We start from the raw sequence: 57,671 nt of genomic DNA on the forward strand, positions 1-57,671 counted from the left end.
TTTATCTGTTTCATTATAATAAAAATACCCTATCGAGTAGACTTTTTTCAAGTGTCTATCTGATAGGGTACATTTTAATGTGGGTTTAGGCTTTTATTTGTATAGATCTATAGGACACTTATAATTTTATTTTTTATTCTTTTGAAAGTTTTTTCAGAAATGAAACTTTTTTTATTTACACAGTTTAAATATGTGTTTTCAGAGATGCCTAAAATTTTAGAAGCTTCTTTTTTACTTATATTTTTATTAGTTCTCCACAATTCTAATAGTATACTACAATCATAAGCTATAAATTTCATATAGCCATTACATATTATGTTATTGCCAAATAGCTTATATAATTTTATTATAATATTAGGTGATGGATTAACATTAGAATTTTCATATGATATTATTCCGGATGTAGAAATATTTATAATCTTACTTAGTTCACTGGTAGTTAAGTTATTATTTTTTCTTATTTTTCTTAGTCTGGTTCCAAATGTGTCTGATTCTAAGTAAGGGTATACAAGGTTTAAACAGTCATTTAGATTAAATTTAAAGCCCTTGGTTAGTGTCGCAATACTGCAAATCATGCATGAGCATGACCAGGGAAGTTTACATTTTTATGTCTTGTAACACTATCGGTAATATTTATTAAGTCTCCTGCCCCTAGAGCAATAATTTCTTCTGCAGCAGTATATCTGCCATTGTTTCTCATTATTCCGCCCACATTTCCAAGGCCAAGTACCATATCTGTTTTTTCATACATAATTACTTCTGCACCTGCTTTTTTTGCAGTTAGGGCTGCTGCACATCCAGACCAACTTAAATAACCCCTTTTTTGAATATAGTAATATTTAAGGATTTATTATCGTAATCATAGATGATATCTTGTATTATGCTTTTAATATAAAGTCTCCTTAAAGTAGTATCAGACGTATTAAATATATTTTTTATAGTATTATGAATAATATCGATATTGTTTTTGTTTAAAGTGTCTAATAACTTTTCTCTTTGTAACTCCAATAATCTTTCATTCAACATATTATTATTCTGAGTTAAATCTTCAATTCTTCTCATTAATACTTTTGAGGCATCATTTGACATCAAGGCCAATTTATCAACTAGGTTATTGATAGCAACAGTATTTAAATTAATTTTCTTACTTATTGATTTGATTTCATTTTTTATATCTTTTTTATCCTTGTATTCTTCAAGGTAGTCTTTTAAATAATCCTTATCAAGAAAGTCTTTTAAGAAATTCAGAAAATCCTCTTCAGCATAATCGACTCTTAAATGTTTGCTGGGACAGCCCACTTCATTTCCTTTGTTTGAACATACAAAATAATACTTTTGCGGAACTTTTTTTCTAAGTGCTCCTGTCTTTACAATCATATGCCCACCACATTTACATTTTATAAGGCCGCCAGATAAAAAAGAATTATTACTTTCATGGGGATGTGGATCAACTGTTTTTTCTTTTAATTTTTGTTGTACCTTTATCCATAAATTTAAATCTATAATTGGTGTATGCTTAGAGATGCCGACGAATTTATTTTTGTCATTCCAAGATTTTTTACCATTAGTTCGAGGTCTACGATTATATGGTAAAAAGCCGCATCCATTAGGTTCTCCATAAACAGTATATCCTTGACTTTCTAAATATTTAATTGATTGCTTGGTAGCTTCTAAATAGGTAGGATTTCTTAATATATTTAATATGGTTTTATTAGGATAACTGGTCCCTTCATTTTTGAAGTGTTTGCTTATCTGGTACATGGAAAGCCCAGCAGCATAACTTTCAAATATCTTTTGTATATTTTTAGATCCATCATCTATAAGCTCTAAATACGTTATGTCTTTGCCATTTTCTTTGATTCGTTTTGTTTTATATCCTTTAGGTGGAGTTCCACCACTCCAACGGCCCATTTTTGCAAGCTCTTTCATATTGTCTTTTACTCTCTGAGCAATGTTCATTCTCTCCATTTCAGCAAAAGAGGCTAGTAACATCATCATCATTTTACCTGCAGGAGTAGATGGGTCAAAACCTTCTGTAATACTTATCAAGTGAATTCCTAATTTGTCAAGTTCGTCAAATACATTTACAAAATCTACAATATTTCTGGCTATACGGTCTATTTTATATACGGCAATTATATCAAATTGTTTAATTTTAGCTAGTTCCATCATTCTCTGAAATGAGGGTCTGTTTATATTACTACCTGAAAATCCTTCGTCCTGGAATACTTCAAATTTACATTCTTCATTTTCTCTTTTAAAATATTGTTTGCAGATAGCTATTTGATTTTTTATACTTTCTCCGGTATCTGTTTCCACAGATTTACGGCTATATATGGCTATTCTTAGCATTATAATTCAATTCCTCTCTAATATCATCACTGCTTATTGAAATAGCTTTTGACGTGCTGTACAAATTGATAAGCTTCTTCTGACTTCTTAAAAGTATTGTCAGGGTTGATAATAAAATCTTTAATGGATTCTTGATTTTTTTCTAGGGCATCTAGCTTTAACATTACTTCGGTATGGTTATCATTAATTTGTCTCTGAATTTGATTAACAGTGGTTGAAAGTTCTGATAATATATTCAATATTTTTTCTTCGTTATTCATAGTTAATTCCTCCTTTAACACTTATAATAGCCTATCTTTTATTTCTTCTGCTATTAAACTGGTTTACGTCTCAAGGTCCTTATTTCGGCTTCGTGAGATCCATACATCTCTAATAGAGATCTATTAGTTTCTTTTAATTCGGAAAAATTTTCATCCATTTTGCTAGATATATTTTTTACTGTATCTTGCAGCTCTGCAAATTGGTGATTTAATTTATTAATTTCAGCTTTATGCATCTGTGAGTTGTGTTCAAGAGCTTTAAGAATTTGAGTGTTTTCAGATGTTTGGGATTGAAGCCCATTAATTTGAGATTGTATGGATTCAAGAATTTTTAATATTTTTTCTTCATTGTTCATAGGTAATGCCTCCTTTAACATATCATTCCTTATAGAATATAAATATTAGGTTGAAATAAATATGAAATCTTACACTAGTCTTCTTTTCAGTACAGTAATATCCACCTCATGCCTTCCTAAAATTTCTTTTACTGCATTAATATTCTCATCTATGTTTTTTAAATGACCACTAATATGTGCTATGTCGTTATTCAAGTTATCTCTTTCAGCTTTATTTACTTCTGAGCTATGTTCTAATGCTCTTAGGATTTTATGATCCTCGTCTTGTTGAATTCTAATAGACTTCATGTCATTTTTTATGGGTTCTAATTCTGCCTTTAATAGGTCCCTTATAGCGTTCAAATCTTCTTTATTCACCTTATTCACCACCTTAAAGTATTATAGTTTATTTTTATTATCTTAATGGAGGTTATAGCATATTCCATTTGAATTGTGATATAATATATTTAAAAGAAGCCGTTGCGGTTTTTTATAGTAAAATATTGTTAGTTAACTAAGAATGCACTTTGTCGTTGAGGTGCATTTTAGTTTTTTGAGTTTTTATCTTCAGCAGTTATAGATATTTCATTTTCAGTCAATTTCCCAATTGAAGACTTACCTTTGATTATTAATCTATCTTTTAAATATGTTCCTACAATCACCATACCTGTTAAGCCTAATGCTGTAATACATATTGATATTACTATAATCACAGTGTCACTCATATTGCCACCTCCTCTGTTGTCAAATTAACCACAACGACCTCTTTTGTAAGAGATAAAATCCTGGGAGGTGACTAACTAAAAACATTTTTATTCTCTTGATAAAAATTATATCATATTTCATTTATGTTATGCGGCTAGTATTTTACATATGTACTATCTGTTTTAAAGGTAATTAAATCTTAATTTTAATAATTCTATAGGATTCTTCCGGCCTGAGCTATTCGTTGAAATGCAATTGCTTATAATTCTATATTATCTATAATATCTTTCCGTTTACTTTCATATTCTTCATCTGTAAGTATTCCTTGACTCTTTAGCTGTTTAAGTTTGTTGAGTTTTTGAGCAGTTGTGTTATTTGAGGGTGTATTTGGATTGTATAATATTATTTTGCCTGAGAGCATAATAATTCCAAATAATATTGATATTATTATACCTGTAGTTTTGGCATTTTTGGCTACTTCTGACTTGGCAGATGTTTTGTCTGCCTCAATTTGATCGCTATCATAATAATGTGAAGTTTTCTTAGAATCATATGCCTGATTAAGTGCTGATAACCTTGAATTTGTGTTTAAAATTATAGAAGACAATATTATTGCATATAAAATCAAACACACTGCAATGAATTTCTTTTGCTTTCCATTCATCAAATCCCCCTCCCTGAATTTTTCTTTTAGTACAGTTAATATAAGTATAATAGCAAATAAAATTGATACTACTATGACTAAATTCCTGGCAATTTTCAGCACTCTTTGTCTGGCAGCTTCTTTCTCTTTTGCAACTTGGTCGTAATTGTTTGACATTATAGTTTCTTTTTTTGTAAGCTTCCACCCTTCAGGATTGTCTTTTAATTCAGAACTGCGTTCAATTGGTGCCCATCCCGGAAGGTTGCTATTCGAATCATTATTTGTATTTGGATCATAGATATATTTAGTTTCAGGAAATGTCTTTCTTTTGGCATCATAAGTCTTATTAATTATGGATAGTTTTATAGCTGTGCCTATTCCTATAGATGGTATTGTTATTACAAGCAATACAATACATATAATTATAAATTTCTTTCGTTTCAAAATACATGCACCTCATGCACCTCTGGCTATAATTTATATAATAATTCTATATTAAGTTTATTTTTTCCTTTAAATAATTACTTTTGTATATTTTTTAAAAAAATATTTTTCGCTTTTTTAGATATAACCAAATTTTAACTTTAATAATTCGGGTAAAATATTTTCAGAACGAGCTATTTCATCTAAGGAAAAACCTTCATATTCATTTAAAATATCATCTGGTATAAGGTATTCTGCTGCAAATAGGTTAGCTTCTTTTTCTAGCTTGGAAGTAAGAAATAAAGTTTTATTTTTCATAAAGTAACAATTAGTTCTTTTATGTAAAATTGAATGGCCTATCTCTCATGGGCGAGTACAATTATTCGTTCATATTCATTTAGACATGAATTTAGACATATGATTTTGCGGCGTTTTATATAAAGATATGAACCAGCGTATGAGCCTAGTGGAACTATTTGTAAAATAATACCCAGACACCTAGCTAATTCATACACATTATTTGTCTTGTATTTTCTTATGAGGGCTTGGACTATCTTTTTTATTCTAGAGTGCATACACCTCATCCCCTTTTATTATCTTCTATATTTTTTGGGCGTATAAGTTTCTTTGTTCTTTACCTTTATAGTTTTCAAGGCTAATTCAAGAGCACTCCTGAATAATTCCTTATCTTCTTCATTCATTTCTATGTCATTATAATAAGCCGGACCATCTTCCCCTTTATCCAGTTTATCCATAATGGAATTAACATCCTTAGCTATATCTTTCATATCTCTTTTATTTAATTCAGGTTTTGGGTTTTTAGTATCAATACCACCTAACAACTTATCTACACTTGTTCCTAAAGCCTCGGATAATTTTTCAAGAGTATTTCTTGAAGGGTTTAATATTTTATTATTTTCGATTTCACTTATTGTACTTTTATTTATACCTGAAAGATTTGCGAGCTTATTAATACTTAATTTATGGTTCTGTCTTATTTTTCTTAAGTTTTCACTCAAATTAGTCATTGCAACATTTTCCTTTCTGTTCGGTTTATATTACATATTATAATACAAGTGTTTGATAAAGTAAACAGTAATTCTAAGAAAATAGGAGAAAGTGAAAGTATATTAGAGATATCGTTTGAAACATCAAACAATACGATAAATATTACGAATTGGGTGTTTGACGATTCAAACATATAATATAATCATGGTCAAACGAAAGGAGGTAAATAATTGAATAACAACATAAAAGAATTAGTTAAAAGCCTGAAAAGTAAAGGAATAAGTACAAGTGAAATAATCAAGGAGAGTGGTTTGAGTAGAACACAATTCTATGCAATATTAAATGAGGATTGTATCCCAAAACTTGATACGGCTAATAAGATATGTAAGGTTTTGAAAGCTAATATCGAAGATGTGTTTCCTGAATTAAAGAGAAAGAGGAGTTGAAATATTGAGTAGCATTGTACCAAGACCAAACAACCTACCTGATAATATAGGGGATTTAAGCAAATTTGTATTGGTAGGAAGAGAAAAGCTTGTACCTGTGAAAGCAGAAATAAGGGTAATAGACAAATGATTAATCAAAGAAAGGAGATATATATATGAATTTAAGAAAATTATCTATTGACAATTTAAAAAATGCTATCTGGACTTATAACAATGGTATGGTCCCAATCGGAGGACTAGATGTAGAAGAATATCGTAATGAACTTATCCGTAGGGGGGAAGATGGGAAAGGATACCATGAGAGTGAAGAAGATAATCAATGGAGAAGATTTGAGATTATTAATAAAGAAAATGAGAAACAGCTCCTAGAATTATTAGATTCTAAGAGCTTAACTAGAGAAGATTTAATGTTAATCTTGAGCACAATCAAAATTAGGTTAAAAAGCATCCCGACACAAGAATTAGTTAAAGAGTTAGAAAATAGGAAAGAAATAGAGAAAATATCCGTAGGTATGTATGCACCCTACGAATTAAGAAAAAAGTATTTTGAAAGAAAATCTAGAGATAAAACCTGTGATCAGATTGATGCTGATACGGCTTTAGTTATCCCCAGAGTCTTTGAGTGATTTTAAATATGAGTCATACATGCGTTTAAAGGTTGGAAAGGCTTTGCTATTCCCATGGTGCCTAAGCTGAAATTCTACGTAACTTAGGATTTTGTCCTTATCGTTAGTATCTGGGAAGTTCTTATCTCTTAAAATATCCTCAGCAAAGTCTCCTCTTATGCTATCTTTACCTTTATATTTAACAACCCATTCTTTAAAAGTTTGCAATAGAATCACCACCTTTCATGGTGATTAGATTCTACAAAATGTTATAAATGCCTTTAGAAAAATATGTAAAAATCTTAAGGGACGAACGTAAGAGATTAAAAAATTTGGTGAGGATAAAACGCCTGCAAAACTTCCAATCAAGGTAGACTTCAGGTGGCTCCAGCCAAGAGAAATATAAAACAATGAAAAGGCAGAGTAACCATATAAAATCATTTGAATAATATGGTAGTAATATTTCCAGGAGGTATTAAATGAAAAAGGAAAGAGAAAGGTTGAAAATTATAGTTACAAACCCAGAAGAGATTCCAGAAGCTAAAAAAAGATTTACAAAATTATTCTGTGACTTAAACAGAGACAAAATATTAAAAGCTATTGAAGAGTTAAATGACAGTGAACTTAAAGATGCAAAGTGATTAACAGGCTGTAAAGCCTTTTATAAAAAAGTGTGTTACAGAAAAATACAAACACTTTCCCAATATATACTATGAATCATACCTTGAAAATGTGACATTTCAAATACAATTCATTTTAGTAGTGCCGTAACGGCTTATATAAAAGAAAAATATGTAAAGGAAGTGATACAAGGTGATTGAAGTTATATCTAAAGAAAAATCAAGTAAAATAATCGATACTAGAAAACCATATGGCTTATTTTTGATACTAAATAAAGACGGCAGCTTTGCCGGAGTAGACAATACAGCTGGTAAAGCTTTCACGGAAGATTTTAAGGACTTAAAAAATTGTATTGCATATTTGAACGGAGCAGATTTGGAAGATTGTTTGGAATTGGAGTGGTAGTTAGATGAATGATTATTGGTACAACCACCCTGTTAATTCTGAAGAATTTAAAACAGGATTGGAAGAAGCTCTAGAAAGTCAGCTAGTTAAATTGTTAGTTGCATTTACTGTAAGGCAGGGAAGAGGAGAAAAAGGTAACAGCCAAAATCACGGCCATAAGAAATGAGAAGGAAAGGAGGAAGAAAGTTGATAAAAAATGTTGCTGAAAATCTGACACTAGATGAATGTATAAGTTTCAACAGAGAATTTGGGATTACTTTAACTGTAACTGACGGAAAAGATATTCAGGTAGATATTGAACCAGGTATCTATGTAAGTTTCTTGGGAGTTTTGATAGTCGAATAAAAAAGAACCCTTTGCAAGAGGGTCCAAGAGAAATTTATAAACAACAATCCTATTCTACAGTAGGATAGGAAATAAGTCAAATGTGGAGGAAATTTAATATGAAATTTTATGAAGGAAAGACTTTAGAAAAAATAGGATATGATTTTTATTGCGATATTGCAATAAATATTGTTAATAAAAGAAAAGAATTAGAATTAACTCAAGAAGAACTGGCTAAAAAGGCAACAATAAAATTAAGTAGATTGAGTAAAATTGAGAACGTTCAATATCGTATAAGGCTTGGTGAAATTGAATGTTTGGCGAAAGTGCTAGATGTAACTGTTAATAATCTAATTAATTCAAAAATAGATAGTCAAGCTGGTGACTGTTTATATCTTGTGTATATGGAGAATGACGAAAATTTTAAGCTATATGTAAAGGCTAGTAATAAAAGAATGGCTTTTTTAAAGCTTGAGAGAACGCTAAATGACAAAGGACTTACGTGGTTCAGCGCTCCAAGAACTAGAGTTTTTGTTGAATTAGTGGGCGTACCTGTAGTTAAACAAGAATTAGAAGACAAGTTATCTAGGTTTAAAGAAGACCAAGAAATTGAAAAGTAGAAGGTTCAAAGAGTACTTAAAAATCAAATGTGGAGGTAAATATGTTTGTAGCAAAAGTAAAAAGGTTAAAAGAAGAAACAGTTACCTTTATAGAATTGAGAGATTTAGAAGATTTAATTGTCACTACAATGGGTGAAGATGTATGGTTGGCCATACTTGAATTTACCCAGGAAAGAATTGAAGAATTAGAGGAGCAAATAGCAGAATTAGAAGCTGACTCTATACCTTATATTAATTCTAAAATAGCGAATCTAATAGATGTTATAAAAGCATCCAAAAGGTTAAATAGAAAATTCTTAATAGAAGAACTAGAAAAATTAATTAATTGATGAAAGGATTGATATAAATTATGGATATTACATTAACGATTAAAGCTGAGGCGCAATTACTTAAGGTTCTTGAGAGGTTTGCAGGTACAATAGAACTAAAAGAAAATTACATCCCGGCAGCTAATCAAATAGAAACTAAACCTGTGGGGAATGTTAACTCCTCAGCTCAACAACCTGTTACTCCTATACAACAGACACCAGTTACGCCGCCATCTGCACCTATCCAACCGGTACAACCAGTTACGCAACCACAACCAACACAGCAACAGATGCCGCCGGTAGCCAATACCGCAGTACCAACCGCAATACAGACTTATACTATGGATCAACTAGCATTAGCAGCTACGCAACTTATGGACGCAGGAAAACAGGTACAATTACAACAGCTTCTAGCATCATTTGGAGTACAGGCACTTACATTTTTGCCTAAAGAACAATATGGAGCTTTTGCCACACAGCTGAGAGCAATGGGGGCCCAAATATGAGTGTCTCAGAAAAACATGCCATTCTATCTCCAAGTTCATCACATAGATGGCTTAAATGCACACCTTCGGCAAGGTTAGAAGAAACCTTGCCTGAAAAAACAAGTGAGTATGCTGCAGCTGGTACACTAGCGCATAAAATAGCAGAATTGAAACTTAAAAAATACTGTATCGAACCAATGAGTACAAGGACTTTTAATAGTAGGTTAAATAAATTGAAAAAGCAGCCACTATATGAGGATGAAATGATGAAGCGTACCGATACTTATCTGGACTATGTGGCCGGAATATTGCATGGCTTTGATGCCCCGCCTTATGCCGCAGTGGAAAAAAAAATTGACTATAGTACTTATGCTCCAGAAGGCTTTGGCACCTGTGACTGTCTTATTATAGGCGGTAATATCATGCATGTTATAGATTTTAAATATGGCAAAGGGGTACCCGTATCGGCAGAGAAGAATACACAGATGATGTTTTATGCACTAGGAGCTTTTACGGAGTACGCATTTTTATATCCTATAAAATCCATAATAATGACTATTGTACAGCCAAGACAAGGCGGCATATCGGAATATCAAATGCCTTCACAGGAGCTTCTTAATTGGGGGGAAAGTATAAAACCTATAGCTCAAAAAGCATTCAATGGTGAAGGTGAATTTATAGCAGGGGCTCACTGTAGATTTTGCAAAGCAGCAGCTACGTGTAGGACTAATAAAGATACAAACATGGCAGTTGATGTGTTCGGTTATAAGGAGCCACCCCTTATATCTAATGAAGAAGTAGGACAAATACTTGAAAAAGCACAGAACCTTGCTAAATGGGTTAAACGCCTTGAAGAATATGCATTGAGTGAAGTCTTAAAGGGCAATGATATTCCGGGATGGAAAGCAGTTCATGGCAAAAGTGTAAGGCAATTTACTGACCAGGATAAAGCTTTTGAAATTTTAAAGGAAAATGGCATGGATGAAATCATGCTCTATGAAAGAAAACCTATTACCTTAGCTGCTGCTGAAGATTTATTAGGAAAATCAAAATTCAAAGAACTTTTGGATAGTTATGTAAATAAATCATCAGGTAAACCGACTCTTGTACCTTTAAATGATAAAAGGGAACCCATTCAAAAAATAAGTGCTAAAGATGTTTTTAAAAATGAAGGAGGAATTGTAAATGATTAATGATCCGCAAAATGTTGTAACAGGAAAAGTAAGATTGAGCTATGTACACTTATGTACTCCATATGCAAATAGAAATGGGGGAGAGCCAAAATACAGTGCTACACTACTTATACCAAAGTCAGATATTGCTACAAAGCAAAGAATAGATGCTGCTATAAATGCCGCAATACAATATGGTGTAAAAGAAAAATTTAATGGGATTCGCCCTCCAGTGTTATCTACACCAGTTCATGACGGAGACGGGGCTAGGCCAAGTGATGGAATGCCTTTTGGTGAAGAATGCAAGGGGCATTGGGTTCTGACAGCTTCTGATAAAGATAAGCAGGACATTGTAGATATAAACCTTAACCCTATTTTAGATCAAACAGATATATATTCAGGAATGTATGCCCGGGTATCAATAAGGTTTTTCCCTTATACTAACAGCGGTAAAAAAGGTATTGGCTGCGGATTGGGGCCTGTACAAAAGTTAGGAGATGGAGAGCCATTGGGTGGACGTATCTCTGCCGCGGATGCCTTTGGGGATAGTACAGGAGGATATGGTGCTCCGGCGCAGCCTGCACAGGGATACCCCCAAACACCATATACACAGCCTTCATATCCCCAACCACAGTATCAACAGCCACAAGTACAACCAGGATACCAACAACTACCTGTCTACCAACCACCAGTGCAACAGCAGCAATTAGATCCTATAACTGGTATGCCTATTAACGGTGGTGTGATGGGTATATGAGGCATTTATCAATAGATTTAGAAACTTTTTCAAGTGTAAATATCGGGAAAGGTGGGCTGTACAAGTATGTACAGTCTCCTGATTTTGAAATACTATTGTTTGCATATTCTTTTGATAGTGAACCAGTAAAAATTATAGATTTTACCCAAAGAGAAGTTCTGCCGCAGGAAATTATGGCGGCATTGAAAGACCCTTATATATTGAAACATGCCTACAATGCACCTTTTGAATGGTATTGCTTAAATAAATTTTATATCTCACCACTTGAGCAATGGAGATGTACTATGATCCACGGATTATATTGTGGATATACTGCAGGTCTTGCGGCTACTGGAAAGGCTTTAGGACTTCCAGAGGACAAACGCAAAATGGGAATAGGTAAGGCGCTTATAAGAACATTTTGTGTACCATGCAAACCTACAAAATCAAATGGGCACCGCACAAGGACTTTACCACATCATGAACCAGAGAAGTGGAGCCTATTCAAAGAATACTGCATACAGGATGTAGTTACTGAAATGGAAATTGAAAGACGACTGCAGGCATTTCCAGTGCCAGAACAAGAACAGGAGTTATGGGAACTTGACCAAAGAATGAATGCCTATGGCGCTAGAGTTGACCAGGACTTAATTGATGGAGCGTTATACTGCAGCAAAGTTGTAAGTGAAAAACTGATGGATGAAGCAGTGAATTTATCAGGTCTTGATAATCCTAATAGTGTTCAGCAGTTATCCGGGTGGCTGGAAAAAGAAACAGGAGAAGAAACTGTAGATTTAACTAAAGATACAGTTAAGAAACTCATAAAGGCCACGGACAATGATGTTGTGAAAAGACTACTTCGGATAAGGCAGGAGCTATCAAAAACTAGTGTTAAAAAATATATAGCTATGAAAGAAGCTGTATGTAGCGATGGCAGAATTAGAGGATTGCTACAATTTTATAAAGCCAATAGAACCGGTAGATGGGCAGGAAGAATCGTGCAGCCGCAAAATTTACCTAGAACAAATATTGAAACACTGGAACTTGCTAGGGATTGTGTTAAATACAAAAAGATAGATGCATTGAAACTAATATACGGCAGTGTACCGGATACCCTTTCACAGCTTATTAGGACTGCTTTTATACCAAGCCAAGGAAATATACTTGTTGACGCTGACTTTTCAGCTATAGAGGCTAGGGTAATCGCATGGATGGCGGGGGAGCAGTGGAGGCTTGATGTATTCAATTCACACGGAAAAATATATGAAGCTTCTGCATCCCAGATGTTTGGTGTACCTATAGAAAAAATTAAAAAAGGAAATCCGGAATATGAGTTAAGACAAAAAGGAAAAGTTGCAGAACTTGCACTTGGATACCAGGGAGCTTCAGGAGCGCTTATAAGTATGGGAGCTTTAAATATGGGCCTTGAAGAGAATGAACTTCCTGAAATTGTACACAGGTGGAGAGCTACAAACAGGCGCATAGTAGACCTTTGGTATTCTGTTGAAAATGCAGCTCTTTCTGTTATGAGAACAGGGCAGCCAGTAGGAATAAAAAATCTTATTATAGCCCATGAAGGTGACTATAATACACAGCAGGATTTTCTCACTATAACCCTTCCAAGTGGTAGAAAGTTATTTTATACTAGGCCTTTCATAGCTCAAAACGATCGGGGAAGAGAAGCAATATTTTACCATGGTATGAACCAGAAAACAAGAAAATGGCAGCTTGTATCCACTTATGGCGGAAAATTAGTGGAAAATATAACCCAGGCTATCGCAAGGGACTGTCTGGCAGAAAGTATTAAAAAGCTCAGCAAAATAGGGTATAAGGTAATATTTCATGTTCATGATGAAGTGGTTATTGACTGTCTGGAAGAATATGCGGACCTTGGCCAGGTATGTAATATAATGAGTCAGCCAATAGCATGGGCACCTGGGCTTCCACTTAATGCTGATGGATTTGTAGCAAAATTTTATAAGAAGGAATAGTACGGAAAGTGAAAAAACTGCGACGTAACTATTAAAGGTAAAAATAAGAACAATATTTTATGGTAACTGAATAATACGGGATTAGATAGCAAAAACAATCTCTAAGTTATCATAAAAATTATGATAATTTAGAGATTCTGTAGAAAATATTATTTCAATTAAAGACATTATCGTTTTTTAGGCATAAATAGTACAAGTAAGCTAGAACGTAAGGTAATAGATATGATAAAAAGGTATAAAATATATTCCAACCATGAGCATAAAATACTCTACCAGTTACAATGCCTAAATATTCTAAAAAAGTAGTAGCGATTGCGAAAAATAGAATAATGAAATAAGTATTTAGCTTTGAAACCTTGGTTAAATATATCATCCATACTGCAAGGATAGGGTATAAACCTATATCGAATGGTATAGCAGATATACATTGCAATTCAAAAGGATATAGGTTCCAATAGTCTTTATTATAGCCAATAACATTAATAGCAAATGCCATTGCACTTTGGATTGGAGCAGTAATTAACAATAATCTTTTGTCTTTAAAATATAATACTATACCAGTTAACCAAGGAATTATAAATCCAACTATAATATTTAATATCATATAATCACTCCATTTAGATCTTTAGAAATAGTATGCATTATAGTAGCTCGCATAATACGTATTCGGTTGTTTGTAGTTTTCTTAATTAAGTATTTTAACTATTAAAAATGAATAATTTGAATTCTACAGTATTTTTACGTCGTAATTCAAATTTTATGTGGGGTAAAAGGAGGCGGTCAAGCTGAAATTAATGGTGCTGGATAAAAATAAAAAGCTTGGACAGGACAATGGTAAATCAAGTTTTAAGCACATGTTTAAAAAGCTCGAAGAGGAAGTTGATGAACTTAAATGTGAAATAAATGAAGAGGATAAAGTTCGTATGACGGAAGAGGTTTTAGATGTAATACAGGTGTGTATAGCAATATTATTCAAGCTATTCATGAATGGAATAAACATAGAAGCAGCTATTCAAAAACACAATAAGAAATTGGTGGATAGATACTGGAAACCCAGGGCGGTTATAAAAATCAATATAAATAGAAAGTAGATTAGAAAATATGCTGGGAAGGAGGTGATACTCCATGATAGAAAATGACAGACAGATTGTAATATCTACAGCCGGTAGTCGAAAAGCTACAGAGTGGCCGCAGCAAATACTATACTGGTCCGAATTTGTGAAAAAATTAGCTACTCCGGCCAGGGGGACTGAAACTATGGCTGAGTATTTAAGTTATCCCAAAAACAAACAGGATGCACTAAAAGATGTAGGGGGATTTGTAGCTGGTATTCTTGAAGGTAATAAAAGGAGAGCTGGAAGTGTCAGGGGTAGGGATATCCTAACCCTTGATTTGGATAATATACAGCCTGGTGGAACCAATGATGCACTTTTAAGGGTGGATGGTTTGGGGTGCGCATATGCAGTTTATTCTACGCGTAAACATGAGGAATCAAAACCCAGGCTTCGGGTGCTTATACCTTTGAATAGGACAGCTACAGCAGATGAATACGAGCCATTGGCGCGTAAAACTGCAAGCATGATTGGAATAGAATTATGCGACCCTACTACTTTTGAAGCATCACGTTTAATGTACTTGCCTTCATGCTGCAGGGACAGCAGATACGTATATAAATACGGTGACAAGCCTTTTTTAGATGCAGACGGGATACTTGCAAAATATAATGATTGGCATAATGTATCAGAGTGGCCACAAGTACCAGGAGCCAAACAATCCCATAGGAAGCTTGCAGAAAGACAAGAGGACCCTACATCTAAAATAGGAATCATAGGGGCATTTTGTAAAACTTATGACGTATACAAGGTCATGGAAACTTTTATACCTGGTATATATGAGCCGTGTGATAACAGTTCTGATAGGTACAGTTATACTGGAAGAAGTACTGTAGGTGGGGCAATTATATATGAAAATGGCAATTTCCTGTATTCTCACCATGCTACTGACCCTGCAGGGGGTAAATTGTGTAATTCTTTTGATTTAGTTAGGCTGCATAAATTTAATGAAATGGATGATGAAGCGAAAGCAGATACACCTGTTAATAAGCTCCCATCCTACAAAGCTATGTGCGAGTTTGCTGTAAATGATACTTATGTAGCCACATTTTTAAATAAAGAAAGGTATGAAAAAGTTACCCGGGATTTTGGTACGCCCATAGAAGATAATGCAAACTGGATAAGCAAGCTGCAGTTAAGTACTGCTACTGGGGCACCTGCTAAGACAACAGATAATATTTTAATTATCCTTGAAAATGATCCTCTTTTAAAAGGAAAAATAACTTTTGATGAATTTGCCAGTAGAAGGGTGGCACTAGGCGCATTACCATGGGATAAAACAGAAGGGCAGCGTATATGGAAGGATAATGACGATGCAGGAACCCAATGGTATCTGGAGCATACTTACAACATAACTGGGGATAAAAAAATAATTAATGCACTGTCTTTATGTGAAAATAACCACAAATTTGATAATGTAAAAAAATATCTTACAGGTTTATCTTGGGATGGAATTAAGAGACTTGACAGTTTGTTTATTGATTATCTTGGTGCTGCTGATAACATCTATACTAGGGCCATAACACGGAAGGCCTTTACTGCAGCAGTGGCTCGTGTTATGACACCAGGTGTTAAATTTGATAACATGGTTATTCTCACTGGTGCCCAGGGTCATTATAAAAGTACCTTGCTTAAGAAAATGGGGAGAGGCTGGTTTTCTGATAGTATTAAGACATTTGAAGGTAAAGAAGCGAGTGAGCTTGTACAGGGAGTATGGTTGGTAGAAATAAGTGAACTGGAGGCGTTTAACAGGTCTGAAATTGGGCGTATAAAGCAATTTTTAAGCCAGTGTGAGGACATTTTCCGTGCTGCCTATGGGCGGCATGTGGGATGGCATCTACGCCGTTGTGTGTTCTTTGGTACCAGCAATAATGGTGAATATTTACGTGATAAAACGGGAAATAGGCGTTTTTGGCCAATAGATATAGCTATTACCAAACCTACTAAAGGAGTATGGGGAGATCTTGATGATGAAGTAGATCAGATTTGGGCAGAAGCTTTTATGCGCTGGCAACTTGGTGAGCCATTGTATTTACCAAAAGAAATAGAAAAATTAGCAGAGGAAGAACAGGAGTCTCATCGAGAACATAGTGCCCGTGAAGGTATCATAAGAGAGTTTGTTGAAAAAAAAGTGCCGGCAGACTGGACTAAATGGCCATTGGATAGAAGAAGAATGTTTTGGGCGAATGGTATTACAGGGGATATAGTCACAGTGGAGCGTGACCGGATATGTGCACTGGAGGTATGGGTTGAAGCGTTAAATGGTGATATAAAGTACATGAAATATTCTGATGCGGCTGAGATTAATGGTGTTGTCGCTATGCTAGATGGATGGAAAAAACAAAAAAAGTCTGCAAGATTTGGATACTGTGGCGTTCAAAAAGGATTTAAAAGAGGATAAATATAAATGTAACTTTGACAGGGAAATGTAACCTTTAAGTATTTACGTGTTTTTACAAATGTAACTTTGTAACTTCACTGTAACTTTAAAAGTTACAGTATAAAGCATTGTAAACAAAGGGTTCGATAGTAATTGTAACTATGTAACTTTTATATTATATATATATATTTATTAGATAATATAGGCGTATACACGTATAGCCTAATATACCTAATATACGTACGCGCGAGGAAAACGATGTTACAGAATATAAATTTTTAATTAGGTGTGATTAATTTGAGAGAAAGAGATATAGAAAAATATTTAGTCGATAAAATAAGAAATGCAGGAGGGAAAGCTTATAAATTTGTTTCTCATGGAAATGCAGGAGTACCGGACAGATTGGTTTTACTTCCAGGAGGAAAAATTATTTTTGTGGAGTTGAAGGCACTTGGTAGGGAACCCACACCGTTACAATTAGTGCAGCATAGAAGAATACGGAATTTAGGATTTAAGGTGCTGGTGATAGATAATAAACAAGCTGTAGATGATTTGATAAATGAAATTAGTGTGACGTAACTATTAGAATTGAAAACACAAACGAGCTCTTTGAAAATTGAATAATACGGTGTTAAGAATACTTATGTTTTCTAAAAAATAATGAAAATCTTAAGAGTTATATTTTCTTTTGATTAAGTGTAAAGGTACCTTGACAAAGTAGAGCAGGATATTTATAATTGATGTAAAGGTACCTTGTCGTAAGTGAGGTGGTTAAATGCAAAATAAGATTGAAGAGCTTAGAAAGCGCATAGGACTTAATCAAGAAGATTTGGGGAAAGCTCTTAAAGTTTCAAGACAAACAATAAGTTCAATAGAAACAGGAAAATATAATCCCTCATTAGAATTAGCCTTTGTTATTTCAGATTATTTTGGAAAATCAATTGAGGAAATTTTTATTCATGAAAGGAGAGTGGAAAATGAAAAAAAATAATTTGTTTGTAGGTATGACATACCTGCTTGTAGGGATTGTTTGCTTAGTTATTGCATTAAATTTCGAGTCAAAAATAGGAAGCCTATTATTTGGATTTGCAGGAGCAGGAATTTGCGGTGGAGCAGTTATATTATGGAAATGTTATTATTGGATGAAATCAAAAAATAAAGATAGATATAAAGAAATAATTGAGAATCAGAACATTGAAATGCACGATGAAAGGAAAATCATACTAAGAGATAAATCTGGAAGGTATGCGTATATTATTGGAATGACAGTGATATCTGTGTCTATAGTCATCTTTTCTATAATTGGATGTTTTAATATAATGGAAAGTTCTAAGTTAATAGTATTATATTTGGCTGGATTTTTGGCATTCCAATACATTACTGGCATTCTAATTTTTAACCATCTTAGTAATAAATACTGAACAAATGTTTTAGATAGGAAGGAAAAAATAAATTTTAATGCAAGATAATGAGCAAAATCTGTAGTTCCAGTTAAGATGCATTCTTCCTATTAATATCATAACTAAAAAAGCGAATGATTTATTTGAACACCGTATTATTCAAAACTTGAATTTTATGGTGTTTTTACGTTGCACTTCAAAAATATTGTGAATTTATTTCACGGAAGGAGGTGGTTAGATTGGACTTTATACCACATGCCTATCAAAGATACTGCATAAGCAGAATGTTAACCGATAAGGCTTTAGGATTATTTCTTGACATGGGACTTGGGAAAACAGTAATAACTCTTACAGCTGTAAATGATTTAAAGTATAACAGGTTTGCAATTGCAAAAGTACTTGTCATAGCACCAAAGAAAGTTGCGGAAGCTACATGGAGCAAAGAAGCAGTAAAATGGGACCACTTAAGAATGCTTAGAGTTATTTCAGTACTGGGGGCTAAAACAAAGAGGGTTAGGGCGCTTAATACACCTGCGGATATATACGTTATAAACCGTGAAAATGTACCCTGGCCTGTAGAATACTATCGTAACGCATGGCCCTTTGACATGGTTGTTGTAGACGAGTTTTCAAGTTTTAAAAATCACCAGGCCAAAAGGTTTAAATCTCTCACCTGGGTTAGAAGCCATATTGAAAGATTTGTGGGTCTAACAGGAACACCTGCACCAAATGGCCTTTTGGATATATGGGCACAAATGTATCTCTTGGATGAAGGTAAAAGATTGGGCAAAAGGATTACACATTTTCGTGAAAGATATTTTGAACCGGACCAGAGAGATAGGGACCATGTTTTTACCTACATGCCAAAGCCGGGAGCAGGAGAAGTGATACAAAGGCTTATAGGTGATATATGCATAAGCATGAAAGCAGAGGATTATTTAGAGCTTCCTGATTGCATTACGGTTGATACAGAAGTGGTTCTTGATAGCAAGGCCAAAAAGGCATATGAAAAGCTGGAAAGGGATATGCTTCTTGAAGTTGATGAAAGTACTATTGACGCAGGAACTGCTGCCGTACTTACAAATAAGCTATTACAGTTATGCAATGGGGCTGTGTATGACGAAAATAGAAATATAGTACCGATACATGATTGTAAAATTAAAGCTTTCATGGAGCTTCTGGAAGGGCTTAACGGGCAGACGGCATTAGTGTTCTATAGTTTCCAACATGATTTAGTCCGTATAAAGAAAGTTTTATCGGGATTAGGTCTAAGGGTGAGGGAGCTTAAAGGTTCCCAAGATGAAGATGACTGGAATGCAGGAAAAGTTGATATACTTCTAGCACACCCTGCCAGCTGTGCTTATGGTCTTAACCTACAGAAAGGAGGCCATCACGCTATATGGTTTGGACTTAACTGGTCACTGGAATTATACCAGCAGGCAAATAAAAGACTGCATAGACAGGGTCAGCAGGAGAAAGTTATCATCCACCATCTGGTGGTTGAGGGTGGTGTTGATGAAGATGTTATATCTACTTTAGGTGATAAAAGCAGTACACAAGATAGGCTTATGAATGCACTTAAAGCAAGGATAGGGAAATATAAAAATTAAGAGGCAAGGAGGATAGCGTTATGGAAAATAAGATAGATTATGATGAGGCAGTAAAAATTGGCATTCGTGAAGGAATAAAGTATATTAAAGAGCAAGAGTATTATAAAACTAAAAAAAGGTATGACAGAAGACTTAGGAATACAAGATTGTTACTTAAGCATTATAGAGATTTGAAGGTACATGGCAGGCTTGTAAATAGTTCAACCAATAGTATATATAATAGCAATGCCATAGATATTTTGGATGATATTGATCCCATTGATGATGAAGAACAATATGTACAGGCAATAAGTAGAACTAAGATGAGAACTTCAATTATATTAGGTCATATCAATAAATCTATGGAGTATTATAAAGTTATATGTGAGAAGGATGGTGATACTAAGAAAAGAAGATATGATATTATTAAATATATGTACATGGAACCAACTGATGATAATATATTACCCACTTATGAGGAAGTAGCAGAACATTTTAATCTTAATGTGAGAACAGTTGGAAGAGATGTTAAATCAGCTATTGAAGATTTAAGTATATTATTTTTCGGAATAGATGGAATAAAACTATGAAAAAATGTCCTTGTCAAGATGGGGCAAATGCTAGGTATAGAGCCAAAGTATGTTAAATTTAATCTTAAAAAAGTGTCCTTTTATGTGGTATTGACGTGCCTTTTATAATAGTATAATATGGTATTGAGTAAAATTGTATATAGCTTTAAAGGCACTTGATTAAGTTCAGGTGCCTTTCTGCTGTAAAAAATTATTTTTTGGTGGTAAAGTTTTCTTAAATAACTACGATTATATATTTATGTATATACATCGGTATATACATAAATATTGTATGTTGCTATTATTGTAATACAATTTGGCAACGATCCCCAAGTTCCACTTTTAACCATATACTATTATAGAAAATAAGTACCCAAAATGGTAAAGGGGTACTTATTTTCTATGCACAAAGTATCTAAAATATAAATGCTATTAGTAATCCTTGTGATACATTAATATCCCTATGTAAATATTTATTTAACCCTTACAAAATGATATTGTAACAATTAGTGAATATAATACATGGTAAAGTATATAATCCCCAAATGTTGCAGATATTTAGACCGGTGTCTGTGGTTGCAGGGCACTATAAATTTAAATGCAACTATCATAAGTTCATATATTTTACTAGACCTTTAAGATAATATTGAAAATAAGCGCTTGTCATTATAGGTGCTTATTTTTGTTTTAAGGGTGTAGATAATAGTGTATAAGGCACTTAGTTAAATTTAGGTGCCTTTTGCATGTATTGTAAATATTTATTTAACGTATGCAAAATAATATCATAACAATTATTAGTTATAATAATATCTATAAAATAATAGGCCAAATAATGCTACAGACTCCAAATGTGCAAAAGTTTATATCTCTTATGGCATATATGTAGAAATAAGTACCAAATATATTGTTGGTGCTTATTTTTATGTCTCATAAAAAACAAAGTAATAATGTATTAAATAATAGTAAATATCCCAAGAGATAGCCCAATAAAAATAAAACAACGATTCTCCTGTTATGGAAATTGTGAAAAATAAGCACTAATATAAACTAGTGCTTATTTTTATTTTAAATTTTATACTATTTGAACTAAGTATATTTCAGAAAGTGCACAATACTTTTTTAATACTAATATCAATCGTCGTAATCATCATAGGGGATTAGGGCTAGAGCAAATGCCATAGGCATATGCATTCTACGTCTACGTCTGCGTCTACGCCTACGTCTACGTATTCTAGGGTCTCCTTGCCTATATCCGGGCTCAAAGTCATCATCATCGAAGTCGTTAGCATCTGTATCTGTGCCTACATATTGATCCTCTATTGATTGATCATAAGGTGTTGAGTAATATGGACAATGCATACAAGTTTCGGGATTATAGAAACTTTCACCTTTTTCTTTACTGGTGTTGTCATTAAAATCACTAGTACTCATTAAGTGCCTCCGTAAATTTATTTACAATGCATACTATGAGTAAAATAGTAAATTTGTGAATAAAAGTTAAAGAATGTATTGAGAGACGTATATAAAGGTTAAAGTTAGCGCATATATATAGATATAAGTGTAATTAAACTCTATAGACTCCAGATAATTACTTGCTAAGGGTATATCTGTTTAACACATCTCCTTTTTACACTAATATTTAAGTTTCAGATATACTCTTTTTACGTAAAAAGAAATAGGTAAGAGGTATGAAGATAAGAGATATTACAGAAGAAAAGCTTAATCAAGATGAAAAATTTAATAAAGATAAATCTAGGAGAGGCGAGAACCTCTCCTTTTCTGATATAGAGAAACTTATGCGGCATGACTGCTACAGGAGGGTTAAGGGTGTTGTTAGGAGGATAAGATAGAATAATCAAAATACAGCAGAGCTGCATAAATATTTAACAGCTCTGCTTTTTAACATTAGGCTTCTTCTGAAATAGGATCTTCAATAAGTGTAGCAAAAATTAAATTGTGAGTGTGACCATCGCTTTCTGTAGTTGTTGCCCTTACAAAATGAACATGCCTACGATTTCCAACATATATTGGAGGTCCAGAGGTCGCTTCGAATTCATGAAAATGATTTTCATAAAAGTCTGTTCTTGCTTTAACTACATGAACATGTCCACGTGGGACTCTAATTGCAGGACCAGATACTCCGGCAAATCTATGATTATGAGGATCTTCCTCTAATTCAGCTAACATAGTGCTTCCTAAAAATTCATGATCATGTGTTTGAATTTTATTACAACTAGACATAAGTCTTACCTCCTCGGCACTATAATATGATCAATGAATTTATTATGATACTTATAATTAATGAAATTTAATAAAGAGATGAGATCATAAGGACTCTTTTTGCATTTCCAAAACAAAACGAATAAGGCGGGTGGTGAGTTCATGGGAAAGTCAAAATGGGATACCGTAAAAGATAAATTGATATTAGTTGAAGGTTGGGCAAGAGATGGGCTCACTGACGAACAGATAATGACAAATCTAGGTATATCTAAGCCAACTTTTTATGATTATGTTAAAAAATATCCTGACTTTTCTAACGCCTTAAAAAAAGGTAAAGAAATAGTGGACTTTGAAGTGGAAAATTCACTTTTAAAAAGAGCTTTAGGGTATTCGTATGAAGAAGTTACAGAGGAAAGAGTTATACAAAAGGATGAATATGGGAAAATAATTACGGATATACATGGGTTTCCTATTTACAAGATGGTGATTACCAAGAAGGTTAAGAAAGAAGTTGTACCGGATACCACAGCACAGATATTCTGGTTGAAAAATAGAAAACCAAAAGAGTGGAGAGATAAACAAGATATAGAACATTCCGGAAATATAGGAGTAAAAAAGCTTGAAGATTTCTTCTAAATGAGAATGTTCATATTATGTTCATAAAGATAAACTTGCAGAAATGGCTTAGTATCAGGGATTAGATAGAATTTTCGAGGAATAACTTCGCTAAAACCAAATTTAGCGAAGTTGTAAAATGATAAATAAATATAAAAAGTAATATAGTGTAGTCAATAATATGGTGTTTATAGTATTTTAAGTTGCATTCCTATATATAAAAACAACTATAATTAACAGATATATAGTTTACATTATTATAGTATATATAGTAAACTATATATGTAGAAATAATAGTTATGAAAGAGAAATATAGGGGTGTAAACTGAATGGAAGTAGTAAAAGTAAAAACGGAAGAAGGAAAAGAAAGATACTATGTGTCAGATGAAGATGGGTTACCTATACAACCTATTTTGAAGTTTATTAGGTTTAAAGATAATACCAATTATGCTAGAAATACATTGAGGATGTATTGTCAACATTTAAAGTTATACTTTGAATATCTAGAACAGAATAGTCTAGATTTTCAGAAAGTTACTATTGATGATTTATCATTGTTTGTAAATTGGTTACAGAATCCATATAAGAGTTTGAAAGTAATACCTACACATCAGGTAGAGGTGGCAAGAAGTGCAAGAACAGTAAATATTATAGTTAATACAGTATTGATATTCTATGACTATATTTTAAGACATGAAGAGTACAGCAATGATGTATCAGAAAGGCTTAAAAAGTTTGTTACCAGTTCAAGTCGAAATTTCAAGAGATTTCTATATGGAATAGCTTATGATAAGAAAAAAGTAACCAGTAATATTCTTAAACTAAAAGTGCCTAAGAGTAAACCTAAGATACTCCCTAAAGACGAAATAGAAATGCTCGTTAGAGCATGTAATAATTTAAGAGATAGATTCTTGTTATCATTACTATATGAAACAGGAATGAGAATAGGTGAGGTTTTATCATTATGGATTGAAGATATTGATATAAGTGATATGGTTATTGATTTAAAGGATCGTGGCCAACTTGAGAACAATGCTGAGATTAAGACAGTATCCAGTCCTCGTAAAATAGATATATCGCAAAACTTAGCTGATATGTTCATGGAATATATTGCTGAATATCATAATGAAGAAGTAGAAACTAATCATATATTTATAAAAATTAGTGGTGATAAGAAAAATAAGGCTATGGATTACGTAGATGTGGATAATCTCTTTAGAAAATTGAAAAAGAAAACTGGTATATATGTGACGCCTCATATGTTTAGACATAGTTCACTAACTGTACTTAGAATGGCAGGATGGCAACCAGAATTACTTAGAGTAAGAGCAGGACATAAAAATATTTATACAACTATGAATACTTATATTCACCCCTCAGATGAAGATATAACAAGAGAATTTGAAAAAACCCAGCCCAATTTAAATTTGGATATTTATAAAGAGGGGGATGAATAAATGGATAATTTGCAACTTATAAAAAGCAATCAGAAAAGTAAATATGATGAAATTATTGATTATTTAAAACAGAATGATGGCTATTGGTTGGAGAATGATAAATGGGATTTAAAAGAAAGTTTTTTTATAGGAAAGCCAGTAGATAGAATGAGATTTATTCACTTTTATAGTTTTAAAAATGAGGTTTTAAAAAATGAAATTAAGTATTATTTTGCATTTAACTTCAAAAATAAACTTCTAACCAATAAAGGAATTGCAAGACTTAACAGATCATTGCAACATTTAGCTGAATTTTTAGATTGTAATACCTTAATAGAATTGAATAAGGAAAATACACAAGTCAAGTGGACTAATTATTTGATTCAAAATGGTATTTCTTATAATAAACAAGAAAGTAGTTATTTTAGATTGACAAATTATTTAATCAATTTTATCGTAAATTTCTATGATGATAGAGAAGAAACTGAAAAAGACATATGGTATTCAAAGAATATTAGAGGTGCCAAAATTCCTGCAAGTGGAGCAAGTCATAGTAATTATAATTTAATTAATTTTAATTATATACCTACATATTATAGAGAAACTGTCAAAAAGTATTTTAGAACCATTATTACTAAAAAGAGTTGGATGACTTGTTATCACACAGCAAGATACTTAAGCTACTTTTTTAATTATTTTTATTCCAGTGGTCATGGCGATGGCTTTATTGAAAGTTTAAATAGAAACGATATAGAGAAATATTTATATTATATAGGCAACGACCGGAAAGGTAAAAACAGAACAGAGAACTCAAAATATGTTAGCCATATCAGAACATTCTTAGAATATATACAAATAGCTCAATATGATAAAGCTCCTAAAAAAGAAATATCATTTTTAATATTCCAGGATGATATTCCGAAAAGAGAATTTGTGCAAGATGAAATGAAAAGAGTTAAATTCGTTCCAGAACCTATTTTAAAGCAATTAGACAATAATATCATGGATTTAGATAGACCGAAATATATACCTATTTATATTCTTCTTAGAGAGACAGGTTGGCGCGGCACAGATATCTTAAATCTAAGATATGATAATTGCTTAGAACAGATTTGGAATAGCAAAGAACAGAAATACAATTATTATCTTTGTGGTGAAATAACTAAAACAGGTATAGCACAACTTAAAATCCCGATTAGAGATAAGGTTGCTGAAATGGTTCAAAGAGCTATTGATAAAGCTAAAGTGCTAAGTACAGAAGAAAATAATCCTAAACGATATTTATTTAATACTTATGAAGGTAAATTAAAGGGAAGACCTTTACCGAAGCATAATTTATTATACACAATTCAAAGACTTATTGAACAAAAAGATATCAGAGATGTTAATGGAGAATTATATCACCTTAGATTACATTCACTCCGCCATACAAGAGCTAAAGAATACGTGGAACAAGGTATGGGTATTAGTATTATACAGCAAATATTAGGTCATCAGAGCCTTCAAATGACCGTTCATTATGCGACAGTTACGGAAAATACTCTCTACGAGAAATGGAAGAATACAGAGGATTTAGACCTATTTAGAGTTAACATTGAAACTAATAAACTTGAACAAGTAGACTTAAATTCTAATGATGGTGAAAATCTTATAAGATATGAGTATGTTAAAAAGAATTTAGATGCTGTAAGAGTACCTTTTGGTGTATGTTTTAAACCAACTAAATCACCTTGTAAGCAACAAATGAATCATTGTATAAAGTGTGGAAGTTTCTGTACTACAGTTCAAAATATACCTGAATATGAGGAAGAAATAGAACTTGTTAAGACGCAGATAGAAATTAGCGAAAGATGTGGTAGAGAGCTTTGGGCAGAAAAGAATAAAACATACTTAAAATTATTGGAAGATACGTTAGAAAGGGTAAGAGAACAGAAGATACTTCATAAAAACGGTAAGTCAAGGGAGGATATAGTATAATGGCAGATCATACTAAAGGACTTAAAGAATATGCAAAACAAAAATCAAAAATCACTTTAGAAAAAGTTGATAAAGCTATTAGAGAACTCTCCCTTAATGGACAAAAGGTTAATTTCAATAGTGTAATGACAACAAGTGGAGTATCTAAGACATTTCTATATAATAACAAAGAAATCAAAGAGAGAATTGAAGATTTAAGAAAAGAACAAGTTAGCAGAGAAATGAATCAAAGAATTAAATATGATAAAACAGATAAATCGAAAGATATTATTATAATGGCGAAAGATAAAAAGATTAAAGAATTACAAGAGGAGAATAAAAAACTCAAAGAACAATTAGAAGTTCTTAGAGGTAAATTATATGAAAAGTTATAATGTACATTATTTATATATAAACAATGTACAAAACAAATAAAATCAATCCGTGTAGCCTAGGCTACACGAGATATAAAAAGGAGTGGTAGAAATGGCAATTTCAGACCAGCAAAGAGATGAACTGAATAACGCAAGTCCAGTTTGTAGAGATGTGAAATTAGGTACAGAGATACAGAATTTGGGCAAGAGAGTTGCAGCAGCACAAGAAAATAGTGTTGCAGTAGATGCAGTTGGATTAGTGGCAGATTTTAATACATTGTTAGCAAGATTAAAGGCAGCAGGGTTGATGACTAACTTGTAAAAGGTGGTATTGTGCTAGACTGTAATGATTTAATAAGAAAGCGTAAAGAGCTATGGGAAACAAATAAAGATGGTGAACTTGATAGGGAATATACATGGGCAGTAGCAGAAAAGTTATGTAGTTCAGAAGGCGAAGGATTAAGACAGGAAATCAAGGAGCATCCAGAATATTTGATTGAAATGTGCTTTTCTGTAGTCAACAAAAAGCTTCAGACAGTACCGTTCTTCTTGAACGAGGTGCAGCAGAAACTATGTAAAATACTTGATAAAGCTATAGGAGACTATACGCAGGGTAAAAGGCACCATTTAAAGTTCTTGGTGCTCAAGGGAAGGCAACAAGGATTTACTACGTTTATAACGTCCTATCAGCTATCTAAAACAATCACTAATAGAAATTTTACAGGTATGACGGTAGCAGATTCAGCAGACAATACTGCAACTATATTTGAGGATAAGGCAAAGTTTCCGTACTCTTTGTTACCCTCTTTATTGCAGCCACAGGAGAAATATAATACCAGACAGGAACTCCATTTTTCTCAACTGAACAGCAAATGGAGAATAGCTACAGCAGGAAATAAGCAGATAGGGCGTTCAAAGACTATAAACTTTTTCCATGCCTCCGAATCTGCCTTTTTCGATAGTATTCAGTCCATAATGGGAGGTCTAGGCCAGGCATTAACCAAAGACAGTATTCAGATATTAGAGAGTACAGCCAATGGCTTCAATGAATACCGTACTTTGTGGGTAGAAGGTGAACAGAAGGAAAATAATTGGGAGCCTTTATTCTTCGAATGGTGGCAGACAAGCGAATATAGACTAACTTTTGAGGCTAAAGAGGCAGAGGAAACCTTTAAAAATAGAGTTTTAAATCCTACTACTAAGTTTGAACATAAGCTTAAATGGCTTCTGGAAGATAAAAAGCTAGATTGGCAGCAACTATACTGGTATTCAGCCAAGAAAAAGGATTTAAAAGAGCTATTAGACCAGGAATATCCATGCACACCTTTAGAAGCCTTTCTGAGCAGTGGTTTACCTGTGTTTGAGGTTGAGGCAGTTTTAAAGAGGTTGGATTATTTGAAACAGGAATATAAAATAAATCCTCCACTAATTGGCAAAATGAAATATAAGTATGATGATGTTACTCAAAGAGCTATAGAGAATACCATAGAGTTTGTAGATGATCCCAATGGACCTGTTATAGTATATGAGAAACCAAAACAGGGCTATCCCTATGTTATTGGCGGTGATACTGCGGAAGGTGGCGAAGATTACTGTGTAGGGCAGGTGCTAGACAATGTAACAGGTAAACAAGTAGCTAAATATAGGGATAAAACGGATACAGACTTATTTGCAAAGGATATGTTTGCCTTAGGTATATGGTATAACAAAGCTTTAATAGGCATAGAAATAAATTTTGACCTTCATCCTGTGAAGGAATTGGAGCGTTTAAGATATCCTAACCAGTATATTAGAGAAGATATTGACAATATAAGTGGTAAGTTGCAAAAGAAATATGGTTGGAATACTACCAAAGCTACTAGACCGGTGTTAGTAGGTGATGGTGTAGAAATTGTAAGAGAATCAACAGGGCTTATTAACGATATTGATACACTTTTAGAAATGCTGATCTTTCAAAAGATTGATGGTAAGCCACAAGCAGCTACAGGAGAACATGATGACTGCGTTATGGGTTGGTTTATTGCTAATAAAATAAGAGTTCAAATGGTTACTAAGGTAAAGGTGCCAAAACGCCAGAAAACACTGCTAGAAGAAGACTTGGAAAGGCGTATAAAGGCACTAAAAAGAGCAAGAAAGGGAGCTTTGTAAAATGCATAGTATCTATAATTGGGTTGCTTAAAGAGATACGCGATTAAGTATTTTCTTAAGTTGTATTAAAAAATATTTTCATATTTACTATTGGATTTTTTATATGTTAGTATCTATAAGTGATCACTTATACAAAGGGGATGAATGTATGTATTTAGAATCAATGGTTACTTTAAAAGAGTATATTGAAAATCTAAAGGTAAAATCTAATGAACAGTTAATGGTACTAGTAGCCGAAAAGTCGGCTCCAGCAATAGAGGAATTAATTATTTACTTAAATAATAAAAATATTAATTTCTTCGGAGGAATTTATCCTAGATTATTATTTGGAAATGACAGTTATTCTAAAGGGTTTATTATCAAGAAGTTTGAACCTTTATACACTGCCACAGTACTTCCCTATTTAATGAGATTTAAACTAGATTTAAATAACTTGAATGATTGTACAGCTATTATATTAATGGATGGCCTGTCTGATAGGGTGAAGGATTTAACCGACACTATATATGATAAATTAGGCAATAAGATTAAGTATGTAGGTGGAGGTGCTGGATTTTACGACTTAAAACATAGGCCCTGTATTTTCAATAATAAGGGGTTGTTTAAAGATGTACTTTGTATATGTATTGTGAAGAATAAATCTAAAATAGCTGTGCAGCATGGATGGAATAAGCTTGAAGGTCCTTTTACAGCTGAAGTATCTAAAAATAATATCCTAGCAAAACTAGATTCTTATAATGCATTTGATGTGTATAGAGATGTTATAGAAGATAATGAACATATAAGGCTCTTAAAACAAGATTTTTTTATATATGCTAAAGATCATCCTTTTGGCATAGTGCAAAAAGGTCAAGAGGACATAATCGTGAGAGATCCGATTATGGTTAATGAAAATAACGAAATAGTTTGTGTTGCCGATATACCACAGGATAGTGAAGTATACATATTAAAAGGCGATACTAATTCTTTATTAGGTTCATCACAACAGATAGCAAAATATTGTGCATCTATCGCACCGCAAAAATATATTCCTTTTTTATTTGATTGTATTTCTCGTGCTATGTTTCTAGAAGGACGTTTTGAAGAAGAACTTAAAAATATTCAAAGTGAGTTAGCATTTGACATAGAGGGAGCTTTATCCATAGGGGAAATAGCATCTCAAAGTGATGGTAAGTTAGTAGTTCATAATAAATCCACAATTTTAGGACTATTAGAAATTGAGTAGAATCAACACATCATGCAATAATATCAAGTGACTTCTTAGGTTCATATCGAGGCTCCTTATAAGGAATGTTTTTCTCCATATGAGCCTTAGAATAATTTACCAAGTAATACAGGTGAACGAAAGTGTAAATACACACATACATGGGCGTGCTTGCTAGAAATATTATTGAAATATAATGTGACGTAAAGGCTTATTAATTAAGTCTTTTTATTTTGATTAAAATATAGGAAGGAGTTTTGTAATTGGCTCAAATAGAAATAATCAAAAATCCGTATAACACCATATGTGATACTTACGGATGCAGTAATATAGGCGCTAAAGTAATAGGAAAACCAGGAGAGAACATGGGACAAAGGGTAATTGTATGTGATGAATGCCTGCAGAATATAGTTAATGAAGCACCATTAGAAATGATTTTAAATAGACCAGGACTAAAAGAATATTTTGAAGAAAAATTACTAAAAGAAAAGACAAAACAAGGCTTAGACAATATAGGAAAGTTATTGGAAAATGAGGAAATTAATCTTGAGGATCAAAAACACCCACCCGCCAAAGATTATACTGAGATGAAATTTAATGATTTAAAAGAAATTGCAATAGGGAAAGGCTTAGAATTTAAATTCGGTATGTCTAAACAGGAATTAATAGATTATTTGGAAAGTAAGGAGGAGATGTAATGTTAGATGGAAATTCTTATACTAATAAATCTTGTAACATGGAAAATCCAAAAGCTGTTGAACCAGAAGACTATTTTCAGATAGTTTTAGTACCCCAAAAGGCATCATGTTCAGACGATAGTTTTACCATTAAGGTAGGTAGGGGTAGATTAAATGAGGTTTTAGATATTCTTAAAATAGACTACGACATAAAGATATTAAGTTAAGGTAAAAATCAGTGATTATTTATATATTTGTAATGGCAATTATCATTCTTCTAATAATCTATATCATCTACCTGCAAAAGCTGCATTATGATGAAATAAAAGTTCTATATAACAAAATCGGCATAGAGACAGAAGTTAATACAAAGAGTAAACCTTCTAAAATTAAGAATCATATCAAGAAAAAGCTTTTAGAAATGGAGCGACAAGGAGGTGAGTAAACCTTGCCTGGAATACTTGGAAATATTAAAACTATTGTAAATGGATTCTTCGATAGTAAACAATCTAATCAAGCAAACCTAGTAGAATCAAAGCCAATTGTGGGTGATGTTCAAGACCATATATTTAAAGAGCAAATTATATCTTTTGTAAAAGAAGAATTTGATAGAAGGCAGGAGGAAAGAACGCCTTATGAACTCCGTTGGCGGCTTACACAAAACTTTATCCAGGGAAACCAGTATTGTGATATAAATGAGTTGTCCAATACTATAATCCAACAGGAAAAGTTATACTTTTGGCAACAGAGAGAAGTATACAACCACATAGCAGCTATAGTGGAAACTAGGCTGAGTAAGTTAGGTAGACTAAAACCTTCTATGACGGTAAGGCCAATGACTTCTGATAATGAGGACATAAGTACTGCCAAGGTATGTAAGGCTATAGTGGATAGTACATATCAAAGTCAGAAGATGAACCAGAAGATTAGTGAAGCTAACTCATGGTCAGAAATATGTGGAAGTGTATTTTATAAAGATGTGTGGAATAGCCAAGGTGGTCAGCTTATTGGATATTCTAAAGGTTGTGATTGTGAAGAAGAGTGCAATTGTCAACCAGAGCCTTTATATGAGGGTGATGTTGAGTGTATAGTTGTTCCGGCTTATGAAATTTTTCCTGATTCCTGCCTTAATGATGGCATGGACAAATGTAAAAGTATAATTCATGCCAAAGCATTTACAGTTGATGAAATACAGGAAATATGGAACGTAAATGTAGCTGGAACTGATGTGGATGTGTACAGTTTAGGTACTACAAGGGTAGGAGTAGGTGGACTTGGATATAGTGCCACAGTACCTACTGCAGCCATAACAATAAAACCAGATTCGCAGATAGTAATGGAATATTATGAATTACCATCAAGGATATATCCGGAAGGAAGGCTCATAATAGCTACTAGCGATGAATTACTTTATTACGGTACTTGCCCTTATAAGATAGGTGAAAACGGCAAAATAGCTTTACCTTTTGTACGTCAAGAGTGTATAAAAGATGCTGGAAATTTCTTTTCAATATCTGTTGCTGAAAGATGTTTACCTATACAGCGTGCATATAATGCAGTCAAAAATAGAAAGCATGAGTATTTAAATAGAATAGCAATAGGAATAATGACCTATGAAGATGGTACTCTAGCAGATGAAGAAACTCTTGAAGAAGATGGATTTGCATCGGGAACAATGATACCCAGAAAACCAGGTTCAGCACCTCCTACTTTTCTTCAAAGTGAGGGGTTACCAAATGCCTTTTTGGATGAAGAACAAAAGCTTATGAATGAATTTAGAGAGATTAGTGGAGTTTCAGAGCTGTCTTCATCAAGCCAGGCACCAACTGGAACAGGTTCTGGTGTAGCTCTTGAGATATTAAAAGAGCAGGATGATACGAGGATAAGTCTAACGGCAGACAATATAAGGCAAGCTATTTTAGAAGTGGCCAAACAATGGTTAAGATTATATAAACAATATAGTACAGGTCCCCGTATGGCTAGATTAGTGGGAAAGAATAATTCGGTATATATCAACTATTGGAATAAGGACCAGATAACAAGTGATGATGTTGTACCACTTACAGATGATGATTTAGCCCAAACCCCAGCACAGAGGAAGCAGCAGGTTATGAATTTATTACAACTAGGATTATTCAATGATCCTGATACCGGAAGAATGGACAGAAGCACAAGGGCGAAAGTGATGGAAATGCTCAATTATGGTAATTGGGAAGATGGCAACGACATAGACCAAATGCACATATCCAAGGCTATGCGTGAAAATATAGATGTTCAAAATGGCTTAATGATTAATGTCAGGGATTTTGACGACCACAATATTCATATAGAGGAACATAACAAGTTTAGGTTATCTTCTGAATATGAGGATTTAGGCAGAGAAAGACCTGATTTAGCAGATTATTTCGACCAACATGTACAAATTCATGAACAAGCAATACAGATGATGCAACAGCAGGCTATAATGCAGCAGATGGGAGCACAACCACAAATGCAACAACATCAAGTAGCAAATAGTGATACTAAAATCACCCATAATAATGTAAAAGGATCGAGGGATCCAATAAATAATAGAAGGGGATAGAAAGAAGAATTTATTAAAGGATAAATATATAATGTTTATAAAAATTTTACCTAATGGTATAATATTTCTAAATGGTTAGATTACGATGGTTATTTATTGTAACGCTTGTGTTATCGGAGGTAGAGTAGAACCCATTGCATGTAATTTGTCGCATGTTACATTAAGAGGTTATGTATTTAGAGGTATTTATATGAAAGCGTTGGTAAAGTTCTTATTTGTTGTTATGATATATATAACTTTATGCATAATTTTGCCGGAATTACCCTTATCCGGGGCACTACTTGCTGTTATAATATATGTAACTATTGGTATAATTTTTTCAAAATTAGCTAGATTACTATCAGACAAAATTTTTGATTTAGTTATGAGAATTTTTAGAAAGAATAAGAATAGGCAGGAATAGTTGTAGGTATATGGATCTTTATCATATTGAAATTGTTCTGCTCTGGTATTAGGGGTACGGCAACGATCAATGTAAAAAACAGCCACAAGACAATATTCACCTCTAAATACTATTACATAAGTACCTTTATTACTTTTGCGATATCACAAAATATAAGATCTATAGTTTTTGTAACCTGAAATAATGCCAACACAAATGGTACACTTATTGTGATACTATAGTTCGTAAGAATTGTGTTAATAGTATAATATTTCTAATGATTAAATCACGACTGTATAAAATTATTAGAAATGCTGAACCGCACTATAGATAATGGAATTTTTTAGTCTTAACCATTAATATAGCCTTGATAAGGCTATATTCGCAAGTGAAAATACTGTATCACAAGTAAGATTCTGAATATTTTATTAGGAAAACAAAGTTAACCAATAGTTAATTTTTATGAATAAAATATGAAAATACTTCAATTGTTTAAACTATGTAGCTTTGATATGATTTAGTTAACAGAGGTCGAAGTTAACTAAATGTATAGATAAGTGAAGGAGTTTATTTTATGAGAATAAGTGAAGTTATTAGAAATTGTAGAAAAAAAGAAAATCTTACTCAAGAACAAGTTGCTAATTATTTAAATATTAGTGCACCGGCAGTGAACAAGTGGGAAAATGGGATATCCTATCCAGATATAACGTTGCTATCTCCTCTTGCGCGTGTTCTGAAAATTGATGTTAATACTCTATTAGCATTTAATGAAGAATTAACAGAGACAGAGGTTAATAAATTTGGGAAAGAAGTTAGTGAAATAGCATCAAAAGAGGGTTTTGAAAAGGCTTTTGAAAGAGGAAGCGATTTAATCAAACAGTATTCAATCAGTGATGAATTAATACTCAGAATATCATCAATATTAAGGTTATTTTTAGTTGTACACCCGATGGAAGGAAAGGATAAATATGAGGGGAAAATTATTGCTTGGATTGAACTTGCAGCAGCAAGTAGCAATGAAAAGACAGCTGCTATGGCAAAGTTATCACTATCTGCAATATATAGAGACAAAAAAGATTATGAAAAGGCTCAAGAAATGTTAGATAAAATTCCAGACATGGATCTAGACACGGAGAAAAAGATTCAACAGGTACTACTACTTGAAAGCAGTGAAAAATTTGATGAGGCTTACGACGTTTGTGAATACATATTATTTAAAGATGCACATGAATCATTGGCAGCTTTATTTTTTATAATAGAGATGCTATTAAAAGAAAATAAATTTAATGAGGCAGCAGAATATACAGAGCGTGCAAAAAGTGTAGTTGAAGTGTTTGATTTAGGATTGTACCAGAAATATGAATTAGATTTATATTTAGCAAAGGAAAAGCAAGATAAAGAAAAAACTATAGAGATGATTATAAATATGGTAAACGAAGCAGACAGTATGAATAGTATGAAGTCAAAGCTATACAAGCATAGAAAATGGAAGTCAGACAATAGTTGGAGCAAAGATAAATATGAAAGCTTAGCAAAAATGAGAATTAAAAAAGACAAAAAACTTGATTTTGTAAAAGATGATCCTAGAATAAAATTTCTGCTGGAATAATACTAAAATTGATAAAGGAAAAAAGAAAAGTCACACATTGGAGATTCCATCCAACATGTGGCTTATTTTTATATATAAATAAAAAAAAAATAACTACAGCCTATTAGATGCCCTGAAATCCAATAAGGATAACATCTGATAGAGTGATTGGAGGAAATAAATATGGCAAAAGCACAAGAAACTAAAACACCTTTAGTAATGAATTTACAGTTGTTCGGAAATGCCGAACCACAGCAAGGAGAACCAACGCAGCAGCAACAAACTCAACAACCTATTGACCCAAGAGCTCAAGCGTTGGCAATCCTAGCACAAAGTCAAAGCCAAAATGGAGATTCTTCACAAGGTGCGGCCCCATTACAGGGACAACCGCCAGAAGGAACCTCTCAAGGGCAACAACCAAATCAAGCGTCAGCAGGGGAACAACCTGGACAACAGGCTCCCAATAATGCTGATGCTTTAATTTTGGGCAAATTTAAAAGTTCTGAAGAGTTAGCTAATTCTTATTCAAACTTGGAGAGAATGAATACCCAAACCAGACAAGAGTTAGCACAAGCACAGCTGGCAGCACAGCAAGCTCAAGCCATGGTTGAGCAGATGAAACAGCAAATGCAGAATATTGTTACTCCAGGACAGCAGCAACCTCAATTAACTCAAGAACAGCAAACAGAGCAATTCATGAATAAGTTCTATGAAAATCCAACAGGGACTATTCAGGAATTGCTCAAAAGTATAGTTGAGCCGCAAATTCAGCCTATACAACAGCAAATGCAGGCACAACAACAGCAGCAGGCGTGGAATCAGGCCGTAGGGGATTTTGCACAAAAAACACCTGATTTTGACCAATGGAAAGGTCAAATTGGACAGGTGTTGGATGCTAACCCTCACTTGGCAGACTTAGCAAGAGTACCGAATGGTTTAGAGATAGCTTATGCTATGGCTAAAGGACAAAATTACCAAGATCCTAGTTCCATACTTCAAAATCAGGAATTTGTAAAACAAAATATCTTAGGTAACCAGGATATTAGAAATCAGATTATTCAAGAATATCTACAGGGTTTACAGCAAGGAGGTCAAGCACCTACGGTTATATTAGGCCAGGCGAATGGTTCAACGCCAGTTGTTCCAGAGGGTAAACCTAAAGATATGACAGAAGCAAGAGCAATTGCAATGAAAATATTACAATCTTAGAATAATACTTTAGACAAGGAGTGATTGATATGCCAGTAACAATGGCCAGTGCAGATCAAGTATTAAAAATCGTATATAGAGAATTACTTGAAAATCAGTTAAATACAGAAACAGATCCATTATATAATGCAATAGCAGCAACAACGGAGGATGTAACTGGTAAGCAAGTTGTAAAAGCAGCACCTTTTGGTATCAATGGTGGTATGGGTGCTGGAACAGAAACAGGAAATTTACCAAAAAGTAATCCTAATCAATATAAGAACTTCGTTTCTGATTTAAGAAACTTTTTTGGTACACTTTCAATATCACATAAATCAATGAAGGCTTCAGCTAACAATGAAGGAGCGTTTTTGAATTTATTACAAGGTGAAATTGAAGGTCTTAAAAGGGCAGCTAAATTTAATAATTCACGTATGCTTTATGGTGATGGTGTAGGGATTATAGCCACTGCAACAGGGGCAGCTACATCTCAATTAACATTCACGGTTAACAGTTATAAATACTTAATTGAAGGTTTAACTATTGATATATTAAATGCTTCAACTCATGCTACAATAACAAACGGTTCTGCTAGAAGAATAGTTAATGTAGTAAGAAGTTCTACACCAACTATTACTATTGATACAGAGGGTGGAAATGTTACTTTAACCGGCACAGAAATAATTACAGTTCAGCAATCTTATAATATGGAAATTACTGGATTAGGAGCTATATTTAAAAACTCAGGTTCGTTATACGGAGTAGATAGAGCATCTAATTACTGGATGGTTCCGTACATGCAGTCAGCTATAGGGTCAATTGCAGATACTAAAATACAAAAAGCAATTAAATATTTAGATGATGTTACTGGAGCAAAAACTAACTTTTTACTTTGTTCTTCTGGTGTAGAAACTGCTTATTATGCTTATCTCGAATCCACTAAGAGAAATGTAAATGTGCTGGACCTAAAAGGTGGATTTACTGCTCTAAGTTATGGGAATAAACCTTTAGTCAGTTCAAAATTTGTACCTGATGGAACAATGATATTGTTGGATACTAATAAATTTAAATTCCATCATATGGGAGATTGGGAATGGCTTGAAGGAACTACAGGGGCAATATTGAATCAAATTCAAGGAACTCCGGTATTTACAGCTACACTAGTTAGATATATGGAAATGATATGCGATCATCCTGGTGGCCAGGCCATGTTAACAGGGATTAGTGAGGGCTGATTAAATTAATGGATAGGGCAGGGTTTTGTCCTTGCCTTTTTTATTTCAAGAAAGGTGATTTTTTATGTATATAGATAAATACAGGGAGGTTATAACTTCAAGCACCTGTAATATACCACAAAGATTAAGACAAATAGATAAAGGGTACTTTTTGGTGAGAAACCATTGTACAAAACAGTTTGAAGTTCATCATAGTGAGGAGATAGGAAACACATTTTGTCTATCAATACCATTCAATGAGCTGGATGAGAGAACTCTCCAAAGGGTAAGAGAGACAAGGATTGAATATATACGCAATATTATTGCTGAAATAGACAACAAAAATGAAAAGATTGAAATTGATGGTGATAAAGAACTTAAAGATGTGACACAAACAGTTGGCAGAAATATTTACAAGTATGTAAAAGTCCATGAAAGTAAGGAAACCATAGACGAAGATAGTAAATATTTTAAAAAGGCGGTGTCTTAATGCAGACCGTAAAGGATGTTTACAACGAAATTCTAAGTAAAACCAATAAACCATTAAATCTAATAACAATAAGACGTAGGATAAACGAAGCTATAGACTTCTTTAGCAGTATTTATGACAGAATGATATTGAAGTCAGAAATCACTATAAATTGCACTGATATTAATACTTACTATGATATTCCAGTAGATTATATTGGGGTATCTAAGGTATTAGATGCAGATAACAAGAAATATGATCATTTTGAAATGCTAAACAACTCTATAAAATTCAAAAATACAGGGAATTATACTCTGATAGTTACTATTAAACCAAACCTGCAGCAGACAAAAGATACTAGGCTTCTTCAAAATGAAGTTATAAATATAAATCCCTTATTTCTAAGACCTTTAATATTTTATGTACTATCTCTTATAGAAGATGATGTAAGTAAATCATCAAACTATATGAATACAGCCAATACATTAGCGCAGGAAGCTAATTTTATGGCAAAAAGGCAAGACAGGGCAAATAAAAAAAGAATACCGGCTCCACTATGGAGATAAGGAAGTGATGTGAATTGTTCACTTTTGAAAATGCTATATCTGATGTTTTAAATAGAATTGAGGAAGATCCTATAGACGAGGTTGAAGAGGACATACTCCAAGTAGTTAAAACTGGGATAAATGAAGGGTATATGCTAATTGCATCTAAATTAGATAAAAGGACCAAGGATGTTTCTTTTGATTATGTAGAGGGGTATGTACTGCCAAACGACTTTGTAGAGGAAGTGGAAGTATCTCATAATACAATAGGGCGTTTATCAGTCCTAGATTATGAAATAATAGCTAATTTACTATATATAAGGTCAAAGGATGCTCATAATGAGACTTTGACACTAAAATATGTTAACTATCCCGTAAGGTTAGTAGATGATACAGATGTAATTAATTTAAAAGATAGTTATTATTATGCTTTATTAGTCTATGGTTCTTATACTTATTATGCTTACAGGAGAAAGCCGGATATTGCAGCAATGCTTTTAAGCGAATTTAATATGTTAACAGGTGGTGTGAAAGATGAAACTTAGAGAAATATTCAAATTTGCATTAAATAGAGTAGGAGAACATGAAGGGGATAGACAAATAACTAACATTGTCATAAGTGGTATTAATGCAGGGTATAAAATAATTGCCATAACGAATAAAAAAACTAAGATTGCTACAATAACTGCCGAAGCTGACACACCTGTAACTCTCCCTGCAGACTTCATTAGTCTTGTTATGCTTCAAAAAGAAGGTGCTGGAGGAGGAAGATTAAGTCCTAATGATTATTTCAATGAGAGTAATATATTACTGGTAACCAACCCTGATGTGGTAGGGGATTTAACCATGTATTACAACTATATACCGGTGGATTTGGTTTATGGGAAAGATGATGAAGAGGAACCTTCTATACAGGCAGCTTATCACATTGCACTGGCTTCATATGCAGCCTATTATTACTTTATGTTTAAGAAAGAGCTTAATGCAGCAACTATGTGCCTGAGTGAATTTAATGCAATTACAGGGCTTGCAGAAACAACAGAAATGAATAGCAGCCAACCAAACTCACAATCAACAAATAAAAAATAGAGAGGATGTTATAAATGGCAAATTTGATTCATGTATATCAAGGATCTGTAACAAGTGGAGGAACTGATGGAATACAGGTATCTGAGGGAACTGAAACTTCACCAATAATAGTAGGTCCTCTTAATGCAACGAACAATGAAGAAAGTGCAGCAATAAAACTAGCAATAAGATGTGATGCTGGATACAATACGTCCGGTAATACTGTAATAACCCCCACGGGGACAACGGCAGACAAATGGGCCCTAGCACCAGATAATGCAGGAGTGGCAGGAAGCTTCGGAGCATATGGATCAGCTCTTACCATATCAAGTGTAATAGGTACTACAAATACAGTGTTCTGGGTAAAAGCAAAGGCTGTAAGTACAGAAAGTCCATCCAATGATACAAGTGTGGATTTAGTAGTATCTACAGCAGTAAATGCAGTTTAGCCACTAACTTACTTGTGGCTGGATTGGAGGTGAAATATAATTGTCTCAATCAATAAGTAATTTAGCAGTGGGCGATAAGATTAAACTTGGTAATTATCAGGTTGAATCTGAAACAGAAGCTCCTATAGTATGGGTAGTTGCAGATAAAAACCATGATGGTTATCCTTCAAATTCAGTAACCCTGGTAGCAGAAAAGATAATTGATTTAAGGGGGCTTGATGCGGGAGAAGCTGGAAACGCAGATAGTAACAGGGTATCCGGTGGCAATAATAGGTATAGAACGTCAAACTTGAGGCAGTGGCTGAATTCTAATGGTGCAGCAGATGAATGGTTTACACCACAGAATTTGACAGATGGTACAACAGATACAAATAATCATGATGCCGTCCCAATTGATTCAAATTTTTATCAGGCAACTGGGTATGCTTCTAAGAAAGGATTTTTGAATTGTTTTAGTGGGAGTGAATTGAGTAAAATATTGAACACTGACCTCATAGTAGTAAAAAATACTGTAACGGATGGTGGAGGCAGCGAAGTTATAACTGATAAAATATTTTTATTGTCTACTACTGAAGTTGGCCTTGCAGATGAAAATGGTATCGCAGAAGGAATTGTGCTGTCTCTATTTAGTACATCTTCTAATAGAATATCTACTCTAACACAGCAGGCATTTTCAAATACTAAAAATGGCAGTGGCTCTAAGCCTTCTATAGTCACAAATCCCTGGCATTGGTGGGTAAGAACACTAGTTGGTGGTACTTCTTATGTATCCCGTATGGTTAAAGAGAACGGCTCCCTTGATGGTACCCCTGCTAAAGTAGGTGAGGCTGGACTTCGCCCTGCTTTAAATATAGATAATACTGTCCTAGTATCAGATACTTTAGATTCTGATGGGGCTTATACATTAATTTTACCTATATCACAAGCAATAAACATAGATACTAAAAGAACATCAATTCAATCAGTAGATACACCTATTGATTCCAAAAGGGTTATTGGAAACAGTAAAGCTATAATGGTAGACACTAGAAGGATTGTAAATCCTGTTCAAATTATTACAGCAGATACTAAGAGACAAGTTTTTGGAACAGTTACAAATAAATTCGATACTTTAAGAAATCTTAAAAAATTAGTAACAATATTAATTGATACAAAAAGGAAGGTACTTCCATCACAAACTATTAATATAGATGCCATAAGAAAAATTAAAGTAATTCAAACTGCCAGTATAGATACCAAAAGAATTAATCAGTTTATCCAAAATTTTAGAATAGATACCAAAAGAATAGCTTTGTTTTTTAATTTTACAAATAAAGCTATTAAAAAATGTGATCTCCAAATGGATTTAATGTATGCTGCTGCCAACGATCCTATTAAAATAACACAAAATGATTTCGGGGCGGTTGTTTTTAGCATCGCCATAACTGCAAATGGTGAAAGTGTTAATTTAATAGGGAATTCAATAAATATTGTTATTGATAATAAAAACAATGTGGGTATTTGTAATATAGTAGATGCCATAAATGGTGTAGTTGAATACAAACTAACACAAAAAGATACGGCCATATTAGGTGTACATCAATTTGCACTGGAGTTAATTACAGCAGACAGCAGAGTTACAACCGAAAAAGCAAAATATACCGTAATAGCAGATTTAAATTCATAAAAAGGTGATGAATTTATGAGTGAAGAAAGTTTATTGAGTTTTAATTTTTCTAATGGAATAAATGAGTATAAAGATGAAACTCTTTTAGATATAAGTGAAGCAAGTGCAGGGCAAAATGTGGACATAGACAGTGGTATTCTGTCTACTATAAAGGAACCTTCAATTGTTTTATCTCAAAGTAATATAGCTAGGCTTGCTAAATTTTTCAAAGATGGCAATACAACTTTAATGCCTCTAACAACTAATTCAGATTATTTGAATTATCAAGTTGGAGATAAGGAGGTAATGCTCCTTGGAGACGGTGTTAATCCAGTTAAGGTGTATGACGGAAGTTCATATAGGAACCTCGAAAGCAGGAGAATAACAGATGTTACCACCCTTAATATACCTCCACTTGAATCCTCAACAATCGTGAGAATAGGTGGGGGTAGCAAAGAGAATTCAATTAAAGTACAATGTTATCCTTCTGTAAACGCAGGAAATGCCATGTATATCAAAAGGTCAAGTACAAATAAACCATATAATTGTGGGGATCCATTCCCCTATGATGCCATAGTATATCCTAGTGAATCTGATATACTGGAAGTTTATGTTGGAGAATACATTACTTTGTTTGAAAAAGGTACTGTTATTGGCACAACTAAATATTCTTATCCTGTAATCATTGAATTTTTCCAATTTCCCGTTACAGAAGATATAATCTCAAAAAATGTTACAGTACCTGAGACTTTTACTGAAGAGCCTGTACCAAAAGGCGGCATGATTGAACTAAACCATGAAAGAGTGTGGCTTGCAGGTGACGTAGATTTTCCAAACAGAGTGTATTTTTCTAAAGACTTAGATATAGATGACTGGACCATACCTATTGATGAAGCTGAAGCCAATCAGCATGGAGGATTAATAGATGTTCCTACATGGGATGGGGGTAAAATTATAGGTTTAAAAGTTTTATTTGGAGATTTATTCGTATTTAAAAATAAAAATATCTTTAGGATATTTGGCACATATCCCGGCAACTATGAATTGGAGCAGGTATGCAGCACCACAGGGGCAATATCTGACAGGAGTATAGTATCAGGAACATCTGCAGTATACTTCGCAGCTAAGGATGGAATATATGCCTTTAACGGCTCTACTGCAGCACTTATAGGTCAAAAGATTAAAAATACATGGAAATCCCTAAACCCAAATTATATTAAAAATGCGGTAGGAATTTTTTATGACAATAAATACCATCTTGCTGTTCCAGAAGGAAATTCAACAACTAATAATCTTTTGATTAAATACAATACAGAGGATGGTAATTTTACATTCATAAGGGGTTTAACTATAAAGGATTTTATAGAGTTTGAGGGAAATATGTATTTTAGCAATAGCTTAGGTGTATTTAATATGTTCCAACTGGATTCCCCTGGTACTAATGGTTATGAAGCAAACTGGACAACCGGAAAGCTGAATTTTGGAGTTTCAAATGCGGTAAAGAGAACTCAGATGATGTACTTTCTAGGAAGTGGAAAAGGCCAGGTTGAAATAAGTATAGAAAATGAAAAGGGCAGGAAAAAAACTGTTAAACTTGATTTGACTTCAGCTGAGCAAATATTTAAAAAGAGAATAAAAAATAAGGGCAGAACACTTAAATTTTCATTTTCCAGTGTAAATGGTTCAAAATTTAAGTTAAAAGATATGCAGATAACTTATGAAATAGAATATGATTAATGAAAAGATGGGTTTATAAAAAAGTTTGTTGAAAATAGCTTTTTAAAAGGGCTTTAATGTGCAATTAAGTAGTAAAGAATGAATTTTGAGATAAAGTTTAACTAAACTTTTACTCTATTCTCTGGAATTTCCTATGTTATTAGTAAAAATACATTAAAGCTATAATAAAACTGTAAAGTTAAAAAACAGTTATGAAAAACATGGGTTAAACAAGTACTACAAAAAGATAATATAAAATTTACTGTTTTAATAGAAATTTAATATATTGTATAATTTAAAACTTGTATAATTTGTATTAGAAAGTATAGGGGGACAGTATATTTATGAAAAAATACAAAATAACTAAAAAAAGTAAAAAAAATAAACTAATAATAGTAGTAGCATTGTTATTCTTATGTCTTATTGGACTTATTGCAATGAAAAAAGTACCTAATAAAGAATCAAATAGAATAAAAACTAATGACAAAAAAGCAGAAAAGTATATGAACCAGAGAGAGAACAAAGCACAAACTGGTACTACAAAAGATTTAGGTGAATTTAATCCATATAAATCAGACGGAAAGAAGGTAGTTTATTTAACTTTTGATGACGGACCTTCCACGAATAATACTCCTAAAATATTAAAGATATTAAAAAATTATAATATACAAGCTACATTTTTTTTAATTGGACAAAATGCAGAAAAGAATAAAGATATTGTAAAAGAAGAAGCTGCAGAAGGTAATTCAGTTGAGAATCATACTTATTCCCATAATATGAATTACATATATTCAAATCCAAAAGTATTTATAAATGATGTAAATAAGTGTAATGGAGTATTAAAATCTATCTTGGGAAATAATTATAATTCAAAGCTCATAAGATTTCCAGGGGGGTCTTTTGGCAGAAAATTAAAGCCATTTAGAGAAGAAGCAGAAAGTAATGGATATCGTTATATTGATTGGAATGATTTGACGGGGGATGCTGACTATAATGGAGTACCTACAGCCAAACTAGTTAGTACTGTAAAGCGATATGCTAATCAAAATCATCTAGTTGTATTGATGCATGATGCATCTACTAAAGCTACTACAGTGCAAGCACTTCCTCAAGTAATAGAATATTTTAAATCACAAGGATATATGTTTGAAACATTAAAATAAAAGATAATGCTGATAAATTTTTATCAATTATTTTAAAATATAATTTAAAAGTTGAAGAATGTATGATTTTGTAGGTATTTAAATCACTTAAAATTTTTCACCAAATTTACGTATTGGCTTATTCTGAACTGGCTAAATGAGCATCATAAACGTAACCTATATTACCCTTATAATGAATTTTAATAAAAGAACCAGTATAACAATCATTAGTATCAACATTAACTATATCACCATAATATAGGATTCCTAAAACTTTTGAGTCTGTATTTGGTTGGCTCCTAATGCATGTGTTGTTGTTTTTACAGTAAAATGAAGGAGCTAATTGAAGCTGTGATGTTTTATTTGAATTATCGGATTGTATAATTTTAGAACTATATGGCTGATTCATAGTATAGTTATTTTTTATACTTGTGGGTGCGGCTGATATGTTATGTACTAATAGCAAAAAGCTTAATATTAAAATACTCTGCACTATTTTAAAATTTTTTTTCACAAAAGTTATCTCCTTTCTAAATGAAATATCTCTAATAAATGTAATATATTACATAATTTTGCAAAAGTCAATACTTAATACAGATTAAGAGATTATGCAAACAACATTTAAAAAATTTCTTTTCGGGTATAATGTCCAGAAAAGGATAAAATATGAACGATGCTCTTTAAAAATAGAAATATTTATGTTTTCCACAGAATATGTGGTATATGTATGTTATGATTTCTATATAAGTTAAAACTGCAGATTGTAACGGAGCAAATTTATATATAGTAAACACTTGGAAAGGGTGATAAATTAATGAGAGAAATCCTACAACTTAATGCAGATAGATTTCGGGGTTTTGCTGATGTTTATGATAATGCAAGACCTAAATGTCCTAAAAAAGTTCCAGAAATAATACTCAAATACTTAGGGAATAATCCATCTCTTATCGTAGATCTGGGATGCGGAACAGGTCTTTCTACAACAATTTGGAGTGGGATAAGTAATAAAGTTATTGGAATAGAACCAAGTGCTGATATGATTCAAATAGCAAGAGAAAAGGTAATTGATTTAAAAAATGTAGAGTTTGTTTCTGCATTTTCAGACAATACGGGTTTAGAAAATTGTTGTGCAGACATTATTACATGTTCTCAATCATTTCACTGGATGAATCCAGAAACGACTTTGAGTGAGGTATCAAGGATATTAAAAAAAGGGGGCGTTTTTGCAGTTTATGATTATGACTGGCCACCTGTATGTAATTGGAAAGCAGAGCTCGAATATTATAAGCTTTTTCACAAGGTGAAAGAAATTGAGTCTACACATCCAGATGTTAAGGATAGCTTTAAGCGATGGGATAAAGGCAGACATCTTTTAAACATGAGAAATAGTGGGAATTTCCGATATGTAAGAGAGATAGTTTTTTCAAATTCTGAAGTTTGCAATGCACAAAGATTTATTGAAATGGCCCTAAGCCAGGGAGGACTACAGGCTATTATGAAAGTCAATATAGATGAAATTAATTCTTTTTTGCTTTCTTTCCAAAAGAGAACTCTAGAAATTTTGGGTAATAGTGAATTTGAAATAGACTTTTGCTATCGTATGCGTATTGGGATAAAGTAGGGTTATAGTAATTCACAAAATTCCTGTTTAACGTAATAACTAAAAAACGAACAATTTACAGGACACTGTATTATTCAATTGAATTTTACGGTGTTTTTTACATTGTATTTTAAAAATTCTAGGTTACAACACAAAATTATTTTAGTGTAACTTTTTATAAAGCTATACAAGGAGTGGTTTTTATATGGATTATTCAAGAAAAAATATAAATGGAACTAGCTCGGTAGACATAAAAAACATAAATGATAATTTCAAATATTTATTTATGAAAATATATGAAAAGGTAACTAAGACAACAACCTCTGCTCCTACTGAAACAACTCAGACAACTCCTACGTTGGCGGTTGACGAACCAAATCAAACAGCAACTTATGCTTATTTTGCTGATGATCCTGTAATAAACCTTCCAGTTCTATAGGTAATAAATGATGTTTGATATTTTAAGTGTAAAATATGGTGATTTAGGATGCCGGCCTAATGGAGGACATAGCCAATACTATTATTTTGAAGTAACTGATTTAGGAGCTAATGCAAATTTTAGATTTTCTCCTCGGCTATCCATTCCTATACTATGTAAACGAAACGTAAGAACATTAATTGGCAATGAAGTTTTCGAAGAACTTGGGTGTAGCTCTCCTACAGGAATTGCAAAGGTCGATATGGCCGCATTTTGTAATTATCCCAGGTCTTGGGTTCCGTATTATGAGATTGAAGCATATTCAGATACAGGTGTTATGGGAACATTTGCAAGTGCTTATTTAGGAGGTGTATATGCTAGAGATTCAGGTGCAGGCGAACTTGCTTTACCTAATCTTTGGATATCCGCATATGGTTGTGATACAAGTACAGAGCTTACATTACTTCAAAGGAATGCAAGCGAGAATAAATTTATACCATATTATTCTGATACTACAAACAAATATTTTATAACTGGAAACTTAACTTCTGGTACCTGGAATAAATGCGGGTTTGAAGTACCAAATATTAAAATAGAAGGGTATTCAACAATACGTCATGGAGTGTCTGAAACTGCTAATGGTGAAGTAACTATAAATGATAAAGTATTCCATTTGTTCAAAGGTGGCTATGAATATATTGGCGGCCTTTTTGATAAATATGGTGCGTGGTATAAAAGTGATGTAGGTATTGATTTTGATGAAGATAATGCTGGTAGTTGCGGTGGTTACTATGTTAATAATGATGGTAAAATATCTTCACCTATTTATGTTTTAGAGTACAAAGTTATAAAAAGACCGACCTTTTCTGGTGTTTTAGATGATATTAAAAAGCCAATAGGTATTTCAACCCCTGATTACAATAACGGAATTTTACTCAATACATCCATACATATTTTGTGGATTAACATTAAGTTGTTTATCATGAATTGGTATGAATATATTGGGCAGACAGAAGAGTTCATTAAAAGTACAGCTGCAGACATATATTTGGATAAAGATTGTTATTATTATAGCCTCTATCCAACGGTAACTCTTACTACAGATGAACAAAACCAAATAGAAATTTTAGAAAAAAACAATAAAATACAAAATGGTAAATATAGATACTTTACTAGGAAAGAATACAATGCAGTGGTAGAACACATAAATAGCATTATAGGTTCCAATGTGCCTAAGCTTGATGACTATAAAACAGCATTAAGTAGTAAGCATTTTCAGGATATGATAGATGCCATTAACACTTTTAGTTCAAACTATGAATATGATTTTAGGATTTATTACAGAAATAGAAGTAATGCTGAAGGAGATATTCCGGGAGATAAACATTGTATAGAGTTTAAAGCTGGAGATGATTCTAGTATTTCATATGAGAATAAGCAGGTGGATGTTCCGTATGTTAAACTATATTAATGAAATAAGGAGCTGATATTATGGCAGGATATACAACATATACGGGGTTAGGCAGTGTTACACTTCAAAATCCTCTTACAAGGGTTTTGTCAGACAGTGAGTATCAAGCCAAAGCCCAGAATCAATATGATCCTTCTTACAATTTGAAAGTTACGGGATTAAGAAATGCTTTAACAAATAATCTATCAAACTTAGAAAATTCAAAGGGAACAATTGTGGCCAATTATGATAAATCTGTTGCTAACCAAAATTTAAATAATAAGATATCCAAAAATAATTTAAATAATGACGCTTTAAATAGAGGTCTTGGCAGAAGCTCTATAGTAACAAGTGGACTAGCACAGGCAGATGTTATAAATAATAGGGCACTGGCAGGGATACAGACAGACAAGGTAGCTGCCTTGAATAATTTAGCACTGCAGCAGGCAAATACAAGTTCGGAAGAACAGAATCAGGAAAATACCATGGCTGCAAATAGATTAGATGATTTACAAGCCCTAGCAGATAAAATGAAAAATACGGACCTGGATAGATATGATAATGAGCTATCAAATAACAGAAATTTTTATATGCAGCAGCTTAATTATAATAATCAAGTAGGACAGTTAAATGACAGTAATTATTGGAAAGGCATAGACCAGAGTAACTGGCAAAAGATTTTTGATAATAATAACTACTGGAAGGGTGTAGAACAAGGTAACTGGCAGCAAGAATTTAATCTAAACAAGGCTAATTCAAATTTCAATAATGATTTAAATTTGAAGAAGTTTAATCTTGACGCAGACAATTCTCAGTTTAATAATAATTTAAATTTGAAGAGTTACAATACGTCAGCAAATGCAATCAACGCCAGGATATCAAATGCTGCAGCAGATGTTTTCGGCAGTGTATATGATGCGTCTAGTAATAAAAAATCTTTAGCAAATTTAACAGGTAGTAGAGCAAGAATATTAACAGAACTTTCAAATGCAGGTATGAGTTATGCGGAAGCTTTGGATTTTTATTCGAAGATGTATAAAAGTTTAGGTGGAAAATAATAATTCTATTCTAACAAACACAAAAGGAAGTGGTATTAATGTTTAAACTACCAGAAGGGCATCTTGTTAACAAAAAAAAGAAACAAGATTACGATACCTCATATGATTCAACTAACCCAATTGACATTGAGCTACCAGCGTGGCATTTGGAGGATTCTTCTAAGGATAATACTTCTGATTATGATACTTCAAGCGATTCCACTAGCCCAATAGACGTTAAATTACCAGAGTGGCATCTTGTGGATAGTCCTTCTAATAATGATAACAGTGATTTAGGGAAATACGGTGATATGTGGGAAAGCATTCCAAATACTACTACAAGTACGCCAGGCCAAACAGTAAGTAATTATGACGCCGGGACTGATAATTTAAAAAACAGTCCCGGCTTTTTTAGTAAAATAAATAATTGGCTTAATAATAGTTCTTTGGGAAAGTTCGGCAAAAATTTTGATACCAGTAATAATAATTCAAATTTAAATACTATAACAAAAGCTTTTGAGAGAAAAGAACCTGATCCAAATGAACCTTCATGGGGTGACGTACTCTCAAATTCTGCAAAATCTTCATTATATAGTACTCTTGAAGGCTTTGAGAATCTTCCAAGAGTAGCCTATAAATATATAGCTGGTAATCCGGATAATTCTGTTATGGATTGGTTGGATAACCAGCATAATTATTTAGATCAAAAAGTACAAGGCTATGAAGATAAATTGAAAGATGTTGATCCTTATTCCTCTAAGGGAACCGCCAAATTAGCAATAGAAGGAGCTGGTCAGGTTGCTACTGTATTTTTACCAGGTGGTGCTTTAGGAAAGCTTGGGAAAGTTGCAGGACTAGGAGAAAAGGCAGTAACAGCACTTCAGATGTTGCCTTTTGCTGAACAGGCGGGAGGTAATTATGCTGCCCAAGCAGAAAAGGAAGGTGCTACAACCGGCCAGCAATTAGCTTATGGATTAGCTGGTGGTGCCTTGGAAGGTTTGACCGAAGCTATACCTTTTAAGGGAATATCTAAATTAATTGGTGGCAATGCAGCAGAAGGCTTAATAAATAATGGAGCAAACACTTTAATAGGTAAATACGGGAAATTAGGTCTTGAATATATTAAAAACATAGGTAAAGAAGCAGCACAGGAGGCCATAATTGATCCACTTACAGGATTGGCCAAGAAAGCAATATATGATCCCAATATGAAATTAACTGGTGAGGGTGGAGTTTTAGACACTAGCCAAATGGCACAAGATGCATGGGGTGGAGGTGCTATGTCAATATTAATTTCAGGATTAGGTCTAGGAAAAAATACATTAAGTCATAAACTGGCAAGCCATATGATAGAGAACAATGTAGAGCCTACGCCTAAGAATGTAAATGTATTACAGAATCAAGTTAATAATGATATTCAAGCTTTTGGAGTTCCTGAGGTTAATAATAATGAAATGTCTCAAGCTAATTCAATACAGCCACAAGAACAATTTATCAATACCTTATCTGATACAGACACAACTATAAATACTGGTGAACAACCTACTATGACACCAGAAAATGCTACTCAAATAACGCCACAGAAAGAAGAAACCGTACCTAGTAATATAAATATACCTGAGGCAAATAATAGCTCTGTAAAAGTCCATGGAGAGGAAATAAAGGAAGCTTTAATTACACCCCAAACTATAGAACCAGGACAGAAGTATAGCCTAAAAAATCTAGGTGATGTTATCATAAAAAATAATGATGGTAAATTAATAACAGCACAGCATAAAAGTGGCCAGGATATCAAAATAGGGATTGATGGCTTTAATAATTTAAATCCTCAGTATTTAGGTAATACCATTACTTTAAATGGCCAAGAAGTACCTTCAGACAAAGAAAATAATGTTGAGGATGAAATAAAAAATAGCTCAGAGCCAGCGACCCAAAAGGTTAATGATAGTATAGCGAAGATTAAAAATGACGAAATTCCAGATAATATTAGGAAAATACCAACCAGATTAATAGGTGTTAATCCTCAAAGGTTCCAGTTTAAAGAAGATATGAATTCCAATACAGGTACTAGTAATGAATTGAAAGGGACTGATACCTTTGACCATACTAAAGCAGGAGTTGTTACTATATGGCAGGATAGGAACGGAAAGAACTGGGTAGTAAATGGTCATCATAGAGTAGAACTAGCAAACAGGACTAAAACACCATATGTTAATGCTATGGTACTTAAAGAAAAAGAAGGCATAACTGATAAGCAGGCAAGGGAAATTGGAGCACTTCAGAACATAGGAGAAGGTAAAGGAACATCTAAAGATGCAGCACAAGTCTTTAGGGATGGCGGCTATAATTTAGATGATATAAAGAACTTAGGGTTATCTACTACAGATAAATTTGTTAAACAAGGCTATAATATATCTAAACTAAATGACAGAGCTTGGAACAAAGTTGTAAATAAACAGATAAAGGATAGTCAGGCTTCTATGATTGGAGAAGCGTTCCCGGCAGATAATGAAAAAAATATAGCTAATCAAAATGCTGCTGTGGATTATATTCAAAGTGAAGGACATGTTTCAGACCAGGAATTAAAAGAGGCTATAGACCAGATTAAAACTGCTCCAGTTACAGGCCAGCAAATAGATATGTTGGGTGGTTCTGAGTTTATAATGAAAAATAACTTTAAGAACAAAGTAAAACTCATATCTAAAGTCAAGTCAATTCTAGGAAGTGAAAAGTCAGCTTTTAGTAATGTTTTAAACAAGAAAAAAGCAAGTTTGCTTAATGAAAAAGGTAATGTGCTAAATGATACGGCCAATAAGAAGCAATTAGATTTAGTAAATCAGGGGTTGTTATTAGTAGACCTTGGGAAAAATAAAGCAGGCGATCCTATTAATGATATATTAAATAACTATGCAATTAAGATAGAACAGGGCATGAGCAATACTAGGGCAGCAGAAGGAGCTAGTAAAGAAATAGTAGATCTAGTGGATAAGGGCGATTATTTAAACAAATTAAACAATAATCAAATAGGAGGCCAGCAAAGTTTATTAGGAGGTTTAAGTAATGAAAAACAGGGACAAGGTGTTACTGGCAACAAAACTTCAGGAACAGGAGCTGGAGTTCAGGAAGATGCAGCAAAGGAAACAGCAGAAGGACCGAAACGAGAAGAAAAGAACCTGATCTCCCGTGTTAATGCTAATAATATTAGCCCCTCCATGAACGCCCAAGACGCGTTTGATCAAGTTCCTAATAATAGTATATTAAACAAGAATGATAGCATCAATAATACTGAATCAATTACAGGAAATTCTCAGGAACAAACTAAAGGAGATTTAGCTCAAACTACACCTGAACAGGAAAAAAAGATTCAAATTTTAACTCAAAGATCGGAAAAATTAGGACACGGTAAACCAAAATTTTTTATTAATAAAAATGGACTAATCCTAGTAACGAGCAAGTCTAAAAGCAATGCTACTATGAAACATACTATCTTTAGAAATGGAAGAACTAGCACAGGACATTTAGGGAGTAAAGAAAGTATTTTTTTGGAAGTTAAGCCTGGCATAAATTCAATGGATAACAATACATCTTTAAATAATAATCCCACTATATCCAATAAGACAATGTGGAAGAAGCCTTCTGTAACTGCCAATGACAGTACCAGAGGTACTTCCCTGACATTAGACGTCCAAACAACCGGGTACAGCCTGAATCCTTCCACTAACAATAGTATATCTAATAAAAATAATAATATCAATAAGGCTAAAAAGAAATCTACTGACACAAAAGCCTATATTGCACCAGATAGAAAAACTTTAAATAGTAGTGGTACAGGTGAAACATTACCTAGAAAACAAATTATAGATAGCCTTATAAAAGAATTAGATATACCAACTAGAGTTGGGAGAATGAATAAGCGCAGAGCATCAGGAATATACAAAGAACGGCCTGAAGTTATAAGGACTAAATTAGCTGAAGATATACCAACTTTATCTCATGAAATAGGCCATCATCTTGATAAGTTATACAGGATAAATGATTTAGTTAAAAATAATTCTAAATTTAACAAAGAAATTATGGATTTAGGAGAAGAGCAAGCCAAGTTACAAAAACTAAATACTGAGGAACAAAGAAGTGAGGGAATAGCTGAATTCGTTAGAAAATATCTAACCGGTGAGGATTTAGGTAATGTTACATTTACCAATATGTTTGGGAAAATATTAGACGGAAAACTAATAAAGGCACTTAACATTTTTAGAAAGCACTATATGAAATATCAAAATGCTGATGCAGGCAATAGAGTTTTAGCTCATGTAGATTTTGGAGACAGTAGAAAAACTATTAAAGAAAAGGCGCAAGAAAAAATACAAGATGTTAAAAACACTAGCTTCGATAAATTTTACACTACTTGGGTAGACGAGCTAAGACCATTAGAGAATCTGGTCAAAAAGGGTACAACTAAAAGTATATGGAGTGATCCTTTTAGAATGGCCTGGTTGTTTAGAGGTTGGAGTGGTAAAGCCATAGGAGCTATTAAGTATGGAGTTTACAACTATAATGAAAATGGTAGGCTTATTGAAATGTCAAAAGGTTTGAATGAAATATTGAAACCCATAAAAGCAGATGATATGGACAACTTTAGAAAATACATTATAGCAAAAAGAGTTATTGAAAAAGAAGAACAGGGCATAAGGACTGGGTTTGATTTAATGGATGCAGAAAAGGTAGTTGAAAAATATGATAAAAATAAAGAGTTTGTAAAGGCTCATAAAGCGCTCCAAACTTACCAAGATTCTATACTTAAAAGACTTGTAGATGGCGGTTTAATGAGTGAGGAGCAATACAACAAAATAAAGGAACTCAATAAAGACTATGTACCATTCTATAGGGTTTTAGATAATGAAGAAGGTACTAGTAAATATACAGGAAGTACCTTTGGTAATATTAAAAGTCCTGTTAGAAAAATGAGAGGCAGCAATGCTAGTATAGTTGACCCAATAGAGAGTATAGTTAAAAATACTTATTATTTTACTAACCTAGCTGAAAGAAATTTAGTATCACAGAGTTTAGTCAAATTTGCAGAAGAAAATGGGGGGATGGGTAAATTTGTTGAGAATGTAACACCTAAATTTTCAGTAACTAAATTTGAACTGAGTGAAATTAAAAGTTCACTGGAAAATGTAGGTTTTGACATTGAGGATTCTGACATGGAAGAAACAGCGAAAATATTCAGGCCGATAATGCGAGGTAATGCTTCAGAAAATATTATAACGGTATCTTTTAATGGAAAGCCTAAATTGTATCAACTAGAACCTGATATATACCGGGCAGTTATGGGACTGGATAGAGAGAGTAGTAATTTAATATTTAGAGTTGCCAATCTTGCTACTAAAACATTAAGGGCAGGGGCAGTTTTAAATCCTGAATTTGCATTTAGAAACTTAGTTAGAGATGCATTGGGGGCCACTGTATATTCAAAATATAATTTTATACCTGTACTAGATACTATAAAGGGTTTATCTCATGTGCTGAAAAAAGATGAAATGTATCAATTATGGCTAAATAGTGGGGGTGCTCAAAGTGATTTCATATCTATGGATAGAGATTATTTGGCCAAAGGTGTAAAAAATGTTTTGTCTAGAGGCAAACCAAAGGAAATATTAGTAGACTTTTTAAAGAATCCATTAGAGCCTCTTAGGTATCTTTCATCATTATCAGAAGAAGCTACAAGGCTAGGACATTTTGCTAAAGGGTTGAACAAAGAAGGTAATTCTAGAGAAGGAATATCGGAAGTAGGATTAAGTACAAGAGATTTAACAACAGACTTTCAAAGAAGTGGGACGGCTGGTAAAAATGCTAATAAACTAATTGCTTTTTTTAATGCTACAGTACAAGGGCAGGATAAAATGATAAGAACATTTAGAAATCCTAAGACCAGAACAGCAGCTTTAATCAAGGCTTTAGTGAGTATAACTTTGCCATCATTAGTATTATGGGCTATGTATCATGATAATGATAAAATTAAAGAACTTCCACTATGGAGAAAAGATTTATTCTGGAATATACCTACCCAAAATCATGTTATAAGTATCCCTAAGCCTTTTGAATTGGGTATAATATTCGGCAGTTTATCAGAAAGAATTTTAGATCACTTTAAAAATGGTGATCCAAAGGCTATGAAATCATGGGCAAGTGACTTTTTAGGAAATATGCTTCCTGGAGGAATCCCTGCAGTAGTTCAACCTATGGTCGAATGGTGGGCAAATAAGAGTTTCTTTACTGGACTTCCACTTGAAAACGAAGGAGATCAAAGTCTTCCGGCTTATCAAAGATACTCAGCTTCTACTTCTTTATTAGCAAAAAACTTAGGGAAATTTGCATCCAACTTTACAGATGGTGGCTTATCTCCTAAGAAAATAGATAATACATCCAGGGATATACTGCAGGACTTGGTAAGTATGCTGTAAATGCCATGGATACTATTCTAGGTGCTAAAAATGAAAAACCAGCAAGTTTACTAGAACAAATTCCAGGTGTAAGAGGATTTTTAGTTAATCCATATTCACAGCCACGAACTATTGATGATTTTTATTCACTGAAAAGTGATATAAATTCAAAATACCAGGAAGCAGTTAAAAAGTTCAAAGCTGAAAATCCTGATATATCCGATAGTGACTGGAGCAGAGCTTTAAGAAACGATATTACGCCTATTGAAAATCCTGAAAAGGAAGTAATAAGTTTACCTGACGAACTCTCTCAATTACACAAGCAGCAATATGAGTATAATAAAGCATCACAATATTTAGGTGATGTTAGGAAACAAGAACAGGACATTTACGGAGACGATAGTTTATCTGCTGCAGTTAAGCAAGGGAAAATTAATCAACTTCAATTTCAAGCTGTTCAATATATAAAGCAATTTAATAGTACAGGAAGTGCAGGTGCTACAGAAAGCGATAGTACGGAAAGTACAGGATTTGGGAGTTCATCTTTTGGTAGCAGTTCTTCCAAAACCACTACTAGAAAATCAACGTATTATAAACGCAAGTATTAATAGAATCAGAGTTTGGTTTTTTAACCAGACTCTTTTTTAATATAATCATTGGAGGTATGGACATGAATACAGTAACAATCAGTATATTAATTTCTACTGCATCTATAGTAATTGCTTTTATATCCTTACTACGGTTATTTAGCAAAGATGGAAAGGAAGATACGCAAAACCTTGCCAGAATAGAAGCCAAATTAGACTTTGTGGGAGGCGATGTTAAAGAAATGAGGGATGACATAAAAATTCTAGGGGTAAACCAGACAGCAATAGGTGAACGATTAGCAAAAGTTGAGGAAAGTTCAAAGTCTGCACATCACAGAATAGATTCATTAGAAGGAAAGAAAAAGGAGGAATGATTTTATGAATATTATTCAATCAAATTTAAGCTTTAAAAGTAATATAGCTTATGGAAATAAACCTGACACTATTGTTTTACACCATGCAGAGTCCTCAAAATGCAGTGTTTATGATGTAGACCAATGGCACAAGTCTAATGGGTGGGCAGGAATAGGATATCATTATTTTGTTACAAAACAGGGACAAATTTATACTGGAAGACCTGAAAACGCAGTTGGAGCACATTGTCCAGGCATGAACGACCATAGCATTGGAATTTGTGCAGAAGGCACCTATATGAAAGAGGTTATGCCAGAAGTCCAAAAACAGGCTATTGTAGACTTAGGTAAATATATTAAGGATAAGTATAAAATAACTAAGATAGGTGGCCATAAAGAATTTTATTCAACGGATTGTCCAGGCAAAAACTACCCATTACAGGATATGAAAAATTTAATATTAAGTACAGCTCCAGTTACGCAGTCAGTCGCAGCTCCAAGATATGAAGAAACTATTCCGCCAGATCCTAATATTTTTCCGATATTAGGATGTTTTTATATTGAGAAAAGATCTGACGGTAGTATGGGCATTCACTTAGATAGAGGAAATTACATTGTTATAAGGAAAGGTGGTATTCCTGAAGTGTATTGGAATGATAACCAGGGATCCGGTG

67 protein-coding genes (1 of these 67 running past the window's edge) are annotated in these 57,671 nt (G+C 33.2%); 51 read left to right on the forward strand and 16 right to left on the reverse strand.

The genetic code is table 11. The features are described 5' to 3' along the window. Window positions 1-107: 107 nt before the first annotated feature. The 11 genes from ACJDU8_RS17485 to ACJDU8_RS17535 all read right to left on the reverse strand — a co-directional run bounded on the left by ACJDU8_RS17485 (window position 108) and on the right by ACJDU8_RS17535 (window position 5,746). Window positions 108-575 (reverse strand): helix-turn-helix transcriptional regulator, encoded by a 468-nt coding sequence (locus ACJDU8_RS17485; RefSeq protein ID WP_406793446.1) that lies wholly within the window; start codon window positions 573-575, stop codon window positions 108-110. After that, complete coding sequence (locus ACJDU8_RS17490; RefSeq protein WP_406793515.1) at window positions 572-847, reverse strand: FAD-dependent oxidoreductase; 276 nt, start codon at window positions 845-847, stop codon at window positions 572-574. Before ACJDU8_RS17490 ends, ACJDU8_RS17485 begins: the two co-directional genes overlap by 4 nt. After that, the gene (locus tag ACJDU8_RS17495) at window positions 808-2,352 is read right to left on the reverse strand and encodes a recombinase family protein (protein ID WP_406793447.1); all 1,545 of its coding nucleotides are present in this window, start codon (window positions 2,350-2,352) and stop codon (window positions 808-810) included. The genes ACJDU8_RS17490 and ACJDU8_RS17495 overlap by 40 nt, the downstream gene beginning before the upstream one ends. A 26-nt stretch (window positions 2,353-2,378) precedes the next feature. Further along, the gene (locus tag ACJDU8_RS17500; RefSeq protein WP_406793448.1) at window positions 2,379-2,612 is read right to left on the reverse strand and encodes a hypothetical protein; all 234 of its coding nucleotides are present in this window, start codon (window positions 2,610-2,612) and stop codon (window positions 2,379-2,381) included. Between the two features lie 53 nt (window positions 2,613-2,665). Beyond that, window positions 2,666-2,968: a hypothetical protein gene (locus ACJDU8_RS17505; protein WP_406793449.1), complete on the reverse strand. Its 303-nt coding sequence runs from the start codon at window positions 2,966-2,968 to the stop codon at window positions 2,666-2,668. Window positions 2,969-3,037: 69 nt separating this feature from the next. Then, the gene (locus ACJDU8_RS17510; RefSeq protein WP_406793450.1) at window positions 3,038-3,325 is read right to left on the reverse strand and encodes a hypothetical protein; all 288 of its coding nucleotides are present in this window, start codon (window positions 3,323-3,325) and stop codon (window positions 3,038-3,040) included. Window positions 3,326-3,492: 167 nt separating this feature from the next. Further along, a complete protein-coding gene (locus ACJDU8_RS17515) occupies window positions 3,493-3,672 on the reverse strand; it encodes a hypothetical protein (RefSeq protein ID WP_406793451.1) in 180 nt (59 codons plus the stop codon). A gap of 239 nt (window positions 3,673-3,911) precedes the next feature. Then, window positions 3,912-4,739: an SHOCT domain-containing protein gene (locus tag ACJDU8_RS17520; protein WP_406793452.1), complete on the reverse strand. Its 828-nt coding sequence runs from the start codon at window positions 4,737-4,739 to the stop codon at window positions 3,912-3,914. A 117-nt stretch (window positions 4,740-4,856) separates the two neighbouring features. Next, complete coding sequence (locus ACJDU8_RS17525; RefSeq protein ID WP_406793453.1) at window positions 4,857-5,036, reverse strand: ImmA/IrrE family metallo-endopeptidase; 180 nt, start codon at window positions 5,034-5,036, stop codon at window positions 4,857-4,859. Window positions 5,037-5,074: 38 nt separating this feature from the next. Further along, window positions 5,075-5,293: an ImmA/IrrE family metallo-endopeptidase gene (locus ACJDU8_RS17530; RefSeq protein WP_406793454.1), complete on the reverse strand. Its 219-nt coding sequence runs from the start codon at window positions 5,291-5,293 to the stop codon at window positions 5,075-5,077. Between the two features lie 18 nt (window positions 5,294-5,311). Then, window positions 5,312-5,746, reverse strand: a complete 435-nt coding sequence (locus ACJDU8_RS17535) for a helix-turn-helix domain-containing protein (RefSeq protein ID WP_406793455.1) — start codon at window positions 5,744-5,746, stop codon at window positions 5,312-5,314. Window positions 5,747-5,956: 210 nt separating this feature from the next. On the opposite strand from ACJDU8_RS17535, the gene ACJDU8_RS17540 reads away from it, so the two are divergent. Genes ACJDU8_RS17540 through ACJDU8_RS17550 form a run of 3 tightly spaced genes read left to right on the forward strand, consistent with a single transcriptional unit; the run spans window position 5,957 to window position 6,798 of the window. Continuing rightward, window positions 5,957-6,172, forward strand: coding sequence for a helix-turn-helix transcriptional regulator (locus ACJDU8_RS17540; protein WP_406793456.1), 216 nt, complete (start codon window positions 5,957-5,959; stop codon window positions 6,170-6,172). 4 nt (window positions 6,173-6,176) lie between these two features. Beyond that, window positions 6,177-6,302 (forward strand): hypothetical protein, encoded by a 126-nt coding sequence (locus ACJDU8_RS17545; RefSeq protein ID WP_406793457.1) that lies wholly within the window; start codon window positions 6,177-6,179, stop codon window positions 6,300-6,302. Between the two features lie 25 nt (window positions 6,303-6,327). Further along, a complete protein-coding gene (locus ACJDU8_RS17550; protein WP_406793458.1) occupies window positions 6,328-6,798 on the forward strand; it encodes a hypothetical protein in 471 nt (156 codons plus the stop codon). Here the strand turns inward: ACJDU8_RS17550 and ACJDU8_RS17555 are convergent. After that, entirely contained in the window at window positions 6,772-7,005 is a 234-nt protein-coding gene (locus ACJDU8_RS17555) for a YozE family protein (RefSeq protein WP_406793459.1), read from the reverse strand. The two genes, ACJDU8_RS17550 and ACJDU8_RS17555, sit on opposite strands and share 27 nt — an antisense overlap. A 251-nt stretch (window positions 7,006-7,256) precedes the next feature. On the opposite strand from ACJDU8_RS17555, the gene ACJDU8_RS17560 reads away from it, so the two are divergent. The 10 genes from ACJDU8_RS17560 (at window position 7,257) to ACJDU8_RS17605 (ending at window position 13,439) form a co-directional block, all read left to right on the forward strand. Further along, window positions 7,257-7,418, forward strand: a complete 162-nt coding sequence (locus ACJDU8_RS17560) for a hypothetical protein (RefSeq protein ID WP_406793460.1) — start codon at window positions 7,257-7,259, stop codon at window positions 7,416-7,418. Between the two features lie 172 nt (window positions 7,419-7,590). Continuing rightward, complete coding sequence (locus ACJDU8_RS17565) at window positions 7,591-7,803, forward strand: hypothetical protein (RefSeq protein ID WP_406793461.1); 213 nt, start codon at window positions 7,591-7,593, stop codon at window positions 7,801-7,803. A gap of 4 nt (window positions 7,804-7,807) precedes the next feature. Further along, window positions 7,808-7,969 (forward strand): hypothetical protein, encoded by a 162-nt coding sequence (locus tag ACJDU8_RS17570; protein ID WP_406793462.1) that lies wholly within the window; start codon window positions 7,808-7,810, stop codon window positions 7,967-7,969. A gap of 20 nt (window positions 7,970-7,989) precedes the next feature. Continuing rightward, window positions 7,990-8,148, forward strand: a complete 159-nt coding sequence (locus ACJDU8_RS17575) for a hypothetical protein (RefSeq protein WP_406793463.1) — start codon at window positions 7,990-7,992, stop codon at window positions 8,146-8,148. A gap of 98 nt (window positions 8,149-8,246) precedes the next feature. Beyond that, window positions 8,247-8,747, forward strand: coding sequence for a helix-turn-helix domain-containing protein (locus tag ACJDU8_RS17580; RefSeq protein ID WP_406793464.1), 501 nt, complete (start codon window positions 8,247-8,249; stop codon window positions 8,745-8,747). Between the two features lie 41 nt (window positions 8,748-8,788). Further along, window positions 8,789-9,076 carry a hypothetical protein gene (locus ACJDU8_RS17585; protein ID WP_406793465.1) on the forward strand — a complete coding sequence of 96 codons (288 nt, stop codon included), beginning with the start codon at window positions 8,789-8,791 and terminating at the stop codon, window positions 9,074-9,076. 143 nt (window positions 9,077-9,219) lie between these two features. Continuing rightward, the gene (locus tag ACJDU8_RS17590) at window positions 9,220-9,561 is read left to right on the forward strand and encodes a hypothetical protein (RefSeq protein ID WP_406793466.1); all 342 of its coding nucleotides are present in this window, start codon (window positions 9,220-9,222) and stop codon (window positions 9,559-9,561) included. Then, entirely contained in the window at window positions 9,558-10,733 is a 1,176-nt protein-coding gene (locus ACJDU8_RS17595; protein WP_406793467.1) for a DUF2800 domain-containing protein, read from the forward strand. Before ACJDU8_RS17590 ends, ACJDU8_RS17595 begins: the two co-directional genes overlap by 4 nt. Further along, window positions 10,726-11,469 carry a DUF2815 family protein gene (locus ACJDU8_RS17600; RefSeq protein ID WP_406793468.1) on the forward strand — a complete coding sequence of 248 codons (744 nt, stop codon included), beginning with the start codon at window positions 10,726-10,728 and terminating at the stop codon, window positions 11,467-11,469. The genes ACJDU8_RS17595 and ACJDU8_RS17600 overlap by 8 nt, the downstream gene beginning before the upstream one ends. Then, on the forward strand, window positions 11,466-13,439 hold the full coding sequence (locus ACJDU8_RS17605) for a DNA polymerase (RefSeq protein WP_406793469.1): 1,974 nt from the start codon (window positions 11,466-11,468) through the stop codon (window positions 13,437-13,439). The genes ACJDU8_RS17600 and ACJDU8_RS17605 overlap by 4 nt, the downstream gene beginning before the upstream one ends. Window positions 13,440-13,593: 154 nt before the next feature. On the opposite strand, the gene ACJDU8_RS17610 is transcribed toward ACJDU8_RS17605, so the two are convergent. Next, window positions 13,594-14,043: a CBO0543 family protein gene (locus tag ACJDU8_RS17610; RefSeq protein ID WP_406793470.1), complete on the reverse strand. Its 450-nt coding sequence runs from the start codon at window positions 14,041-14,043 to the stop codon at window positions 13,594-13,596. Window positions 14,044-14,233: 190 nt separating this feature from the next. Between ACJDU8_RS17610 and ACJDU8_RS17615 the strand changes: the two genes are divergently transcribed. The 7 genes from ACJDU8_RS17615 (at window position 14,234) to ACJDU8_RS17645 (ending at window position 20,510) form a co-directional block, all read left to right on the forward strand. After that, window positions 14,234-14,530 carry a MazG nucleotide pyrophosphohydrolase domain-containing protein gene (locus ACJDU8_RS17615; RefSeq protein ID WP_406793471.1) on the forward strand — a complete coding sequence of 99 codons (297 nt, stop codon included), beginning with the start codon at window positions 14,234-14,236 and terminating at the stop codon, window positions 14,528-14,530. Between the two features lie 34 nt (window positions 14,531-14,564). Further along, the gene (locus tag ACJDU8_RS17620) at window positions 14,565-16,952 is read left to right on the forward strand and encodes a virulence-associated E family protein (RefSeq protein ID WP_406793472.1); all 2,388 of its coding nucleotides are present in this window, start codon (window positions 14,565-14,567) and stop codon (window positions 16,950-16,952) included. Between the two features lie 276 nt (window positions 16,953-17,228). After that, a complete protein-coding gene (locus ACJDU8_RS17625) occupies window positions 17,229-17,510 on the forward strand; it encodes a PDDEXK family nuclease (protein WP_406793473.1) in 282 nt (93 codons plus the stop codon). A gap of 196 nt (window positions 17,511-17,706) precedes the next feature. Further along, the gene (locus tag ACJDU8_RS17630; RefSeq protein ID WP_406793474.1) at window positions 17,707-17,922 is read left to right on the forward strand and encodes a helix-turn-helix transcriptional regulator; all 216 of its coding nucleotides are present in this window, start codon (window positions 17,707-17,709) and stop codon (window positions 17,920-17,922) included. Continuing rightward, window positions 17,909-18,352: a hypothetical protein gene (locus tag ACJDU8_RS17635; RefSeq protein ID WP_406793475.1), complete on the forward strand. Its 444-nt coding sequence runs from the start codon at window positions 17,909-17,911 to the stop codon at window positions 18,350-18,352. Before ACJDU8_RS17630 ends, ACJDU8_RS17635 begins: the two co-directional genes overlap by 14 nt. A 218-nt stretch (window positions 18,353-18,570) precedes the next feature. Then, a complete protein-coding gene (locus tag ACJDU8_RS17640) occupies window positions 18,571-19,941 on the forward strand; it encodes an SNF2-related protein (RefSeq protein ID WP_406793476.1) in 1,371 nt (456 codons plus the stop codon). Between the two features lie 20 nt (window positions 19,942-19,961). Then, a complete protein-coding gene (locus tag ACJDU8_RS17645) occupies window positions 19,962-20,510 on the forward strand; it encodes a hypothetical protein (RefSeq protein WP_406793477.1) in 549 nt (182 codons plus the stop codon). A gap of 1,110 nt (window positions 20,511-21,620) precedes the next feature. Here the strand turns inward: ACJDU8_RS17645 and ACJDU8_RS17650 are convergent. After that, a complete protein-coding gene (locus tag ACJDU8_RS17650; protein ID WP_406793478.1) occupies window positions 21,621-21,920 on the reverse strand; it encodes a hypothetical protein in 300 nt (99 codons plus the stop codon). A gap of 257 nt (window positions 21,921-22,177) precedes the next feature. Here ACJDU8_RS17650 and ACJDU8_RS17655 point away from each other — a divergent pair, with 257 nt between their 5' ends. After that, window positions 22,178-22,339, forward strand: a complete 162-nt coding sequence (locus ACJDU8_RS17655) for a hypothetical protein (RefSeq protein ID WP_406793479.1) — start codon at window positions 22,178-22,180, stop codon at window positions 22,337-22,339. A 55-nt stretch (window positions 22,340-22,394) separates the two neighbouring features. On the opposite strand, the gene ACJDU8_RS17660 is transcribed toward ACJDU8_RS17655, so the two are convergent. After that, on the reverse strand, window positions 22,395-22,730 hold the full coding sequence (locus ACJDU8_RS17660) for a YmaF family protein (RefSeq protein WP_406793480.1): 336 nt from the start codon (window positions 22,728-22,730) through the stop codon (window positions 22,395-22,397). A 141-nt stretch (window positions 22,731-22,871) separates the two neighbouring features. Between ACJDU8_RS17660 and ACJDU8_RS17665 the strand changes: the two genes are divergently transcribed. From ACJDU8_RS17665 to ACJDU8_RS17770, 22 genes are all read left to right on the forward strand, one after another. Continuing rightward, window positions 22,872-23,345: a transposase gene (locus tag ACJDU8_RS17665; protein ID WP_406793481.1), complete on the forward strand. Its 474-nt coding sequence runs from the start codon at window positions 22,872-22,874 to the stop codon at window positions 23,343-23,345. A gap of 308 nt (window positions 23,346-23,653) precedes the next feature. Then, entirely contained in the window at window positions 23,654-24,781 is a 1,128-nt protein-coding gene (locus ACJDU8_RS17670; RefSeq protein ID WP_406793482.1) for a tyrosine-type recombinase/integrase, read from the forward strand. After that, complete coding sequence (locus ACJDU8_RS17675; RefSeq protein ID WP_406793483.1) at window positions 24,782-26,737, forward strand: tyrosine-type recombinase/integrase; 1,956 nt, start codon at window positions 24,782-24,784, stop codon at window positions 26,735-26,737. Further along, a complete protein-coding gene (locus ACJDU8_RS17680) occupies window positions 26,737-27,111 on the forward strand; it encodes a DUF6262 family protein (protein WP_406793484.1) in 375 nt (124 codons plus the stop codon). Before ACJDU8_RS17675 ends, ACJDU8_RS17680 begins: the two co-directional genes overlap by 1 nt. Before the next feature lie 91 nt (window positions 27,112-27,202). Beyond that, window positions 27,203-27,412 carry a hypothetical protein gene (locus ACJDU8_RS17685; protein ID WP_406793485.1) on the forward strand — a complete coding sequence of 70 codons (210 nt, stop codon included), beginning with the start codon at window positions 27,203-27,205 and terminating at the stop codon, window positions 27,410-27,412. A gap of 11 nt (window positions 27,413-27,423) precedes the next feature. Then, window positions 27,424-29,238: a terminase large subunit gene (locus tag ACJDU8_RS17690; protein WP_406793486.1), complete on the forward strand. Its 1,815-nt coding sequence runs from the start codon at window positions 27,424-27,426 to the stop codon at window positions 29,236-29,238. Between the two features lie 148 nt (window positions 29,239-29,386). Further along, on the forward strand, window positions 29,387-30,463 hold the full coding sequence (locus ACJDU8_RS17695; RefSeq protein WP_406793487.1) for an FIST signal transduction protein: 1,077 nt from the start codon (window positions 29,387-29,389) through the stop codon (window positions 30,461-30,463). 242 nt (window positions 30,464-30,705) lie between these two features. Next, a complete protein-coding gene (locus ACJDU8_RS17700; RefSeq protein ID WP_406793488.1) occupies window positions 30,706-31,140 on the forward strand; it encodes a hypothetical protein in 435 nt (144 codons plus the stop codon). Continuing rightward, window positions 31,140-31,346: a hypothetical protein gene (locus ACJDU8_RS17705; RefSeq protein ID WP_406793489.1), complete on the forward strand. Its 207-nt coding sequence runs from the start codon at window positions 31,140-31,142 to the stop codon at window positions 31,344-31,346. The genes ACJDU8_RS17700 and ACJDU8_RS17705 overlap by 1 nt, the downstream gene beginning before the upstream one ends. 221 nt (window positions 31,347-31,567) lie before the next feature. After that, window positions 31,568-33,703, forward strand: a complete 2,136-nt coding sequence (locus tag ACJDU8_RS17710) for a portal protein (protein WP_406793490.1) — start codon at window positions 31,568-31,570, stop codon at window positions 33,701-33,703. 190 nt (window positions 33,704-33,893) lie between these two features. Next, window positions 33,894-34,106 (forward strand): hypothetical protein, encoded by a 213-nt coding sequence (locus ACJDU8_RS17715; RefSeq protein WP_406793491.1) that lies wholly within the window; start codon window positions 33,894-33,896, stop codon window positions 34,104-34,106. Between the two features lie 553 nt (window positions 34,107-34,659). Next, window positions 34,660-35,694 carry a helix-turn-helix domain-containing protein gene (locus ACJDU8_RS17720; RefSeq protein ID WP_406793492.1) on the forward strand — a complete coding sequence of 345 codons (1,035 nt, stop codon included), beginning with the start codon at window positions 34,660-34,662 and terminating at the stop codon, window positions 35,692-35,694. A gap of 162 nt (window positions 35,695-35,856) precedes the next feature. After that, entirely contained in the window at window positions 35,857-36,882 is a 1,026-nt protein-coding gene (locus tag ACJDU8_RS17725) for a hypothetical protein (RefSeq protein ID WP_406793493.1), read from the forward strand. Window positions 36,883-36,911: 29 nt separating this feature from the next. Next, window positions 36,912-38,096, forward strand: a complete 1,185-nt coding sequence (locus tag ACJDU8_RS17730) for a phage major capsid protein (RefSeq protein ID WP_406793494.1) — start codon at window positions 36,912-36,914, stop codon at window positions 38,094-38,096. A gap of 64 nt (window positions 38,097-38,160) precedes the next feature. Further along, entirely contained in the window at window positions 38,161-38,565 is a 405-nt protein-coding gene (locus ACJDU8_RS17735; RefSeq protein ID WP_406793495.1) for a hypothetical protein, read from the forward strand. Further along, window positions 38,565-39,110, forward strand: a complete 546-nt coding sequence (locus ACJDU8_RS17740; protein WP_406793496.1) for a hypothetical protein — start codon at window positions 38,565-38,567, stop codon at window positions 39,108-39,110. The genes ACJDU8_RS17735 and ACJDU8_RS17740 overlap by 1 nt, the downstream gene beginning before the upstream one ends. 14 nt (window positions 39,111-39,124) lie before the next feature. Continuing rightward, window positions 39,125-39,634 carry a phage adaptor protein gene (locus tag ACJDU8_RS17745; protein WP_406793497.1) on the forward strand — a complete coding sequence of 170 codons (510 nt, stop codon included), beginning with the start codon at window positions 39,125-39,127 and terminating at the stop codon, window positions 39,632-39,634. Then, the gene (locus tag ACJDU8_RS17750) at window positions 39,624-40,178 is read left to right on the forward strand and encodes a phage adaptor protein (RefSeq protein ID WP_406793498.1); all 555 of its coding nucleotides are present in this window, start codon (window positions 39,624-39,626) and stop codon (window positions 40,176-40,178) included. Before ACJDU8_RS17745 ends, ACJDU8_RS17750 begins: the two co-directional genes overlap by 11 nt. A gap of 14 nt (window positions 40,179-40,192) precedes the next feature. Next, on the forward strand, window positions 40,193-40,606 hold the full coding sequence (locus ACJDU8_RS17755; protein WP_406793499.1) for a hypothetical protein: 414 nt from the start codon (window positions 40,193-40,195) through the stop codon (window positions 40,604-40,606). Between the two features lie 40 nt (window positions 40,607-40,646). Then, on the forward strand, window positions 40,647-42,272 hold the full coding sequence (locus tag ACJDU8_RS17760) for a DUF6273 domain-containing protein (protein ID WP_406793500.1): 1,626 nt from the start codon (window positions 40,647-40,649) through the stop codon (window positions 42,270-42,272). Between the two features lie 15 nt (window positions 42,273-42,287). Continuing rightward, window positions 42,288-43,988: a hypothetical protein gene (locus ACJDU8_RS17765; protein ID WP_406793501.1), complete on the forward strand. Its 1,701-nt coding sequence runs from the start codon at window positions 42,288-42,290 to the stop codon at window positions 43,986-43,988. Window positions 43,989-44,311: 323 nt separating this feature from the next. Further along, window positions 44,312-45,130, forward strand: a complete 819-nt coding sequence (locus ACJDU8_RS17770; protein WP_406793502.1) for a polysaccharide deacetylase family protein — start codon at window positions 44,312-44,314, stop codon at window positions 45,128-45,130. Window positions 45,131-45,248: 118 nt separating this feature from the next. On the opposite strand, the gene ACJDU8_RS17775 is transcribed toward ACJDU8_RS17770, so the two are convergent. Beyond that, on the reverse strand, window positions 45,249-45,623 hold the full coding sequence (locus tag ACJDU8_RS17775) for an SH3 domain-containing protein (RefSeq protein ID WP_406793503.1): 375 nt from the start codon (window positions 45,621-45,623) through the stop codon (window positions 45,249-45,251). A gap of 300 nt (window positions 45,624-45,923) precedes the next feature. Here ACJDU8_RS17775 and ACJDU8_RS17780 point away from each other — a divergent pair, with 300 nt between their 5' ends. The 8 genes from ACJDU8_RS17780 to ACJDU8_RS17815 all read left to right on the forward strand — a co-directional run. Then, window positions 45,924-46,730: a class I SAM-dependent methyltransferase gene (locus ACJDU8_RS17780; protein WP_406793504.1), complete on the forward strand. Its 807-nt coding sequence runs from the start codon at window positions 45,924-45,926 to the stop codon at window positions 46,728-46,730. 184 nt (window positions 46,731-46,914) lie between these two features. Beyond that, window positions 46,915-47,148 carry a hypothetical protein gene (locus ACJDU8_RS17785; RefSeq protein WP_406793505.1) on the forward strand — a complete coding sequence of 78 codons (234 nt, stop codon included), beginning with the start codon at window positions 46,915-46,917 and terminating at the stop codon, window positions 47,146-47,148. A 10-nt stretch (window positions 47,149-47,158) separates the two neighbouring features. Continuing rightward, entirely contained in the window at window positions 47,159-48,598 is a 1,440-nt protein-coding gene (locus ACJDU8_RS17790) for a hypothetical protein (RefSeq protein WP_406793506.1), read from the forward strand. A 20-nt stretch (window positions 48,599-48,618) separates the two neighbouring features. After that, window positions 48,619-49,635: a hypothetical protein gene (locus ACJDU8_RS17795; RefSeq protein ID WP_406793507.1), complete on the forward strand. Its 1,017-nt coding sequence runs from the start codon at window positions 48,619-48,621 to the stop codon at window positions 49,633-49,635. A 38-nt stretch (window positions 49,636-49,673) separates the two neighbouring features. Beyond that, a complete protein-coding gene (locus ACJDU8_RS17800) occupies window positions 49,674-56,078 on the forward strand; it encodes an LPD38 domain-containing protein (RefSeq protein ID WP_406793508.1) in 6,405 nt (2,134 codons plus the stop codon). A gap of 5 nt (window positions 56,079-56,083) precedes the next feature. Continuing rightward, window positions 56,084-56,665 (forward strand): hypothetical protein, encoded by a 582-nt coding sequence (locus ACJDU8_RS17805; protein ID WP_406793509.1) that lies wholly within the window; start codon window positions 56,084-56,086, stop codon window positions 56,663-56,665. Between the two features lie 62 nt (window positions 56,666-56,727). Then, window positions 56,728-57,018 (forward strand): hypothetical protein, encoded by a 291-nt coding sequence (locus ACJDU8_RS17810; RefSeq protein ID WP_406793510.1) that lies wholly within the window; start codon window positions 56,728-56,730, stop codon window positions 57,016-57,018. Window positions 57,019-57,022: 4 nt separating this feature from the next. Continuing rightward, window positions 57,023-57,671, forward strand: partial view of a peptidoglycan recognition protein family protein gene (locus tag ACJDU8_RS17815; RefSeq protein WP_406793511.1) — the 5' portion only. It continues 20 nt past the right edge of the window; the window shows 649 of its 669 coding nt (coding positions 1-649); it begins with the start codon at window positions 57,023-57,025; its stop codon lies off the right edge, out of view.

Origin of the sequence: Candidatus Clostridium eludens (assembly GCF_045310515.1) — a bacterium.
In the GTDB taxonomy this organism is placed as follows: Bacteria; Bacillota; Clostridia; order Clostridiales; family Clostridiaceae; genus Clostridium_B; species Clostridium_B eludens.

Bases quoted from the DNA above. Each gene is read 5' to 3' on its own strand.
- ACJDU8_RS17485 (WP_406793446.1), bottom strand. From the start codon at position 575: ATGATTTGCAGTATTGCGACACTAACCAAGGGCTTTAAATTTAATCTA.
- ACJDU8_RS17495 (WP_406793447.1), bottom strand. From the start codon at position 2,352: ATGCTAAGAATAGCCATATATAGCCGTAAATCTGTGGAAACAGATACC.
- ACJDU8_RS17500 (WP_406793448.1), bottom strand. From the start codon at position 2,612: ATGAATAACGAAGAAAAAATATTGAATATATTATCAGAACTTTCAACC.
- ACJDU8_RS17505 (WP_406793449.1), bottom strand. From the start codon at position 2,968: ATGAACAATGAAGAAAAAATATTAAAAATTCTTGAATCCATACAATCT.
- ACJDU8_RS17515 (WP_406793451.1), bottom strand. From the start codon at position 3,672: ATGAGTGACACTGTGATTATAGTAATATCAATATGTATTACAGCATTA.
- ACJDU8_RS17525 (WP_406793453.1), bottom strand. From the start codon at position 5,036: ATGAAAAATAAAACTTTATTTCTTACTTCCAAGCTAGAAAAAGAAGCT.
- ACJDU8_RS17530 (WP_406793454.1), bottom strand. From the start codon at position 5,293: ATGCACTCTAGAATAAAAAAGATAGTCCAAGCCCTCATAAGAAAATAC.
- ACJDU8_RS17535 (WP_406793455.1), bottom strand. From the start codon at position 5,746: ATGACTAATTTGAGTGAAAACTTAAGAAAAATAAGACAGAACCATAAA.
- ACJDU8_RS17550 (WP_406793458.1), top strand. From the start codon at position 6,328: ATGAATTTAAGAAAATTATCTATTGACAATTTAAAAAATGCTATCTGG.
- ACJDU8_RS17560 (WP_406793460.1), top strand. From the start codon at position 7,257: ATGAAAAAGGAAAGAGAAAGGTTGAAAATTATAGTTACAAACCCAGAA.
- ACJDU8_RS17570 (WP_406793462.1), top strand. From the start codon at position 7,808: ATGAATGATTATTGGTACAACCACCCTGTTAATTCTGAAGAATTTAAA.
- ACJDU8_RS17580 (WP_406793464.1), top strand. From the start codon at position 8,247: ATGAAATTTTATGAAGGAAAGACTTTAGAAAAAATAGGATATGATTTT.
- ACJDU8_RS17585 (WP_406793465.1), top strand. From the start codon at position 8,789: ATGTTTGTAGCAAAAGTAAAAAGGTTAAAAGAAGAAACAGTTACCTTT.
- ACJDU8_RS17595 (WP_406793467.1), top strand. From the start codon at position 9,558: ATGAGTGTCTCAGAAAAACATGCCATTCTATCTCCAAGTTCATCACAT.
- ACJDU8_RS17600 (WP_406793468.1), top strand. From the start codon at position 10,726: ATGATTAATGATCCGCAAAATGTTGTAACAGGAAAAGTAAGATTGAGC.
- ACJDU8_RS17605 (WP_406793469.1), top strand. From the start codon at position 11,466: ATGAGGCATTTATCAATAGATTTAGAAACTTTTTCAAGTGTAAATATC.
- ACJDU8_RS17610 (WP_406793470.1), bottom strand. From the start codon at position 14,043: ATGATATTAAATATTATAGTTGGATTTATAATTCCTTGGTTAACTGGT.
- ACJDU8_RS17615 (WP_406793471.1), top strand. From the start codon at position 14,234: ATGGTGCTGGATAAAAATAAAAAGCTTGGACAGGACAATGGTAAATCA.
- ACJDU8_RS17620 (WP_406793472.1), top strand. From the start codon at position 14,565: ATGATAGAAAATGACAGACAGATTGTAATATCTACAGCCGGTAGTCGA.
- ACJDU8_RS17630 (WP_406793474.1), top strand. From the start codon at position 17,707: ATGCAAAATAAGATTGAAGAGCTTAGAAAGCGCATAGGACTTAATCAA.
- ACJDU8_RS17635 (WP_406793475.1), top strand. From the start codon at position 17,909: ATGAAAAAAAATAATTTGTTTGTAGGTATGACATACCTGCTTGTAGGG.
- ACJDU8_RS17645 (WP_406793477.1), top strand. From the start codon at position 19,962: ATGGAAAATAAGATAGATTATGATGAGGCAGTAAAAATTGGCATTCGT.
- ACJDU8_RS17650 (WP_406793478.1), bottom strand. From the start codon at position 21,920: ATGAGTACTAGTGATTTTAATGACAACACCAGTAAAGAAAAAGGTGAA.
- ACJDU8_RS17655 (WP_406793479.1), top strand. From the start codon at position 22,178: ATGAAGATAAGAGATATTACAGAAGAAAAGCTTAATCAAGATGAAAAA.
- ACJDU8_RS17660 (WP_406793480.1), bottom strand. From the start codon at position 22,730: ATGTCTAGTTGTAATAAAATTCAAACACATGATCATGAATTTTTAGGA.
- ACJDU8_RS17665 (WP_406793481.1), top strand. From the start codon at position 22,872: ATGGGAAAGTCAAAATGGGATACCGTAAAAGATAAATTGATATTAGTT.
- ACJDU8_RS17670 (WP_406793482.1), top strand. From the start codon at position 23,654: ATGGAAGTAGTAAAAGTAAAAACGGAAGAAGGAAAAGAAAGATACTAT.
- ACJDU8_RS17675 (WP_406793483.1), top strand. From the start codon at position 24,782: ATGGATAATTTGCAACTTATAAAAAGCAATCAGAAAAGTAAATATGAT.
- ACJDU8_RS17680 (WP_406793484.1), top strand. From the start codon at position 26,737: ATGGCAGATCATACTAAAGGACTTAAAGAATATGCAAAACAAAAATCA.
- ACJDU8_RS17685 (WP_406793485.1), top strand. From the start codon at position 27,203: ATGGCAATTTCAGACCAGCAAAGAGATGAACTGAATAACGCAAGTCCA.
- ACJDU8_RS17695 (WP_406793487.1), top strand. From the start codon at position 29,387: ATGTATTTAGAATCAATGGTTACTTTAAAAGAGTATATTGAAAATCTA.
- ACJDU8_RS17705 (WP_406793489.1), top strand. From the start codon at position 31,140: ATGTTAGATGGAAATTCTTATACTAATAAATCTTGTAACATGGAAAAT.
- ACJDU8_RS17715 (WP_406793491.1), top strand. From the start codon at position 33,894: ATGAAAGCGTTGGTAAAGTTCTTATTTGTTGTTATGATATATATAACT.
- ACJDU8_RS17720 (WP_406793492.1), top strand. From the start codon at position 34,660: ATGAGAATAAGTGAAGTTATTAGAAATTGTAGAAAAAAAGAAAATCTT.
- ACJDU8_RS17725 (WP_406793493.1), top strand. From the start codon at position 35,857: ATGGCAAAAGCACAAGAAACTAAAACACCTTTAGTAATGAATTTACAG.
- ACJDU8_RS17730 (WP_406793494.1), top strand. From the start codon at position 36,912: ATGCCAGTAACAATGGCCAGTGCAGATCAAGTATTAAAAATCGTATAT.
- ACJDU8_RS17735 (WP_406793495.1), top strand. From the start codon at position 38,161: ATGTATATAGATAAATACAGGGAGGTTATAACTTCAAGCACCTGTAAT.
- ACJDU8_RS17740 (WP_406793496.1), top strand. From the start codon at position 38,565: ATGCAGACCGTAAAGGATGTTTACAACGAAATTCTAAGTAAAACCAAT.
- ACJDU8_RS17750 (WP_406793498.1), top strand. From the start codon at position 39,624: ATGAAACTTAGAGAAATATTCAAATTTGCATTAAATAGAGTAGGAGAA.
- ACJDU8_RS17755 (WP_406793499.1), top strand. From the start codon at position 40,193: ATGGCAAATTTGATTCATGTATATCAAGGATCTGTAACAAGTGGAGGA.
- ACJDU8_RS17765 (WP_406793501.1), top strand. From the start codon at position 42,288: ATGAGTGAAGAAAGTTTATTGAGTTTTAATTTTTCTAATGGAATAAAT.
- ACJDU8_RS17770 (WP_406793502.1), top strand. From the start codon at position 44,312: ATGAAAAAATACAAAATAACTAAAAAAAGTAAAAAAAATAAACTAATA.
- ACJDU8_RS17780 (WP_406793504.1), top strand. From the start codon at position 45,924: ATGAGAGAAATCCTACAACTTAATGCAGATAGATTTCGGGGTTTTGCT.
- ACJDU8_RS17785 (WP_406793505.1), top strand. From the start codon at position 46,915: ATGGATTATTCAAGAAAAAATATAAATGGAACTAGCTCGGTAGACATA.
- ACJDU8_RS17790 (WP_406793506.1), top strand. From the start codon at position 47,159: ATGTTTGATATTTTAAGTGTAAAATATGGTGATTTAGGATGCCGGCCT.
- ACJDU8_RS17795 (WP_406793507.1), top strand. From the start codon at position 48,619: ATGGCAGGATATACAACATATACGGGGTTAGGCAGTGTTACACTTCAA.
- ACJDU8_RS17800 (WP_406793508.1), top strand. From the start codon at position 49,674: ATGTTTAAACTACCAGAAGGGCATCTTGTTAACAAAAAAAAGAAACAA.
- ACJDU8_RS17805 (WP_406793509.1), top strand. From the start codon at position 56,084: ATGGATACTATTCTAGGTGCTAAAAATGAAAAACCAGCAAGTTTACTA.
- ACJDU8_RS17810 (WP_406793510.1), top strand. From the start codon at position 56,728: ATGAATACAGTAACAATCAGTATATTAATTTCTACTGCATCTATAGTA.